This is a genomic window from Stenotrophomonas sp. Steno-C18, from assembly GCF_056393195.1.
The window spans coordinates 225864-283534 of the sequence record NZ_JBWJOX010000005.1 but is presented as its reverse complement, the minus strand read 5'-3'; the positions used below and the strand labels follow the sequence as shown (position 1 = coordinate 283534).

44 protein-coding genes, 2 tRNA genes and 1 pseudogene (2 of these 47 cut by a window edge) are annotated in these 57671 nt (G+C 62.8%); 23 read left to right on the top strand and 24 right to left on the bottom strand.

The annotated features are described in order from the left end of the window. The 5 genes in view from AC06FE_RS12665 to AC06FE_RS12645 are tightly spaced (at most 11 nt apart) and all read left to right on the top strand, a layout consistent with a single transcriptional unit that may run on beyond the window. Positions 1–2974, top strand: partial view of a tape measure protein gene (locus tag AC06FE_RS12665; RefSeq protein WP_478073217.1) — the 3' portion only. 1715 nt of this gene lie to the left of the window's left edge; the window shows 2974 of its 4689 coding nt (coding positions 1716–4689); its start codon lies beyond the left edge, outside the window; its stop codon occupies positions 2972–2974. 3 nt (positions 2975–2977) lie between these two features. Next, positions 2978–4699 carry a fibronectin type III domain-containing protein gene (locus AC06FE_RS12660; RefSeq protein WP_478073216.1) on the top strand — a complete coding sequence of 574 codons (1722 nt, stop codon included), beginning with the start codon at positions 2978–2980 and terminating at the stop codon, positions 4697–4699. Positions 4700–4710: 11 nt separating this feature from the next. Beyond that, positions 4711–5001 (top strand): hypothetical protein, encoded by a 291-nt coding sequence (locus AC06FE_RS12655; RefSeq protein WP_478073215.1) that lies wholly within the window; start codon positions 4711–4713, stop codon positions 4999–5001. Continuing rightward, a complete protein-coding gene (locus AC06FE_RS12650) occupies positions 5001–5570 on the top strand; it encodes a hypothetical protein (protein ID WP_478073214.1) in 570 nt (189 codons plus the stop codon). Before AC06FE_RS12655 ends, AC06FE_RS12650 begins: the two co-directional genes overlap by 1 nt. An 11-nt stretch (positions 5571–5581) precedes the next feature. Continuing rightward, positions 5582–5968, top strand: a complete 387-nt coding sequence (locus tag AC06FE_RS12645; protein ID WP_478073213.1) for a hypothetical protein — start codon at positions 5582–5584, stop codon at positions 5966–5968. Positions 5969–6723: 755 nt separating this feature from the next. On the opposite strand, the gene AC06FE_RS12640 is transcribed toward AC06FE_RS12645, so the two are convergent. The 6 genes from AC06FE_RS12640 to AC06FE_RS12615 form a co-directional block, all read right to left on the bottom strand. Continuing rightward, complete coding sequence (locus AC06FE_RS12640; RefSeq protein ID WP_478073212.1) at positions 6724–6984, bottom strand: hypothetical protein; 261 nt, start codon at positions 6982–6984, stop codon at positions 6724–6726. Between the two features lie 243 nt (positions 6985–7227). Continuing rightward, entirely contained in the window at positions 7228–7443 is a 216-nt protein-coding gene (locus AC06FE_RS12635; RefSeq protein ID WP_446541561.1) for a hypothetical protein, read from the bottom strand. 91 nt (positions 7444–7534) lie between these two features. Next, the gene (locus AC06FE_RS12630) at positions 7535–7789 is read right to left on the bottom strand and encodes a hypothetical protein (RefSeq protein ID WP_446541560.1); all 255 of its coding nucleotides are present in this window, start codon (positions 7787–7789) and stop codon (positions 7535–7537) included. A gap of 68 nt (positions 7790–7857) precedes the next feature. Next, positions 7858–8013, bottom strand: a complete 156-nt coding sequence (locus AC06FE_RS12625) for a hypothetical protein (protein WP_478073211.1) — start codon at positions 8011–8013, stop codon at positions 7858–7860. Between the two features lie 66 nt (positions 8014–8079). Further along, positions 8080–8676 carry a hypothetical protein gene (locus AC06FE_RS12620; protein ID WP_478073210.1) on the bottom strand — a complete coding sequence of 199 codons (597 nt, stop codon included), beginning with the start codon at positions 8674–8676 and terminating at the stop codon, positions 8080–8082. Further along, complete coding sequence (locus tag AC06FE_RS12615; protein WP_478073209.1) at positions 8655–8906, bottom strand: hypothetical protein; 252 nt, start codon at positions 8904–8906, stop codon at positions 8655–8657. Before AC06FE_RS12615 ends, AC06FE_RS12620 begins: the two co-directional genes overlap by 22 nt. A 279-nt stretch (positions 8907–9185) precedes the next feature. Between AC06FE_RS12615 and AC06FE_RS12610 the strand changes: the two genes are divergently transcribed. Continuing rightward, entirely contained in the window at positions 9186–9527 is a 342-nt protein-coding gene (locus tag AC06FE_RS12610; protein WP_478073208.1) for a hypothetical protein, read from the top strand. Positions 9528–9545: 18 nt separating this feature from the next. Here the strand turns inward: AC06FE_RS12610 and AC06FE_RS12605 are convergent, their stop codons facing one another. Beyond that, on the bottom strand, positions 9546–10301 hold the full coding sequence (locus tag AC06FE_RS12605; protein ID WP_446541552.1) for a class I SAM-dependent methyltransferase: 756 nt from the start codon (positions 10299–10301) through the stop codon (positions 9546–9548). Positions 10302–10606: 305 nt separating this feature from the next. Beyond that, positions 10607–10771, bottom strand: coding sequence for a hypothetical protein (locus tag AC06FE_RS12600; protein WP_446541551.1), 165 nt, complete (start codon positions 10769–10771; stop codon positions 10607–10609). Positions 10772–11235: 464 nt separating this feature from the next. Between AC06FE_RS12600 and AC06FE_RS12595 the strand changes: the two genes are divergently transcribed. Next, complete coding sequence (locus AC06FE_RS12595) at positions 11236–11505, top strand: putative hemolysin (protein WP_132862954.1); 270 nt, start codon at positions 11236–11238, stop codon at positions 11503–11505. Between the two features lie 211 nt (positions 11506–11716). Here AC06FE_RS12595 and dxs read toward each other — a convergent pair whose 3' ends face one another. The 4 genes from dxs to AC06FE_RS12575 form a co-directional block, all read right to left on the bottom strand. Continuing rightward, positions 11717–13627 (bottom strand): 1-deoxy-D-xylulose-5-phosphate synthase, encoded by a 1911-nt coding sequence (gene dxs, locus AC06FE_RS12590; protein WP_446541549.1) that lies wholly within the window; start codon positions 13625–13627, stop codon positions 11717–11719. Positions 13628–13780: 153 nt separating this feature from the next. Continuing rightward, positions 13781–14446: an HNH endonuclease gene (locus AC06FE_RS12585; protein ID WP_132862956.1), complete on the bottom strand. Its 666-nt coding sequence runs from the start codon at positions 14444–14446 to the stop codon at positions 13781–13783. Between the two features lie 214 nt (positions 14447–14660). After that, complete coding sequence (locus AC06FE_RS12580; protein WP_313254650.1) at positions 14661–16451, bottom strand: acyl-CoA dehydrogenase C-terminal domain-containing protein; 1791 nt, start codon at positions 16449–16451, stop codon at positions 14661–14663. 37 nt (positions 16452–16488) lie between these two features. Then, entirely contained in the window at positions 16489–16965 is a 477-nt protein-coding gene (locus AC06FE_RS12575; protein WP_478073207.1) for an LEA/WHy family protein, read from the bottom strand. 190 nt (positions 16966–17155) lie between these two features. Here AC06FE_RS12575 and AC06FE_RS12570 point away from each other — a divergent pair, with 190 nt between their 5' ends. The 5 genes from AC06FE_RS12570 (at position 17156) to AC06FE_RS12550 (ending at position 25443) form a co-directional block, all read left to right on the top strand. Further along, entirely contained in the window at positions 17156–20515 is a 3360-nt protein-coding gene (locus AC06FE_RS12570) for a TonB-dependent receptor (RefSeq protein WP_478073206.1), read from the top strand. A 61-nt stretch (positions 20516–20576) separates the two neighbouring features. Beyond that, the gene (locus AC06FE_RS12565; protein ID WP_192286109.1) at positions 20577–21164 is read left to right on the top strand and encodes an RNA polymerase sigma factor; all 588 of its coding nucleotides are present in this window, start codon (positions 20577–20579) and stop codon (positions 21162–21164) included. Further along, positions 21148–22152 carry a FecR family protein gene (locus AC06FE_RS12560; protein WP_478073205.1) on the top strand — a complete coding sequence of 335 codons (1005 nt, stop codon included), beginning with the start codon at positions 21148–21150 and terminating at the stop codon, positions 22150–22152. Before AC06FE_RS12565 ends, AC06FE_RS12560 begins: the two co-directional genes overlap by 17 nt. Positions 22153–22165: 13 nt before the next feature. Continuing rightward, entirely contained in the window at positions 22166–23980 is a 1815-nt protein-coding gene (locus tag AC06FE_RS12555) for an amidohydrolase family protein (RefSeq protein ID WP_478073204.1), read from the top strand. A 17-nt stretch (positions 23981–23997) separates the two neighbouring features. After that, complete coding sequence (locus tag AC06FE_RS12550; protein ID WP_478073203.1) at positions 23998–25443, top strand: amidohydrolase; 1446 nt, start codon at positions 23998–24000, stop codon at positions 25441–25443. A 697-nt stretch (positions 25444–26140) separates the two neighbouring features. On the opposite strand, the gene AC06FE_RS12545 is transcribed toward AC06FE_RS12550, so the two are convergent. From AC06FE_RS12545 to AC06FE_RS12520, 6 genes are all read right to left on the bottom strand, one after another. Next, positions 26141–26371, bottom strand: a complete 231-nt coding sequence (locus AC06FE_RS12545; protein WP_478073202.1) for a hypothetical protein — start codon at positions 26369–26371, stop codon at positions 26141–26143. A gap of 13 nt (positions 26372–26384) precedes the next feature. After that, a complete protein-coding gene (locus AC06FE_RS12540; protein WP_478073201.1) occupies positions 26385–30425 on the bottom strand; it encodes an RHS repeat-associated core domain-containing protein in 4041 nt (1346 codons plus the stop codon). Between the two features lie 509 nt (positions 30426–30934). Further along, the gene (locus AC06FE_RS12535; protein ID WP_478073200.1) at positions 30935–31195 is read right to left on the bottom strand and encodes a hypothetical protein; all 261 of its coding nucleotides are present in this window, start codon (positions 31193–31195) and stop codon (positions 30935–30937) included. A gap of 1821 nt (positions 31196–33016) precedes the next feature. Further along, the gene (locus tag AC06FE_RS12530; protein WP_478073199.1) at positions 33017–33274 is read right to left on the bottom strand and encodes a hypothetical protein; all 258 of its coding nucleotides are present in this window, start codon (positions 33272–33274) and stop codon (positions 33017–33019) included. Between the two features lie 4 nt (positions 33275–33278). Beyond that, positions 33279–36455: an RHS repeat domain-containing protein gene (locus AC06FE_RS12525; RefSeq protein WP_478073198.1), complete on the bottom strand. Its 3177-nt coding sequence runs from the start codon at positions 36453–36455 to the stop codon at positions 33279–33281. A gap of 58 nt (positions 36456–36513) precedes the next feature. Beyond that, positions 36514–38328, bottom strand: a complete 1815-nt coding sequence (locus AC06FE_RS12520) for a hypothetical protein (RefSeq protein ID WP_478073197.1) — start codon at positions 38326–38328, stop codon at positions 36514–36516. A gap of 1477 nt (positions 38329–39805) precedes the next feature. Between AC06FE_RS12520 and AC06FE_RS12515 the strand changes: the two genes are divergently transcribed. Further along, positions 39806–41422, top strand: coding sequence for a TIGR04141 family sporadically distributed protein (locus AC06FE_RS12515; protein ID WP_478073196.1), 1617 nt, complete (start codon positions 39806–39808; stop codon positions 41420–41422). Between the two features lie 1119 nt (positions 41423–42541). Here AC06FE_RS12515 and AC06FE_RS12510 read toward each other — a convergent pair. Together AC06FE_RS12510 and AC06FE_RS12505 are read right to left on the bottom strand one after the other, a co-directional pair. Beyond that, entirely contained in the window at positions 42542–42883 is a 342-nt protein-coding gene (locus AC06FE_RS12510; protein ID WP_478073195.1) for a hypothetical protein, read from the bottom strand. An 84-nt stretch (positions 42884–42967) separates the two neighbouring features. Further along, positions 42968–43402, bottom strand: a complete 435-nt coding sequence (locus tag AC06FE_RS12505) for a hypothetical protein (protein ID WP_478073194.1) — start codon at positions 43400–43402, stop codon at positions 42968–42970. A gap of 258 nt (positions 43403–43660) precedes the next feature. Here AC06FE_RS12505 and AC06FE_RS12500 point away from each other — a divergent pair, with 258 nt between their 5' ends. Next, on the top strand, positions 43661–43906 hold the full coding sequence (locus tag AC06FE_RS12500) for an XRE family transcriptional regulator (protein ID WP_323437934.1): 246 nt from the start codon (positions 43661–43663) through the stop codon (positions 43904–43906). Between the two features lie 16 nt (positions 43907–43922). On the opposite strand, the gene AC06FE_RS12495 is transcribed toward AC06FE_RS12500, so the two are convergent. After that, positions 43923–45140, bottom strand: a complete 1218-nt coding sequence (locus AC06FE_RS12495; protein WP_478073193.1) for a tyrosine-type recombinase/integrase — start codon at positions 45138–45140, stop codon at positions 43923–43925. Positions 45141–45257: 117 nt separating this feature from the next. Between AC06FE_RS12495 and AC06FE_RS12490 the strand changes: the two are divergent. The 3 genes and pseudogenes from AC06FE_RS12490 to AC06FE_RS12480 all read left to right on the top strand — a co-directional run. Further along, a pseudogene (locus AC06FE_RS12490) lies at positions 45258–45407 on the top strand (ribonuclease D); the annotation flags it as partial. 93 nt (positions 45408–45500) lie between these two features. After that, positions 45501–45576, top strand: a tRNA-Ala gene (locus AC06FE_RS12485). Positions 45577–45808: 232 nt separating this feature from the next. Beyond that, positions 45809–45884, top strand: a tRNA-Phe gene (locus AC06FE_RS12480). A gap of 260 nt (positions 45885–46144) precedes the next feature. Here AC06FE_RS12480 and rnd read toward each other — a convergent pair. After that, positions 46145–47227, bottom strand: coding sequence for a ribonuclease D (gene rnd / locus AC06FE_RS12475; RefSeq protein ID WP_478073192.1), 1083 nt, complete (start codon positions 47225–47227; stop codon positions 46145–46147). A gap of 224 nt (positions 47228–47451) precedes the next feature. On the opposite strand from rnd, the gene AC06FE_RS12470 reads away from it, so the two are divergent. From AC06FE_RS12470 to AC06FE_RS12460, 3 genes are all read left to right on the top strand, one after another. Beyond that, the gene (locus AC06FE_RS12470) at positions 47452–49239 is read left to right on the top strand and encodes an SUMF1/EgtB/PvdO family nonheme iron enzyme (RefSeq protein WP_478073259.1); all 1788 of its coding nucleotides are present in this window, start codon (positions 47452–47454) and stop codon (positions 49237–49239) included. A gap of 66 nt (positions 49240–49305) precedes the next feature. Continuing rightward, entirely contained in the window at positions 49306–50214 is a 909-nt protein-coding gene (locus tag AC06FE_RS12465) for a M48 family metallopeptidase (RefSeq protein ID WP_192286098.1), read from the top strand. Positions 50215–50284: 70 nt separating this feature from the next. Continuing rightward, positions 50285–51487, top strand: a complete 1203-nt coding sequence (locus tag AC06FE_RS12460; protein ID WP_478073191.1) for a virulence factor family protein — start codon at positions 50285–50287, stop codon at positions 51485–51487. Between the two features lie 90 nt (positions 51488–51577). On the opposite strand, the gene xseA is transcribed toward AC06FE_RS12460, so the two are convergent. Further along, on the bottom strand, positions 51578–52918 hold the full coding sequence (xseA, locus tag AC06FE_RS12455; RefSeq protein ID WP_478073190.1) for an exodeoxyribonuclease VII large subunit: 1341 nt from the start codon (positions 52916–52918) through the stop codon (positions 51578–51580). Positions 52919–52976: 58 nt separating this feature from the next. Beyond that, positions 52977–54062, bottom strand: coding sequence for a tRNA epoxyqueuosine(34) reductase QueG (queG, locus tag AC06FE_RS12450; protein WP_478073189.1), 1086 nt, complete (start codon positions 54060–54062; stop codon positions 52977–52979). Positions 54063–54085: 23 nt separating this feature from the next. On the opposite strand from queG, the gene AC06FE_RS12445 reads away from it, so the two are divergent. From AC06FE_RS12445 to AC06FE_RS12435, 3 genes are all read left to right on the top strand, one after another. Continuing rightward, positions 54086–55558: an NAD(P)H-hydrate dehydratase gene (locus tag AC06FE_RS12445; RefSeq protein ID WP_478073188.1), complete on the top strand. Its 1473-nt coding sequence runs from the start codon at positions 54086–54088 to the stop codon at positions 55556–55558. An 8-nt stretch (positions 55559–55566) separates the two neighbouring features. Then, on the top strand, positions 55567–56046 hold the full coding sequence (gene tsaE / locus AC06FE_RS12440; RefSeq protein WP_478073187.1) for a tRNA (adenosine(37)-N6)-threonylcarbamoyltransferase complex ATPase subunit type 1 TsaE: 480 nt from the start codon (positions 55567–55569) through the stop codon (positions 56044–56046). A gap of 80 nt (positions 56047–56126) precedes the next feature. Further along, on the top strand, positions 56127–57671 hold the 5' portion of the coding sequence (locus tag AC06FE_RS12435) for an N-acetylmuramoyl-L-alanine amidase (RefSeq protein WP_478073186.1). It continues 18 nt past the right edge of the window; 1545 of the gene's 1563 nt are visible here — the first part of the coding sequence; its start codon is at positions 56127–56129; its stop codon lies off the right edge, out of view.

Sequence of the window (57671 nt, the reverse complement as noted above, 5' to 3'; positions counted from 1 at the left end):
GACTCAGACGGATGCCACAACTGGCGCCATTGTTCGTCAGACCCAGGCATCGGGAGAGGCGGCCAAGGCCATTGACCAGCACTTGAAGTCGCTTCAGGGCTCCATCGATAGCCAGATCGTCAACCTGGTTCGACTGCAGAAGGGCGCTGAGGATGCGTTCCGCGTCGAGATCGGACAGAAGATCAACGCAGCGGGGGGTGTGGACGCGCTCTCTACGGCGCAGCGCGAGGAATACAACCGGCAGTTGGAGGTTGGGTTGGCTCTTATCCGGAAGACTGAGGCAGCGCAGAAGGCCGCATCAAGCGCCAAAGCCGCCGACAAAGCGGCGGTAAAGAGCGGAAAGGACACCGCCGAGGCGATGGCGCGTTACGGCAGGGAGGCTGCCATCGCCGCTGGCACCATGTCCGGGCCGCTGGCCGAGGCGATGGCAAAGCACACCCAGCGCATGACCGAGCTTAACGAGGCCATGGTCAAGGGAAACATCCTGCAGGCCGATGCAGGTGTGCTCATGGCTCAAAGTGCGCAGGAGTACGCCAAGGTTTCTGCCGCAGCGGAACAGGCCCGGCGCGCCCCTGCGGCGCTACTTGCCACCATGGGGCAGGAGATTCAGCTCCTTGGCATTGCTGGCCCTGCGCGCGAGCTGTACCGCCGTCAGCTGATGAACGAGTCCGATATGCGCGAGGAGATCAATCGCGCGATGGAGGCTGGGGCCAAGTTCAGCCAGGACGAGATCACCCAGCTCATGGAGCGTGCGCGTGCCTACGCTGGAGTGTCCATGGCGATGGAAGAGGTTGCTCGTGCCGCCGAGGACTGGCAGCAGGTTGCCGTGGACGCCGCCGGTGGTGTGGCCGACACCTTCGCCGACGTGTTCGCCGGCCAGATCAAGAACGCAAAGGACTTTTTCTCCGAGCTGAAGGACGTGTTCAAGCGCGGGTGGTGGGACGTTGTACGCACGGGGCTGCAGCAGCAGTTCGTGAACCCGATCCAGAAGGCCATCCAAGGCATGTTATCCGGACAGGGCTTCGCGGCTTCCGGCACCAGCTTTGGCGGCCTGGGGACCACCATCGCCGGCGGCATCGTGCAGGGGGCGCAGCGGGCCGGAATTGGAAGCCTGGGTATCGGTACCGCTGCCGGTGTGGCCGCCGGCTCCATCGGTGGCTTCGGGAACAACGTGGCCGGCTTCGGCGGCTTCCAGGGAACCACCTACGGGCTCGGTGGTGCATCCGGGACCATCGGCGGTGGTGGCTCTGGCTTCGGCATGCCGCCTGGCATGGGGCTGTTCGGGAAGTCGCTGTTGACGGGTGAGTTCGCGGGCGGGCTCCCCTATGCGGGTGCCGGCCTGGGCCTGTTGGGTGCCTACTACGGCCTGACCAAGCGCGGTAGCGGCGGTCTGTCCAGTGTGCTGGCCGGCGCATCCTATGGGGCCTTGGGGCTGGGTGTGGGCGGCGCCATCGCGGGTGGGTTGGGGGCCATCGGTACCGGTGTGGGCGTCGGCGGCATCGGCGCTGGCGCAGCAGCAGGAGCAACGGGCGCCATGGGGGCCATTGGGGCGTCGTCCTGGGTTCCGGTTGTGGGCTGGGCACTGGCGGCTGCCGCGGTGGTGGACAAGCTGTCCGGCGGCAAGGTCTTTGGCACCAAGTACCAAACGAACAGCAGCCAGCAGACCATCGGCATCAGTGAGGGCGGCGGGTCGGCAACGGCCGAGGCCTATCAAAGCCGGCAGAAGTCGCTCTTTGGCGGCAAGAAGTGGAGGACGATCCAAGTTGATCCCGGCCAAGAGGCCCGGGATGCTGCCGCGGGCATCCACGAGGTGCTTTCGGCCTACGCCAAGCAGCTGGGCGTGAGCCTGCGGCAGGATGCCGCTGCGCTCGTTGGGGGCTCCTTCTCCCAGTCCTACGACAAGAAGGGCAACGTCACCGGCTCCCGTTCGACGGTGCTGGGGCGGACCTACGACGAGGACGCCGAGACCTTCCAGAAGCGCCTCGCTGCCGAGCAGGCCATCGCTGCTGTCGGGAAGATCGACGGCCAGGCAAGCCGGATCGCGGAGGACTGGCGGAAGTCGGCGGAGCTACTGGAGGACGGTGCCAACTTCTTCGTCACCGCGGCAGTGGATGCCCGGAGCGGCTTGGACCTGTGGACGGGGGTAGGGCTCTCCGCGCTCACGGACTACGTGGAGAAGATGCAGGCGGCAGACGAAAGCCTGACCGCGGCATACACCCGGTTGGCGGGGACGGCGAAGTCCTACGGCACGCTGATGGCCGACATCGCCACGCAGGTGATGACGGCGGACCTGTCGGGCTACCAGCAGCAGGCCCTGACCATTGAGCGCACGTACCGCCAGCAGGTGAAGGCGGCCAACGACTATGCCAAGGCGCTGGGCCTTTCCGGGGCCAGGGCGGAGGATCTGGCAAAGATCGAGGAGTTGCGCGCGCTGCAGATGGGGAAGCTCCAGGCGCAGATCGAGGCTGACAAAAAGGACATCAAGTACGGTCTTTCGATCAGTGACCTGTCACCGCTGACGGACCGGCAAAAGCTCTCCGAGTCGATGCAGGCGCTTGCCGATGCGACGGCGAAGGGAGATAGCCAAGCGGCGCAGCAGGCCGCTCAGGCAGCCCTGGGGTTCGGCCGAAACCTCTTTGCCAGCGGGAAGGACTACAACGACCTCTACGGCCGCGTGATGGCAATGATCGACGGCATGAAGGTCGGCGAGCTGGATCTCGAGGATGGCACCTCGATGGGCCAATTGGCCGACGCCATCGAGGCACTGCCGGAGCACTTCGGGAAAGCGATCTTTGAAGTTGCCGCGGGGGGAAAGGAGGCCCAGAAAGAGACCAACGCCAAGCTCGATGAGCAGAACCAGTTGCTCCGCGAGCAGAACGAGTTGATCCAAAGGCTGTTGAACACGACTCAAGGCGCTGCGGCAACGCAGAAGCGCGAATCCATGAACGCATCGCTCAACGCAAGGGCAAAGTAAGACATGCGATATGTGACCCTCATCGATCTGGGCGCGGGCCAACTACCCGCCCAGACGCCTCCTGCTGCCCGCTTCGCGCGCTGGTTCCCTGAAGTCTACGCACCATCGGCTGTCCCGCCGGTAGGCGGGACTGAGGTGACGCCCGTGGCCGATGGCGTGCTGCTTGAGTGGGATGCGGTCGATTCCGGTGGCTCCATTGTGATCTACATCATCGAGCGCAGTGAGTCACCGGATGGGCCCTGGCAGGAGGTGGTCAGGACCACCGAAACCCGCTACCTGTACAGCGATGGCAGCGGGTTGACCTGGTATTTCCGCATTACCGCGACCGTTCGAGGAGTTGCGGGAGGAAGCGAGGTTGTAGAGGGAACGGCTGAACTTGTTGCGAAGCAGGCAGCCGTGGATGCCGCAATGGAGGAGGCGTTGCGCGCATCTATCAATTCAGGGAAGGCGCTGGCGCTGTTTGGTACCGAGTACAGCCCTGACGATACATACACCGCAGGTTCCGTGATCTACAAGGACGGGCGGATGTACCGGGCAAAGCAAGAAGTGCCTGCTGACACGCCTCCGCCTGATCCGGTGTACTGGGAAGATGTCGGAACCGTCACCCAGGCCCAGGCCGCCAACTCGACCGCCCTGAGCCAACTTCGTGTCGATGTGGATGAGCAGGGCAACGACTTCGCCGCGGCGATCACCCAGGTGAACAGTGGGCTTGCCAACGTCACGACGGCCATCAAGGCGGTCGGCGGCGGCGGAAACCTCCTGCAAGGCGCGGCGCTTGGGACGCTGGACGGATGGTTCATCAGCTACAACTCCACGGGGAGCTGGAGCGGACTGACGTTGAATCTTGCGGGCGACTCGTACCACCCACCCAACATCAACGCCGTCGGCTCTTCCCACGCGGGTGTAACCCCGGCCATTGCTTATCTGCATGTCAGCCCCGTTCGAGCCGTAGCGGTAGAGGCAGGGAAGAAGTACGTCCTATCGGCTTACGGGAATCCGCATCGCTCGGTGCAGGATGTGTTCGTCATCTGGCGAAATGTTGCCGGTGCTGAGATTTCCCGAACCCCGCCGGCCAACACCGTCGGATCTTCGACGTCGAGCAATTTGGGCAACAACCTGGGTGCGTATTGGACACGGGTGTATTCGATTGGCGAGGCCCCGGCGGGTGCGACTTCGGCAACCATCGTGTTGCGAAACACTGCGCCGAGTGGGGTCAACCAGCCCTATGCCTTCTGGTGCCGGCCCATGTTCGAGGAAGTGCCGGCTTCCCAGGAGGTGCCGTCGGCGTGGTCGGCTGGTGGTGAAGAAGCCGCGGCGAGCTATACCGTTACGACCGACGTCAATGGCTACGTCAGCGGTATGCAGTCCATGAACGACGGTAAGCGCTCCAGTTTCTCGTTTCTTGCTGATGTGTTCCGCGTCTTCACGGGCGGGGCGGCAAGCGGTATGGAATGGCAGGCCAACTACATCCGCGTTTACGGCAACGGATATCAGCTCGTCATGGGCACTGGCTTCGGTTCGGCGGCAAACCTGGTGCAGTGGTTTGGCCCGAATGTTGGCGCGGCGAACTGCACCACCGCAAACTGCGTGGAGTGCAAAACCACGTCGGGCCAGACCATCATCCGTGGAACGAGCACGCAAGGGCGAATGGAGATCATGAACACCGCGATCACCATCTATGACGCCAACAACCGACGGCGCTTCGCGGCAGGGCTGGGCATCTAATGGCTACAGGGGTGAAGCTGTGGGATGCCAACGAGAACTTGGTGTTGGATACGACCGATAGGGTTGCCGGCGGCACCGTTCTGTTGAACACCGGCAAGACGAATGGGTCGTACACCGCGACGCCAAAAGCTGGGCAAACGGTTGAGTTTGTCTACAACATGCCGGGCTCCTGGAGCCCGGCGGGAAACGCTAGTCCTTGGCCCACCATCGCCATTTCTGGCAACCGCATAACGTGGTCTTTCAATTCGGCGGTTGTGGAGGTTCGCAGGTTTGCGATTGACATCATGGTTGTGACCTACTGATGGCCGTTGGAATCTACGTAGAGAATGACGATGGTGTGGTTGTCCTGGACGACAGCCGCAACGTCGTCGTCGTGCTGGCGAAAAACAGTTCGCCAGCAGGAACTCTGTTTGTCGCGCAAGGTGACGGGGCAACCTATTCGTTCGGGTTGCCCCAAGGTGAGTCGAACTGGGGCGCCAAGACGTGGTCGGAAACAGGTGAGCTGTTGTTCGATGCGATAGCCTACGGCCGTATGGCTCGACCTGTCGCAGCTATGGTTGGCAACATAACCAACGTGCTTGAAAGCACGGTCACGCAGCAGTTCACTGCTGGTCGCTCGTATGCGGTGTGGATCATCCAGCCGGTATCCGCGATTCTGGTGCGCAATGAGAGCTTCAACGTCGGCGGCTCACTCAATTACGTCTACTACCTGGATGACCAAGAGATTTTTGCCACGGTGGCGGGAAACACGGTGTCAGTTTCCGCCAGGCGTATTCGTTCGACTGTGGCAAGCCCGTCGTCTGCTGTCCCGTATGACACGGCCGGTAAGACGACGTGGCGTGCCCTTGTTCTCGACGTGACCAATTTTTGAGGATCAGAACCATGGAGCCGGAAGTGCGAACTACTGAAACGGGCGACGTCGAGCGCGTTTACGACGCAAGCAACAGGGATGTGTTGGTTTGCCGGCGTGCGGAAATTTTCTTCACGCCGAATGATGACGGGACGCCAAGCACCGCAGGCAAGGTGATCTGGCACACCCAGTGGTGGAGCTACATCGGCGCATTCAAGCGCGGCGAGGCCCTGGGCCCGCAGCTGGAGAACAGCATCGAGGAGGTGCTGGGGAACAGCTACGACGTGGGTCTCCCCGATCCGCTTGCCGCTGCGGTGATCGTTGCCGGGATCAAGGCTGCTTTCGTCCAGCGTGCGGCGCAGCACTTCGGGATCGGTGCGGAGCCGGCCGTAAAGCCCGAGGGGCCGACGTCGCCGTGACGCAGAGCGATGCTTGGTTCGACGGAGGAGACCGCTATCGGCCAGAAACGGCCGTTCAACGCCTGAGTTAAGCCGCGGGCCAACCGCGCAGCGGTTGGAACGTCGGCTTGAACGAATTGTTAGGCAGTGGGCTAAAAGAAGCTCTCTACCACTACAAATACTACGAAAAGAATCTGTGGTACGAAACCGGCAAGGACCGCTAGCCAAGCGGGAACGCGTCGGAACGGCATTACCGAAAATGCAGCGATTGAAGCGGCGATAACACACGTAAGAAGGCTTACCACCCACGCCCCCTCTCTAGTAGGGCGTTGTACACCTGGATCGTCACTCAGCAGCATTGCCCAGTAGAGAATCGGACAGATGAGAAAGCCGGAAATCCAGGCGATGGAGCAATGGATGCGACGCCTTGATGGCTCCAGAAGTTCGGCCTGAAGATCACTACCGGGAGGTTGATAGATATCTGTTTCCACTGCCTAACTACCTAATAGACAGACCCGTGGGTCCGGTTATACGACTTATCCACAAAGCGCCGTATGGTGTGCTTTGCCCTTGATACAGCTCGATCTTAGGGCGGCTGAGTCCGCCCAACAAGCCGGCGTATAACCGGACCCAGCGCTAGGCTCGGCGGCCGCACCAATGGCTGCTTTGGGTCGGAACATCACCGCGTAGCTTGGGCGGAGGCGACACGGCCTCAGGGTTGCGGGTATCAGACCTTGCCGTGAAGCGACGCCTCAGGCTGCACACCCATGCAGAGGCTATCGGCGATAGCTCTCTTTCAGGTGTTCGAGCTGATCGGCAGCACCCATCATGCTGGTGATTCGGTCTAGCACTGCCTCAATCCCGTTCCGGCGCTCCTGCTCGTCTGTGGTTCCTGCGGACTCTTTTAGTGCGCGCCTCGTTAGAATTGCCAAGGCCCTCAACTTATCGAGGCGCTTTGTGTAGTTCCATGAGTGATTGAGCATGGTCATCTCAAGAGCAAGATCATCGAGATCGGCTCTCGCGTCGTCATAGTTCATCAGTCTGGCCTGGAGCGGGGTGGGGCTCGTGGCCCTACCATAGGCGCTTTCGCGAAGATTTGTGTTATTCGCCGATTCGGCGACGTTGTCGGCAGTTGCTCGGCCTTCAGGACGTGAAGCGCATGGTGTGAGTACGAGCTATGCGTGCCTCGTCTCTCTTTTCTTTGTTGGCCGTGATGAGGGCGCTAGTTCGACCAGTTCAATGTGAACGTAAATAGAAGGCCCCGCAGAAGCGGGGCCTCTCTACTTTACGAAATGAGCTGCTCGGGTGGCGCCGAACTGCATCGCCGCTCCTGCCAGTTCGTTGGCGACATGTATCCCTTGCCCAGTTCGCCTTGTGGCCTCATCCATAAGGGCTTGATAGATATCCCAGAAGAATGAATCTGCCTGATGGGAGAGGTAGGCGGTGTGCAAGTTCATCCATTCTTCCTGAGTAAGGTATTGCGCGTCGTAAGCCATATGGCCTCCTGACACTCGAGTCCCATTGTTTATACGATTGCGTCTGCCGGGAGGGCATCTGCGAGCGAGGTGACGGAAGTTCTTCGGTGGCTCAGCTTCGCCGCGCATAGGTGAGGATAAGCGCTTCGTCTTCTGCTGCCGCTTTTGCTGACTTGGACCAGCGAACCACTGCTCCTTTGTTCTTGATCAGAGTCTCAAGCTCTGTACAAAGGCAGTCGGCGCAGGATTGGCCGCCCGGACTGCTTCTGCCGCAGTTCTTGCATGGCGCCATCGTCGTCGTTTCGGGTGGGCGAAGCTGATAGGTAATCTTCGCCATCAGCGCCTTCGCTTTCGTTACGTTACTCACTGCTGTCCATTCCTTTGGAGCAGCTGCGCGTTCAGACGCAGCTCTCCTTCAGTCACCAGCAGGAAGGCTTACTTCTGCTGGGATTTGCCGCCATCCTGGGGCTTACCTTCCTTGGTTTCCGCGTCCTTGCGGTCGTTGTCGTTCTGTTGGGGCGCGCCCGGTGCGCGCTTGGCATCGCGCTCCTGCTGGCCTTGGGTGTTGGTTGTGTCGTTTACGTTGGTCATTTTCTACTCCATCGCGGTGAGGTCACCGCAGATGAAGGTTGCGCCTCGCCGTGTTAGGGGAGGGTGCTATTGAAGCCTTGGGGATGAATGGGGCTCCGCTTGGCTGGATTCGTTCAGCCGACTCCAGCAGAGCCGCGCCACGTGCTTGGTGATTTCCGTGTTCAACCTGGATGTCAATGGTGGAATGCGGTGGTACAGAGCGGCTGCCCATGACGCTTCTGTTCCATGTGGATCTCGCAAGTAGATTTCGCAGGCGAGCTTGATCACCGGGACGCACTTTTTATCGAAGGAGTCGGAGATGAACGAACCGTGGTTGAAGCGCTCCTGCCAGTAAGAGAGCTCGCTCACCACGTCGACGTAATCTTTATCCCTTCTGGCGTTCATTTTCTTGATCCTCATGCAGCCATCTCGCACGGTGGCTATGCTGAAGGTGATCCTTGCGCGAAAGGTGTCATCTGGGATCAGTGAGGATTCGACCGGCCTGAAGGCTTGTTCTAAGTATCCTTCTTGTTGGCATCTTTGCTGACTTACAAGCACCTTAGTCGCTTTTGGGTTGATTGATGTGACGAAGATGGGCAAGGCTAGGTAGGTGGGGCCCTTTAAAGTGAAAGCCCGGCGAGGTGCCGGGCTTATTGCTTCGATCAACCCACCACCAAGTTCCACGGTATTTCCGAGTTCTTGTACTTGAATCGGAATCCATCGAAGTCCACCTGGCTGGCGATTTTCCCATCCGCGTCGATCAGTGTCTTCACTTCAATCTGTGTCGCCAAGGGATGCACGATGCGGATGCCATCGGTGGCGCCAGATCGGAGTCGCACTTGCTCGGTCGACAAAACCTTGACAGGGCGACGTTCTTGTCCAGGTCCTTCCAAAAACATTGCAACAGATCCCATGGTGCTAACTCCACGAAAGTTGAAGTGAGGTCCCCTCCGATTAGATCGGAGATCGGGCGGAATTCTTTGCCGTCGCGAATGAAATCTGCGTCAAGCGAAAGGGCTCTGACGCATTTAGTTGCACAAATGGGACGCCTGAGGTTCGCCCATTCGCTATGTGGCTATCTCATTCGTGGCTTGGACGCACGATTCTCCAGTGCCATCCAGCGCTGAGAGCTGCCTTTGCTGTTGGGGTGCCAGTCCAAGCCCGTGAGACGGCCGTGCCTATCCTCTCCGGCCATGACCGCCTACACCCGACACCCTGACCTTGGCCCCGAGTTCACCTGGGGCCCGCGAACGGCTTTCTGTAAAGGGCCGACGGCCCTGATGCTGCATGGGGAGGTGCTGGTCTCGATGATCGACAAGGTCGATGGCGGCTGGTTCGCGATCCTCCACTGGGCGGACGGCATCGACAAGTCGCTACTCACCAGGCACTGCAGCTCTTTCGAAGCCGGCCGGATGGGGGCGGAGCTATGGGTGCTGCGGCACGAGGAAGCACTCCGTGAGAAGGTCGCCCGGAAGCTGCAGTGGATTCGGGAGCATGTGGTCCGGCATTCAGCTAGCAGGTCCACTGGAGGCTAGGATCACGGCGTTGCGCTTCTAGGGGCGCCGTGCTTCAAAGCTGATAACTTGGTCACCCTTTTGGGGTGCGCGACCGCGTTGGTAATTGCCCGACGCAACAACGTCTCTGAAGCCAGCAGCCTGCAATGCGAGGCCGAATTCCTCGACCCCCCACCAGCGCAGCTTGAATAGATCGAGCTCTGTCTCCACCAAGTTGCCGCCTTTCCAGCGCTCATAGCGAAGATGGGAAAGAGTCGTTTGAGCCACGTAGTCGGTTTCTACTCGATGATCTGTCAGCGTCAACAGTTCACCTTGCTCTGTCGTCCAGCTGCGAATTGCACCAGAAGCGCCCAGAAAGCCGTCGATTGAGTCGAGATCGAGAATTAGCTTGCCGTTCGGCAACAAATGTTCGTAGAACCGCTTCAGAGCGGCCGTTGCCGATGCTGCGTCCGTGATCAGTTGCAGCGATCCCGCCGGAATGATTATTGCAGCGAACTTCTTGTCGTATGAGAAGTCCCCAAAGCTGAATCGCATCAAGGTCCCAAGTACGTTGTGCTCTCGGCAAGCGTCTCGGCAGTAGCCAAGCATTTCCTCGGAGGCATCGAACCCCTCGATGGGAAGCCCTTCTTTGAGCAGTGGCACGAGAACCCGGCCATTGCCAACCGCAGGTTCCAAGATGGGTCCTTCGGACTCGCTCAGAATCTGCTGGTAGTACTCCACATCACCGAATGACCGACCGACTGGCTTGTCCAGGTTGTAGACCCACGACGCGAGCTTTCCGTACCGATTTTCCATTTCACCCCTGTAGAACTGAACTGTCGTTTGATCGCTTTTGGGTGGGCAGCATAGCCGCGACCAAGCGGAATTGCGCAGATATTGGGATGGGCCGTTTCGGTGCGCCCTTTGGCGCGACCGGGCCAGGTTAGAGAGTTGCCGCCCCGGTTGAAGTCCCTTTCACCGGTGGGCGGCGGGCCACGGCCGGATCTTGGGAGCGTCGTGGCGGGCGAAATTCTAGCCGCGGAGTTGGCCAAGGCAAGCCCCCGGCCTGCGGTAAATCTGGCGTCGCGGCCAGCGGGTGGCAGGTGCGGCTTGAGCGCCGCCTAGCCCTTGGGCAATAGGCTGTAGGGGAGTGCCTTCAAGAGCGCCACGAAGGCCAGGCGCGGGGTTCTGGCCAGGAGCATGGTGACGACACATACCCCCAGCCAAGCCCCCGCCGCTGCAAGCGCCCAGTCTCCCAATGTCATCGATGCGATCAGCGAACTCATGATCACCTCCGATCGGTCCAGACCCCCCGTTCGGCCGGATCGTAGCACTGGCCTTTCGGGCAGGACTGGGATTTTTGCCCCCGGGGCGATTTGGTGACTGAAAAGCTACAAGCAGGCCATACGAGTGATGGGTATCAGGGGCAATGGCGGCGCGGACCCGCGGATGAGACGATGAGGGTATGCACCCTATCGACCTGTAACCTATTGATTCGTATAGGTAGGAGATCGGGCTTTCGTGCCCGTGTGCCGAGGGCCAGTTCCTTATATATATGAGTAGTTTAGGCGGATCAGCGCCGATGCCTGGGGGGCAGAGGGTCGTCGGTTCGAATCCGGCCGTCCCGACCAATTACTGCAATCAAGATCAAGGGCTCGCACGTGGTGCGGGCCTTTTTTCGTTGTGCACACCAGCTTTGCTAGCCTGCGCCGAGCGGGCAGTCCGGCCTGCAGCCTTCTGGGGAGTTGACATGAAACGAGGGATCCATTGCATTGCCATCCTGGTCATCGCCGGGGCGCTGTCGGCCTGCGCGGCAGGCGAGGGCACACGCGGTACGGCGGAGGTGCCACGCGTGGGCATGGCCAATCCGGCCTCGGTGCATTGCGTCGACAAGGGGGGCAAGGTCGAGATCAGGAAGAACAGCGAAGGCGGCGAGTACGGGATCTGCCATTTGCCGGACGGCACCCAGGTCGAAGAGTGGGAACTGTTCCGGCGGGACAATCCGGCGGGCAAGGACTGAGCGGGACGGCGGCGCGCCGCGGTGCCGGGTGCTGGGAATTCATCCGGGCCTGCGCGGGGCGGCTGGTTTTTTCTACGGCGCAGCCGGTTCGTCGGCGTGGATGAAATCCCGGTGTGGGAATGCAGGGCGCGGCTGACCTGATTCCGGGTGAAGGGCGTTTGCCCGTGCGCAAGCCGCTCAAAAGAAAAGCCCCGCGATGCGGGGCCTTTTTTCAGCTCGCCGCGCTGAGGGGCGCGGCGGTGTCATTCAGCTTGGGCCAGCGCTTGAGCAGGGCGGTGCGGATGCCGCTGGCATCAATGCCGGCTTCGGCCAGCAGGTCTTCGCGGCTGGCGTGGTGCTGGTAGCCGTCGGGCAGGCCCAGGTGCAGCATCGGCATCGTCACTGCTTCGGCATTGAGCAGCTCGGAGACACCCGAGCCGGCACCGCCGGCGACCACGTTGTCCTCGATGGTGACGAAGCCGTCGTGGGTGCGGGCCAGTTCCAGCAGCATCGCCTTGTCCAGCGGCTTGATGAAGCGCATGTTGACCACGGACAGGCCCAGCTCGCGGCCGACCTGTTCGGCGGCCGGCACGGTGGCGCCGAAGGCGAGCAGGGCGATGCGGCTGCCGGCGTGGCGCAACTGCGCCTTGCCGATCTCCAGCGTCGACAGGTCGTTGCCGATGGCGGCGCCGGGGCCGGTGCCGCGCGGGTAGCGCACCGCGGCCGGCCCCTTGTACTGCAGGCCGGTGCTGAGCATCTGCCGGCATTCAGCTTCGTCGCCCGGGGCCATGATCAGCATGTTCGGCACGCAGCGCATGAAGCTCAGGTCGAGGTTGCCGGCATGCGTGGCACCGTCGGGGCCGACCACGCCGGCGCGGTCAATGGCGAACAGCACGTCCAGGTCCTGGATGGCGACGTCATGGACCAGCTGGTCGTAGGCACGCTGCAGGAAGGTGGAGTAGATGGCAACGACCGGCTTGGCGCCCTGGGTCGCCATGCCAGCGGCCAGCGTGACCGCGTGCTGCTCGGCGATGGCCACGTCGAAGTAGCGCTCCGGGTACTCCTTGCTGAAGCGCACCAGGCCCGAGCCTTCGCGCATCGCCGGGGTGATGCCCATCAACAGCGGTTCGGCGGCGGCGGCATCACACAGCCAGTCGCTGAAGATGTCGGTGTAGGTCGGCTTCTTCGGCGCGCCCTTGGCGGGCAGGCCCTTGCTGGGGTCGAACGGGCCGACGGCGTGGTAGCCGATCTGGTCGTCCTCGGCCGGCTCGTAGCCCTTGCCCTTGGTGGTCATGATGTGCAGCAGCTGCGGCCCCTTGGCGTCCTTCAGGCGGGCCAGGGTGGACAGCAGCAGCGGCAGGTCGTGGCCGTCGATCGGGCCGGTGTAGTGGAAGCCCATCTGCTCGAAGGCGGTGGACGGCACGAACATGCCCTTCCACTGTTCCTCCCAGCGCTTGACGAAACGCGCCGGCGGGCTGTTGCGCTTGTCGCCGAGGATCTTCTTGCCCCCTTCGCGCAGCGCGTTGAGCGTGCGGCTGGCGGTGGCGCGGCCGAGCATCTTGGTCAGCCCACCCACTGCTTCGGAGATGGACATGTTGTTGTCGTTGAGGATGACCAGCACGTTCGGCTCGTCATCCATGCCGCCGGCGTGCGCCAGCGCCTCGAAGGCCATGCCGGCGGTCATCGCGCCGTCGCCGATCACGGCCACGGCCTTGCGGGTGTCGCCCTGGCGCTGGCGCGCGATGGCCATGCCCAGCGCGGCGGAGATGGAGGTGGAGGAGTGGCCGACGCCGAAGGTGTCGTACTCGCTTTCCTCGCGCTTGGGGAACGGCGCCACGCCGTCCTTCTGCTTGACCGTGTGGATGGTGTCGCGGCGGCCGGTGAGGATCTTGTGCGGGTAGGTCTGGTGGCCCACGTCCCACACCAGCTGGTCCACCGGCGTGTTGAACAGGTAATGCAGGGCGACGGTCAGTTCGATCACGCCCAGGCCGGCCGCGAAATGACCCCCGCTCTTGCCTACCGACTCGATCAGGTAGGCACGCAGTTCTTCGGCGACCGCGACCAGTTCGCTTTCGTCGAACCTGCGCAGGTCATCGGGAGTCTGGATGCGCGACAGGCGCGGATAGGAGGCAGAGTCGATCATTTTCGTGGCGTTTCAATCGAAACGGTATTTTCGCCGCCAAAAGGGGGTGGGGCAAGCAAACCGCAACAATTGTGAGCGTGAAATGACGAGGTTTGCCAGCAATCTGAAGTACCTGTTCAGACTGTCGATACCGAATGCGGTGTCCGGGGTGGTTCAGGCGCTGCGCTGCAGGGCCTTCTTGGGCAGTTGCGCCTTCAGGAAGGCCATCTGGTCGGCCAGGATGTTGCGGTTGGACAGGATCAGGTGTTCGATCCAGCTGGGCCGGTAGGGCACGGCCAGCAACGGCATGTTCGCCTGCTGCGGGGTGCGGTTGCTCTTGCGCGAATTGCAGTGGAAGCAGGCGGTGACGACGTTCTCCCAGGTGTCCAGCCCCCCCTTGGAGACCGGCAGCACGTGGTCGCGGGTGAGTTGCGGGCGGCTGAACTGCTGGCCGCAGTACAGGCACAGGTGCGCGTCGCGCGCGAACAGCGCCGGGTTGGTCAGGTTCGGCGTCGGGTCGATGGCGCGCGAGCGGGCATGGCCGCGCGAGGCGATGATCGGGTGCAGGTCCAGGCCGCTGCGCTGGCCACTGTCGCGGTTGGTCGCCCCGTGCACGTGCAGGCAGGGGTCGCCGAGCGTCCAGGCCACCGCGTCGCGGGCGTAGAGGCAGGCGGCGTCCTGCCAGGTGATCCAGTCCAGCACGCGTCCGTGTGCATCGAGCGACAGCAATCGCACGGTACCGAGGCGGTGGAAGGAGGGGGGAAGTGAAAACCCGGCTGTCGGAGCGGAAAGGTCGGCTCCGGTATCGATCAGACTACGCGGTGTAGTGTCTGTCTCCATCGGGAAAACAGCTTATACACGAAGCGTGACAGTTTGTGTAAAGACGGGGCGGTTCCGGGGCGGTGCTTCTTCAATCTGCGATAGAAGCGGCCCTCACCCCAACCCCTCTCCCGCGCACGGGAGAGGGGCTTTGGGCTTGCTGCGATAGAAGTGGCCCTCTCCCCAACCCCTCCCGCTTGCGGGAGAGGGGCTTTGGTTTGTCGGGGCGTTGGGTTTAGTCGCCGAAGCGTGCCGAATCCATCGCCATCAACGGGTCGGCGCCGGCTTCCATGCTGGCGGCATGGGTCAGTGTGCGCGGCAAGACGCGGGTGTAGTAGAAACGCGCGGTTTCCAGCTTGGCCTGCTTGAAGCTGTCGGTGTGGCCCGAAACCTGGGCGGCGGCGACTGCACGGGCCCACCAGTAGGCCAGGGCGACGTAGCCGCTGTAGAACAGGTAGTCCCAGCTGGCCGCGCCCAGTTCTTCCGGGTTGGCGGCGGCGCGCTGCAGCACGCTGACGGTCAGCTTGCCCCATTCCTTGGCCTTGGCACCCAGCACAGGCAGGAACTCGGCCACGGCCGGGTTGTTGGCGTTGTCGGCGATGAACTGCTCGACCTCGGCCAGGAACAGCTTCAGGCCGGCACCCTGCGAAACGGCGGTCTTGCGGCCGATCAGGTCCAGCGCCTGGATGCCGGTGGTGCCTTCATACAGCGTGGTGATGCGGGCGTCGCGGGCGTACTGCTCCATGCCGTGCTCGGCGATGTAGCCGTGGCCGCCGAATACCTGCTGGCCGTTGTAGGTGGCCTCGATGCTCCACTCGGTCAGGCAGGCCTTGACGATCGGGGTGAGGAAGCTGACCAGCGTGTCGGCGTCGGCACGTGCCTTGTCGTCGCTGCCGTTCTGGGCGGCGTCGAGCTGCGTGTAGGCGTGCGCGGCGAGCAGGCGGCCACCTTCGGTCAGTGCCTTGGTGGTGAGCAGCATGCGGCGCACGTCGGGCTGGGCGATGATCGGGTCGGCCGGCTTGTCGGCCAGCAGCGGGCCCTTGGGCGCACGCGACTGCAGGCGCTCACGGGCATAGGCAAGCGCGCCCTGGTAGGCGCGCTCGGACTGCGCCAGGCCCTGCACGCCGACGCCGAGGCGGGCGGAGTTCATCATCACGAACATCGCTTGCAGGCCCTTGTGCGGCTGGCCAACCAGGTAGCCCTGGGCGCCGTCGAAGTTCATCACGCAGGTGGACGAGCCGTGGATGCCCATCTTGTGCTCCAGCGCGCCGCAGCGCAGGGCGTTGCGCTCGCCCTTGTTGCCGTCGCGGTCGACCTTGTACTTGGGGGTGACGAACAGCGAGATACCCTTCGGGCCCGGAGGGGCGTCGGGCAGCTTGGCCAGCACCAGGTGGACGATGTTCTCGCTCAGGTCGTGCTCGCCGGCGGTGATGAAGATCTTGGTGCCGGTGATCGAGTAGCTGCCATCGGCATTGGGCTCGGCGCGGGTCTTGAGCAGGCCCAGGTCGGTGCCGGCGTGCGGTTCGGTCAGGCACATGGTGCCGGTCCAGTGGCCGGCCACCAGCGGCTTGAGGAAGGCTTCCTTCTGCCAGTCCTCGCCGTAATGCTTGAGGGCTTCGACCGCGCCGTGCGACAGCATCGGGAACAGGCTCCACGCCAGGTTGGCCGAGGACACCATTTCGCTCAATGCCATGCCCAGTGTCTCCGGCATGCCCTGGCCGCCGAACTCCGCTGCCGCGGTCAGGCCGGTCCAGCCGCCCTCGACGAACTGTGCGTAGGCCTCCTTGAAGCCGGGGGCGGTGGTGACCTCACCGGTGGCCTTGTCCAGCTTGCAGCCGGTCTGGTCGCCGACCGCGTTGAGCGGGGCCAGCACGCTGGCGCTGAAGCGGCCGGCTTCCTCCAGCACGGCGTCGATGACGTCGGCGCTGGCGTCTTCCAGGCCCATCGCGGCGAACAGGGATTCGGCCTTGAGCACGTCGTGCAGGGCGAAGCGAAGATCGGTAACAGGGGCTTTGTAGTTGCTCATCAGAACGGTCTCGAACGATGCAGGAAGCGGGTGGGGGTCAACGCAGGACGCCGGGCAGACCCGGTGCCTGGTTGAGGCTGTTGCGCGATTTGACGTCGAAGCTGCGCTGTTTCTTTTCTTCCGGGGTGGCGCTGATGGTGCCTTCCAGTTCATAGAACAGGGAGCGGCCGCCGGCCAGCGAATCGGCCACGACGATGCGTGCCGCCGAAGACGGTTGCAGGCGGACCTTGACCACGTCGGCCGACTCCGGGCCGATCGATACGCCAGGTTGCGTGCTGAGCGTGCCGGCGGCTTCATCGCCGACCTTCATCGCCAGCGACACCGCGTCAAAGCGCATCGGCATGGAGCTGTAGTTGCGCAGGCGCAGCTCGACGTCCCAGTTGCCATCGTTGCCGACGGTAAGCTGCTGGATGCTGGCGGCAGGTTCGGAAACGCGCTTGACCGGGCCGCCGCTGCAGGCGGCAAGCGCCAGCACGGCCACGGTGATCAGGGCGTATGTAGGGCGAAAACGCATGCCGCGCGGTCCTCCAGTCCTAAAGATGTCCCGAAGGATACTACGGCGTATGGCAGCGTGCGCAGGGCACGGGGTGGCAAACACGGGCGACAATCGCGGCGGGGGATGGCGGAACCCGGCTCCTGGTGCATCAACACATGCAGGGGCCTGACGGCTGCCGTCTTCCGCGTCACTTTCTGGGGGTTCATTCATGCGTTCATTCAAGTTGTTGCCGCTGGCCAGCGCAATCCGCGGCGGTCTGACTCTGGCGGTGCTGTGTGCCGCTTCCCCGGCGTTCGCCGCGCCACCGCAATTCGATATCGATGCCGGCAACATCGAGGACGTACTACCCGAATTCGCCCGTCAGGCGGGCATCCAGATCATCGCCCCGGCCCATTCAGGCAAGCAGGGGCGAATCGCGGTGGGGGAACTGAAGGGGCAGATGGATACCCGGCAGGCCTTGAACCGCCTGCTCGACGGCACCGGACTGACCGTGGCCTCCGATGATGGCCGCACGATCACCCTGCGCGCGGCCACGCCGATGCTGGCGTCGCTGGGGGGGCTGGGCGCGATGTCGATGGCGCAGTCGAGCCAGGTCGAGCCGGTCGCCGCCGAAGCCGAGCCGGCGCAATCCAATGCGAACGTGAACACGCTGGACCAGATCACCGTGGTCGGCAGCCAGATCAAGGGCAGCAAGTCGGCCGCCATCCTGCCGGTGACCACGCTGCAGACCGAACAGATCGAGGCCACCGGCGCGGTCTCCGGTGACGACCTGTACCGCTCGATCCCGCAGATGGGTGATGTCTCCTTCAGCGGTACCAACGGCGGCAACAGCTCCAACTACGCGCGTGGTGACATCGCCTCGGTCAACCTGCGCGGCTTGGGCGTGGGCAACACGCTGCTGCTGATCAATGGCCGCCGCACCGTGGTGCACCCGATGAGCCAGGCCGACGGCAACCTGGTGCCGGTGCTGACGTACAACGCCAATGCGGTGCCGGTGTCCAACCTGCGCCGGGTGGAAGTGCTGCTGGACGGTGCGGCCGCGATCTATGGCACCGACGCGGTGGCCGGTGTGGTCAACAACGTGCTCCGCGACGATATGGACGGCGGCACCATCAGCGTGCAGAAGGGCTTCGGCGAAGGCACGAACCTGAGTGATGTCGGCGTCAACGGCATGTGGGGCAAGAACTCCGAGGACCTGCGCTCCAACATCACTATCGCCTTCAACTACTACAACACCACCGGCCTGAACTCGCTGGACCAGGGCTGGACCAAGAACGGCAACCGGGCCGATGACTTCGCTGGCACGCCGTTCGAAGGCCTGGCCGGGGTGGACAACCGCAATACCAACAGCCCGTGGGGCAACTTCACCGCCAGCGGCCCGCGCATCTCGCGCAATGGCACCTGGTTGACCACGGCGGCCGGTGCCTTCCACGTGCAGCCGACCGCCAACAGCGGCTGTGCGGCGACCATCGGCGACGGGCTGTGCGTGCAGTCCGGCAGCAAGGCGACCTCCGGCGCCGATGCCAACCTGCGCGACAACCAGCAGTCGCAGTACCCGCTGTCGATCACCCCGGACGTGCGCCGGCTGAATCTGTTCGTCACCGGCAAGCATGATTTCGAGAACGGCATTTCGTTCTTCAGCGAAGCCGGCCTGTACGACTCGCGTGCCTACAGCCTGCAGAGCGGCGTGAACACCATCACCGCCTTGCCGATGACCGTGGCCGCCAGCAACTACTGGAACCCGTTCGGCGCGATGTACCTGCCCGATGGCTCGCTCAACCCGAACCGCCTGCAGGGGTTGAACATCGGCCCGGATGGCGTGCCGGTGACGATCACCAGCTACCGCTTCGAGCGGCCGACCCGCATCGAGGTCAACAACACCCAGGTGCGCGCGCTGGCCGGCCTGCGTGGCTTCCATTACGGCTTCGACTGGGAAAGCGCGGCGCTGTATTCCAAGGCCAAGGTCAAGGACACCCAGGACGCGGTGAGCATGTCGTTGTTCCAGCAGGCGCTGGCCAACCCGACCGCCTCGGCCTACAACCCGTTCTGTGGTGGCTGCAACGACTGGGACAAGCTGGACCAGTTCTTCTACAAGGCCAAGCGGCAGAGCCAGACCGAGCTGTTCCTGTGGGACTTCAAGGTCTCGCGCCCGGACCTGTTCAAGACCTGGGCCGGCGATGTCGGCATGGCTGCCGGTTTCGAGATCCGTCACGAAACCCAGCGCGATGACCGCGACGCGCGCGTCGATGGCTCGGTGACCTTCACCGACATGATCACCGGCGTTGCCTACCCGAGCGACATGTACGGTGTCAGCCCGACCCCGGACACCTACGGCTCGCGTACCGTGGCCGGCCTGTTCGCCGAGCTGTCGGTGCCGCTGGTCTCGCCGGAGATGAACGTGCCGCTGGTGCGTTCGCTGGACCTGCAGGTTGCCGGCCGCGCCGAGCGTTACAACGACTTCGGCAACGTCGCCAAGCCCAAGCTGGCGCTGGGCTGGCAGATGTTCGACGGGCTGACCCTGCGCGGCTCCTGGGCCAAGGGCTTCCGCGCCCCGAACCTGGAGCAGATCAATGCCACGGTGGTGAGCCGTTCGAACAACCGCACCGACTACATCCAGTGCGAGGCCGACGTGCGCACCGGTGCGCAGGCATCGATCAACGGCTGCGGCGGCTACACCTATTCCACCACCGCACGCCGCTCGGGCAACCCGGACCTCAAGCCGGAAACCTCCACCAATACCAGTGCCGGCATCGTGTTCCAGCCGCGCTTCATCCCGGAGGACTACGGCCGCTTCACCTTCGCGGTGGATTACTACAAGTACGAGCAGGAAGGCATCATCGGCCTGTTCGGCGAAGGCAACGCACTGATCCTGGACTACATCCTGCGCCAGCAGGGCGGCAGCAACGCCGCCGTGGTGCGTGCCGACCCGACCGCCGATGACATCGCGCGCTTCGCCGGTACCGGCCTGGCTGCCGCGGGCAAGGTGCTGTACGTCACCGACCAGTACGTCAACCTGGAGCCGCAGACCCTGCGTGGCGTGGACTACAACTTCAGCTGGAACTCACCGGAAACCCGCATCGGTCGTTTCGACCTGTCGGTCACCGGCACCCACCTGATCGAGTTCTACCGCCAGCGTTCGCCGGCGCTGCAGGCGCTGGAAGACGCCAAGGCCACCGGCTTGGTCGACCCGTCGATCCGCATCACCGGCGGTGGCGACCTGATCGGCAACGGCGGCAACCCGGAGTGGAAGTGGGCCGGCACGCTGACCTGGCGTTACCAGCAGCTGTCGGTGGGTGCCACCGCGCGTTACTCCAGTTCCTACGTGGAGAATGGCCTGACCCTGGCCGACGGCACCCCGTGGACGGTGAAGTCGCAGACGTTGGCCAATGCCTTCGTCAAGTACGAGTTCGAGCGCGAAGGCTGGCTCAACGGGTTGGCGGTGAAGGTCGGTGCCAACAACCTGGCCAACAAGCGCCCGCCGGTGTCCGATGACACCTACGGCTATTCCTCGGCGGTGTACCAGGCGTATCCGCGCTACTGGTACGTCAACGTCAGCAAGGCGTTCTGATGAAGGCCATCGTGGCAGGTGCGGGCGTCCGGCAGTGGCCAGGCGTCCCGCTGGAGAAGCAATGAGCGCAGCGCAGGCAAGACAGCGTGCCTTGTGGTTGGCCGAGCACGTGCTGCCGCACGAGCCCGGCCTGCGTGACTGGCTGCAGCGACGATTGTCGGTGCGCCAGGACGTGGACGATGTGATCCAGGAGACCTACGCGATCCTGGCGGCGATGGCCGATGTGACGCACGTGCGCCAGCCGCGCGCGTACGTCTACACGGTGGCGCAATCGGTGGTGCTGCAGCAGCTGCGGCGTGCGCAGGTGGTGTCGATCGAAGCGGTGGCCGAGATCGACCGGGTGGCGGTATTGCCCGAGGAAGCCAGCCCCGAGCGCACCGCCTCCTCGCGGCAGGAGCTGGCGCGGATCGGCGCGTTGATCGACAGCCTACCGGCCAAATGCCGCGAGGCGTTCGTACTGCGCCGGGTGGAAGGCTATTCGCAACGCGAGATCGCGCAGCGGATGCAGATCAGCGAGAACACGGTGGAGAAACACATCTGCAAAGGCATTCGGCTATTGATGGATGCAATGAAGCGCGACGGCGACAGGACGGAGACGGGTACGGACCAGCCCGCCGCAGGAGAAACATGGCATGCGCGCAGACGTTAACGGGATTGATGACATCGCCGCAGCATGGGTGGCGCGGGAAGACCGCGCGCCGCTGACGGCAGAGGAGACGGCCCGCCTTGATGCCTGGCTGGAGGCCGACACGCGCCATTTCGGCGCCTATGCGCGGGCACAGGCGGTGCTGGCGCGCACCGACCGCGCCCGGGCATTGTCGGCCGGTGCGATGGACCGCGCCTTCACCGCGAACGTGCCGGCCAGGCCGGCGCGACGGATGCTGCGCTGGGCGGTGGGGTTGGCCGCGGTGGTCAGCGTGCTGGCCATCGGCGTGCAACGCCAGGACGACGGCGCCGAGTACTACGCCACGCGCAAGGGCGAAATCCTGCGGGTGCCGCTGCAGGACGGCTCGGCGATCACGCTGGATTCGGATTCACAGGTGCGGGTGAGCTACAGCGATACCCGCCGCGACATCCGCCTGCTGCAGGGCGAGGCGTTGTTCGACGTGGCCAAGAACCCCGGGCGTCCGTTCGTGGTGCGTGCCGAGGAGACCGACGTGACCGCGGTGGGGACCAGCTTCGCGGTCAGCCTTACCGAACGCCGCAGCGGCGGGGTGGAGGTGCTGGTGCGCGAAGGCATCGTCGATGTCACCGACGTGCAGGGCGTGGTCGCGCCGACGCGGCTGGTGGCCAACTACCGCGCGCTGGCCAACCGCAGCCATGGCATCCGCATCGAACCGGTGCCCAGTGACGACCTGCAGCAGCAGCTGGCCTGGCGCGAGGGCATGTTGTCGTTCAACGGCGACACGCTGTCGGTGGCGGCGGCGCAGTTCCTGCGCTACAGCGACACCCGCATCGTCATCGACGACCCGCTGGTGGGCAGCCGCCGCATCGTCGGCCTGTACTCGGCCAGTGACCCGCTGGGCTTCGCGCGCAGCGTGGCGCTGAGCCTGGGATTGGTGGTGGAACAACGGGGCAACGAGGTCCGCCTGCGTTCGCCGGACGCCGCGCCGCACATGGCGCGGTCCATGCAATGAAATGGGGTTGAGCATGCATAACGAGAAACGACGCGCCCGCCTGCTGGCGCTGGCGACCGCGTTGCTGCTGGGCAGTGGCCAGGCGACCGTGGTGGCCATGGCCAGTGAGACGCAGGCGTTGCTGATCCGCGACGCGATGGTGTTCGACGGCACCGGCCGGGCCGCGTATCCGGCCAGCGTGCTGGTCGAGGACGGGCGGATTGCCGCCATCGGCGACGCGCTGCAGGCGCCCAAGGGGGCACGCACGGTCAATGCGCGTGGTCAGGCGTTGTTGCCGGGGCTGTTCGACCTGCATACGCACTGGACGCCGAACGTGGTGCCGTCGGAGCTGCCGCAGGTGGCCAATCTGTACATGGCCGCGGGCGTGACCACGGTCAGTGATTTCCACGAACCGCCGGAGGCGTATGCACCGCGCCGGCAGTGGCTGTCCTCGATCGCCGCGCCGGACGTGAAGTTCGCCGCGCGCATGAGCACGCCGCTGGGACACGGTGCCGACTGGGGCGACGAGAACACCACGCGCTGGGTCAATTCACCCGAGTCCGCGCGCGCCGGTGTCCGCGCGGTGGCCGCTTACAAGCCCGATTTCATCAAGGCCTTCACCGATGGCTGGCGCTACTCCAATGCCGCCGACAACAGCAGCATGGACGAGGAAACCCTCGCTGCGCTGGTCGACGAGGCGCACAAGAACGGCCTGAAGGTGTTCACCCATACGGTGATGGTCAAGCGCGGCAAGAGCGCCGCGCGCGCCGGCGTGGACGTGATCGCGCACAGCGTGCAGGACGGCCCGGTCGACCAGGAACTGATCGAACTGATGCGCACGCATGGCACCGCCTATGCGCCGTCGCTGGCGGTGTACCTACCGGAGCGGGTGGATGGCAGCGGCCGTACCGGTGCCAAGCCGGACGTGCTGCGCCAGCGCGAGCAGAACTTCGCCAATGCCCTGCACAACGTCAAGACCTTGCATGACGCGGGCATCCCGGTGGTGGTGGGGACCGATGCCGGCATGACCGGCACGCCGCATGGTGTCTCCACGCTGCGTGAACTGGAGTTGCTGGTGGATGCCGGCCTAGCGCCGGCCGAGGCGCTGCTGGCCGGCACCGCCCGGAGCGCCCGGGCGCTGGGCGTGGCCGATCGCGGCACCATCGAGGTCGGCAAGCGCGCAGACCTGTTGCTGGTCAAGGGCCAGCCGTGGCAACGCATCAGCGACATCCGCAATACCGAGCAGGTCTACGTGGCCGGGCGCCAGGTGCACGGCAAGGGGAGCATTTTGCCGGCTGGCAACCGGGCGTTGGCATTGCCGGCGCAGCCGGTGGCGGCACTGGTCGATGACTTCGAGCGCGCCGACGGCCGTACCGCGCTGGATACCCTGCGCGTGGACGAGGCCGACGGTGGCAACGACCGTACCGTGCAGGTCACCGAAGTGGTGGCGCGCGAGACCGGCGGCAATGCGCTGGCCACGCAGGCCAAGCTGTCCAGCAAGGACACGGCGTTCGCCGCGGTGATCCTGCCGCTGAGTCGCGGCTCGGTGGCGCCGGTGGACGCGCGCGCCTATCACGGCGTGCGCTTCGAGTTGCGCGGCTCGTCACCGGAACTTCGCCTGGAGGTGCGGGCGCTGGGCAACCGCCGCTTCATCGCGCCGTTGCAGGCCCAATCGCAATGGCGCACGGTCGAGGTGCCATTCAGTGCCCTGCAGGGCCAGCCACCATATCGCGCCACTGCACCCATCGCGCAGTGGAAAGGGGACGACCTGCAGCAACTGGTGTTCTCCGCCGGTGGTGCGCCGGGCAGCAAGGTCTGGTTCGAGATCGACAACGTGACTTTCTACTGATGCACCGGTGCCTGCCGATGAAGCGCTCCCTGTTGCGTGTCGCCCTGTTGTGCAGCCTGCTGCCCGCACCTGCGGCGTGGGCGGTTACGCCGGATGTCCTAGCCACGCTCGATGCCTACGCCAAGCGCCAGGCCGACGTGGGGCATGCATTGTGGCAGCAGCCGGAGCTGGGGTATCTGGAGACCGCCTCCTCGGCATTGTTGCAACGGGAGCTGCGCGAGGCTGGTTTCCAGGTCAAGGCAGGTGTCGCCGGCATGCCCACCGCGTTCGTGGCGTCCTACGGCACGCGCGGCAAGGGTCCGGTGATTGCACTGTTGGCTGAAATGGATGCCTTGCCCGGCATGGCCCAGGCCGCCGAGCCGGTGCGCAGCGCCATTGCCGGCCAGGACGCGGGCCAGGCCTGCGGGCACAACCTCTTCGGTGCGGCGTCGGTGGGCGCGGCGCGCGCCATCGCGCAGTGGCTGGAGGTCACCGGGCGCGACGGCGAAGTGCGGCTGTATGGCACGCCGGCGGAGGAGGGCGGGTCGGGCAAGGTCTACATGACCAAGGCCGGCCTGTTTGACGATGTGGATGTGGTGCTGCATTGGCACCCGTCGGCCGACAACTCCGCCGCGCAGGGCACTACCTTGGCCAACATCAGCGGCAAGTTCCGTTTCAGTGGCATTGCCGCGCATGCCGCCATCGCGCCGGAGCGTGGTCGCTCCGCGTTGGATGGCGTGGAAGCGTTCAACTACATGGCCAACCTGATGCGCGAGCACGTGCCGGACCGTACGCGCATCCACTACGTGATCAGCAACGGTGGCGCGGCTCCCAACGTGGTGCCGGACGCGGCCGAAGCCTATTACTACGTGCGCCACACCGATCCGGCGGTGGTGCGCGATGTGATCGCACGCCTGCGCAAGGCCGCCGAGGGCGCGGCGATGGGTACCGGCACCACGGTGAGTTTCGAACAGACCGGCGGCGTGTTCTCGCTGCTGCCCAACGACACGCTGGGGCAGGTGATGCAGGCCGCGCTCCAGCAGGTGGGTGGCGTCCATTACGACGCGGCCGAACAGCGGTTCGCCCAGCAACTGCAGCAGACGCTGGAGAAGAAGCCTTCACTGGAGACCGCGCAGCAGTTGCAGCCCTACCGCGCCGACCTGGCCGGTAGTGCCTCCACCGACGTCGGTGACGTGAGCTGGAATGTTCCCACGGCCGGATTGAGCACCGCGACCTGGGTGCCCGGCACGCCGGCGCATAGCTGGCAGGCAGTGGCCGCGTCGGGCATGTCCATTGGTGACAAGGGCGCGTTGAATGCGGCCAAGGTGATGGCGCTGGCGGCCGTGCAACTGTTGCAGTCGCCGGAGACCGTGCGCAAGGCCCGCGAGGAATTCGATATGCGACGTGGTACCAGGTTCCAGTACCTGCCATTGCTGGAGCGGGACACCCCGCCACTGGACTACCGGCGCGCGACGCGCGACTGACTTGTCGCCGTAAGCTGCCGCCGACATGTGCTTCACTCCCGGGCTGGCAGTCTGCAACCCGGAGTGATGTTGCTGGGTAGCCCGTCACTCCGATGGGCGGCGGCCCGATCCCTCCATCGGGCCGCCGCCCGGACTTTCATCGAACCGCGATGGCTGTGCTTTGGTGGTGTCGCACGTTTGGGGTGTTCATTGAGCGATGGTGCAGGCGACGCCCCGAAGCAGAGACGCGTGCGTCGTCAGGCAAGCGTGGTGGGCTTGGGGCGGATTGGGCGGCGGTGGTCATGGAGGCGCCCCTGGGCGAACGCGCAGGCAGCGCGTAGAACCTAGGGCGCCGCACGGGGTGGTAGCTCGGCTGGGAGAGCGTCGTGTTCGCAAGCTGGCCGGTAAAAACCGGAATCCCATCACCGATCAACGATCAAACAAACGCCCGCTCATCAGCGGGCGTTTTGCGTAAGGCGGTTGGGGAGGGCGAGCGAGTCCCTAACACTAGCTTCGACTTCGATACGGGATCCAATGCGAATGAGGACGAGGACCAGCCTCATTGGCATGGGCTGGCCTCGTTGATCGCTTGAACTTCAGTGCATTCGACATAACGTGCGAGGTTGAGCTTGGGCGTCGGTCTTGTAGAACAACTAGTGGGTGCGTTGCTCGGTAGCGGTAAGTAGCCTGAAAGCCGAAAGCGCAGACTCTCGGTCGTTTACGTCTTGCCACCCAAGAAAACAACCAGGTCAACGCCCAGTTCATTACGCTCTTTCAGATAGTCCTGCAGATGTGCATGTTCCCAACCTGGACTGTGATCGGCCTCATCTGCACACTCCATTAAGAACTGCGCAATCATTCGCATTTCACCGGCGTCAATCATCAGCGTTGCCTCAGTCAAGCGCATCGGAGTCTCAACATCCCGATCCATTTTTCCAAAAATTTTCAAGACGAATTCCTTGTTAGTAAATCACTGGCTCAATTACGCCGCCCATTGAAACAAATATCTGACACATGTAGTCGTCACCCTGCATGCATCTCTCTGATGCGACTCCTTTTGCGACATCCGTAACTAGCGAGGGGCACATCGCTAGATTGAACCCTCTCTTTCTCAAAAAATCTCTGGCGCGATTGGAAAGCTTCTTCGGGTCCGTTCCATGACTTCCCGTGCCATCTTGGTTAACCACGATCTCTCTGCAACCTCGCTCACAAACATGCGCGTGTCTTTGCTGCCCTTCAACATGGGGGGTATCTATTCGTACTGTCGTTCGATTCCCACCCTGCACTCTTTCTGTGCGGCCAGAATGAGCCTGTCCAAGAAAGTCCGTCCGGCCGAAGGGACTCCCGCCCACATACGCATATGTGCTTATCCCGCCACCCAGCCCAATCGGATCGGACTGCACGTAACGCCCTGAACTCGGCTCGTAATCACGGAAGTAATTGTAGTTCAGCCCACTCGCCGCATCGTAGCGTTGACCCGGAAAGCGCATATCGAACAGGAATGCCTGATTATCACCGTCCGGGTCTTGATTCGGCATGCTATCGCCAAATGCTTCGCCCTTGATGTCCCATGTCCATACCGGCACATTGCGCAACGGATTGAACGCCAGTCGCGGCGTGCCCAGGTGATCCGGCTCGATGTAGTGCAATACGCCTCCGGCTAGCAGCCCGACTGGCATGTCGTCCATCCATATCACTTGCTGCGTGGCATTGCCCAGCGAGTCATAGTCGCCCAGCCACCGGCCCACCTCATCATAGGTGGTGTAAACGCTGGTTGCGGCATTCAAGCCCCGCTGTACACGCTCCCCGCGAGCGTTGTAGGCATAGTTCTGGGCCGCAATGCCGGTGAGTTTCACCTGGGACAGACGATTGCCTTGGTTGTAGACAAGCTCTTTCCCGCCACTGGCGGCCGTGACGGTATTGCCAACTGCATCGTAGGTTCGCGCACTGCTGCCCGCGCTGGTCAGTCGATGGTTGGCCGCTTCATAGGTATACGGTGTCGTGACACCTGCATTGCTAAAGCTCAAGCGGTTGCCAGTGGCGTCATAGGTGTATTGCTCGATCGCTACATTGGCTGCACTGTCCCGGAACTCGGCCAGTCGCCCCAGGTTGTCGTAGTTCAAGCTAGTCGCGTAGTTGCCAGACTCCAAGGCGGTGATATTGCTGATCGAGTCATAGCCGAGCCCGATTTTGAGGTCATTATCGCTATCGACCACGGCGGTGGGCCGATAGTCGGTATCGAAGCTGCGCACCAGCGCCCGGCCGTTGCCGTATTGCCAGCCGGTGCTGGGGCCAAATGGAAGATAGCTGGCCCCAGTCAGCAATACTTGGCGCCCGCTGCTGCCATTGGTAACGCCCACTTCGGTGATGCGGCCCTGACCATCACGCACGTAGTCCGCCACCGCACCGTCGGGATAGATCACTGAGGCCAGGTTGCCACCGGTGGTGTACGTGTAACGCACTACGAAGGTCCTGCCGTTGGTTAGCTGTGCCTTGCGGACAACGTCGCCAAAGCGGTTGTAGCAGTAGTCCGTGCGTCCACTGCCATCCTCCATTGAACTGAGTCGTCCAATGGCAAAGCCTTCACCTGCTGCACACGCGGTTGGCACGGCGTCGTAAACATAGAAGACATCCTCGCCCTGGCTGGGATAGCTCTTCGATGTCGCACGATTGAGCGCGTCATAGGTATAGGTCGTGGTGACGCCACGCGCATCGATACTGGTCTTGAGGTTTCCGGCTTCGTCGTACGTGCGCTGCGTGGTACCCGTATCCGGGCTGGTAGTGGTTCGCAGCTGACCCAGGCCGTCGTAGGCATAGGTGGTCTTCAGCCCCTTGGGGTCGGTGACTTCGGTCAGGTTGTCCAGTGCGTCATATTTGAATTGCGTACCGGCAGCTATGCCGCCTACGTCCTGTATTGACTGCGTAAGACGATTCAACACGTCGTACGTATCCGTGGTGATGCTACCCTGCGCATCCGTTGTGCCAGTGACATTGCCAGCAGCGTCATAGGAAAAGTCGGTCGGATTGGCGTTTGAATCAGCCAGCGTCTCAACCTGCCCGAACTGGTCAAATACCCGCTGCAAGGAATGCTTCAATATGCCGGCGGCATCGCGGGTGTCCTCCTGGATCTTCTTGCCAGCACCGTTCAATGAATACTGGATGTAGTTGCCACCGGCATCCTGCACCTTGACCAAACGCTGCGCCAGATCATAACCCAGCGTAATCACCACACCATCCGGACTGGTGACCGTGCTGATCTTGCCGAACGGGGTATAGCTGAACTGATAAGCCCGGTCACCACTGCCAGCAGTGCCTGAAGCACTGGCGCGAGCCGTTCTGGACAGCAACCAACCACGGGCGTGATAAGCGTAATCGGTGATCATTCCACTGGCATCGGAGCGCCGCACGAGCCGCCCGTTGTAGTCGTAAGTGGCATTCGTTACCTGTTGGCCTGCAGGATTGGTGACTTGATACAGATCGCCCACTTTGTGGCAGGGGGCCCCTACAGTGCCGCAGCCAGACTCATCCGTGGTCATGTAGTACGCATACTGGGTTGCGTCGGACACATCCGTGCGCGGCCCGTCCTCGCTCAGTAGCAGGCCGGGTAGCGGGCACTGCGTGGCGTCTACCGCGTCACAGTAGGTGTAGGTCCAGCGTCGAACCCCTGTCGGGACCGATCCGCTGGCAGCGCAGGTGTAGCCAGCACCGATTGCCGGATCAATCTCACAGCGCGCCGTAACCTGCCCCCGGCTGTTGTAGGCCCATGCTTCCGAGCGCTTGATGGCATTACCCGCATCGGCGACGGTCCGGGTCAGTGGCAGCTGAGTATCACCCGACCATGTGGTGGTCGTAGTGCGCTGGGAGGCTTGCCCGGATGCATCAACCTGCGAGCCAAGCCTTCCCTTGGCGTCGTAGCTGAATTGAGTGATCGCACCCTTGAAGTCGGTGGCAGTTGCCGGGAAGCCATTGGCATCAAACGTCAGCGCGGCAAACCTGTTGTCGCAGTCCGGACCGCAGGGGCCACTTGCGGAATTAGCCCGCATCAAGCCGTTGGGTACCGCAAAACCGTAAGTCACCTGTGCGCCACTGGGATAAGTGACGGTATTGGTGCCATTGCTTCCATAGCTGACGTTCACCACATCGACATTGCCTGCCATGCGCGACATGACCGCACGGCCCTGCGCGTCGTAGCCAATATCAACCAGCCGGGTGCCGGCCTCATCGATCTCACCTGTCAGGGCATTCGGGAGATTGGTGTTCGTCGTAAGGGCTTGTTCGTTGTAGGTGTATTGCCGGAAGGTCGAGTCCGGATACGTCACCTTGATCAGGTTGCCCGTTGGGTTATACGTGTATTGAGTGATGCCACCATCTGGTGTTGCCACCACCGCGATGCGGCCTTGTGCGTTATAGGTGAAATTCAGCTCACGACCGTTTGGGTCGATCACCGTCAGCAATAGGCCCGCTGACGGGGCCACCGATGCAGGCGTGCTGGTCGTGCTGTACTCGAAGGTCAGCCGTTGACCATTGCTGTAGGTCAGCGTCCGCAGAAGGCCTTGCGCATCGTAATGTTCGACGTCGCGAGAGCCCGCTATGGTGAAGTCCCAGCCCAGCAGTGCATTGGACGCACCATAGGTCGGCACTAATGTGTCTTGAATATCGCCGTCAGGAACCCATAGCCCTGACAGGAGGGTGAATAGCACCGAACGCCCATCGGCGCGATAGACAGTTGCCACGCTTGGTTCTGTACTACTTAGGTAATAGCCAACCCGTCGATCATACGTATGCCGCCACTGTGAACCGATTCGCGTGGAACTTGTTGATTTATGGCTATTGTAAAAACGCTCAAATCGGAGCAGGCCAAGATCAATGTCCAGATCATTTCGGTATTCGTTACCTGTGGCGAAGTTGATTGGATCGCCGACGCAGTTGCATGGCTTTCCTGCGTTTTTTTCCGGTTTGTATGGTGGAGGGGTTGCACTAGGGTTCTTGAAATAGTAATCCAATTGGGGGGTGCACCCTGCTTCGCTCCCGGGTGTCGCCTTTTTAATGATGCATCTATAGTAGGATCTGCCAGTCTGGGGGGCTGCGCCCTGGAAATGATTGCCCGGGCGTGCGGAATTAAATTCCTGAGCGTATGCAATGGACCTCGATGCAGCAAGCGCATATGCAACTCCTCGATCACAAGGCTCCGTCCGCGTACACGACTCCGCGCGGGCACTCCCGATGCCCATCCATATCAATGCAAATCCCGCGAAAATGCGCGTTAGCCACTTCGAATAGGTGATCCCAAGCCTGGCATGGTTGTGCTGAGATTCGCTCAAATTCTCTGAACGACAGGGAGGTGCCAGATGTAATGTCGGGAAAGAACAAGTCGTGGAATCAGTTTGCATATCCATATCCCCTAAAGCTGGAAGGTTCGTCCATTTTGTCCGTGGGCATGTTTAGTGTTACTCCACTGCGGTCCGCTGCGTGTGATGCACTCTCGGTGCGCGCTATGTCGATCCTTGCGCTCTCAGCGCAGCAGTTCGTTGCATTCGCAAGTGTCGGTGCTTTTGCCTCGATATTGGCGCCACAACCGGTAGCGGGTGATCAGCGCCCAAAGCACTCCAACTCCAAAACCAAGCAGTGGCAACCATTGAGTCGTTTGATGTGCGCCTACGGGCAATGCTGACTGTCGCATGTCTTCAATGGCGAAAGCGGTCAGTGTTGATGCGGTGAGCAGTCCAAACGCCGGTGCATGCATCCATATTGCCATCCAAGTCCATCGATCCATTGACTTGCTCCTTTGGCTGATGCTGTGATCGTCCGTGATAGTTGCCGAGCTGGATGAGAACAAATGGCTGCATGGCAAACATTCGGCATAGGTACATAGTCAAATCCATGCCAACACTTCATGTATGGCCTGAAGTCCGCACCATAACAGGCATTGGCCAAGCGGCCGCTCCCCGCTTGTCGCATTTTTCGAATCTAACACACGATTGGACTGGGCTTTTGTTGGAGAAGTATGGGGGCTCAGTCACCTGCTGGGATTGACTTCAGAGGCGGTAATGTCGTGGATTGACCCCGTATCGGGATTTGTATGTGTCGAATGGCGCATCCAGGTGTTACCCAGCAGTTCATGCATGAGCCCTTTGCAATGTAAGCCCGCGGGGTTGCCTGATACCGGGCAGCAATCATGTGACGATCCTGGGCAGCCATCATGGCCCGCATGCGGGCTTCTTCGTCCAGCGACAGGTATCCAACAACCATCTTTCGGACTGCCCGCCCTGGATACGCATGCCCAGCAGTGAATTGGTGGGGGTCAGCCCCCAGCTGATGGCTTTGGACGATGCCGCCCGTAAACACGTTAGATTATGTGCAGCAGTTGAGCGACCGTGCAGGAACGGTGGGCGTGGAGAGTCTTTGCTGTAGCCACTGGTCGGCCCAAGCCGTGTCGAAGCCGGTCAGCGGGTCGTCCAGATGTTCAGCGAAGACCTGCTCCAGCCGGTAGGCGTACATGTGGCCACGCTTGAGCTCCAATGCCGCCCAAGCCCAAGCCCAAGCCCGATACCGCTAATCGATGAAGTCTTGCAGGGTAGGGGCGCGGGATTTGCTTTGTCCGATTCGTGGCAGACCCGATTGCAGGTACTCAGCGATGGCGTGGGTAGCTTGGGCGCGGGCCAGATCAAGCGGGATCGCAGTTGTCGGCCCGATGGTGCGCCTCTTCCGTGCGCCCACGAGACGATCCACGCTTTGTGGCCTGATGGCTGCATGCGCAAGGTCAGTCCCCGCACCTGGGCGTCCCGGATCTCATAGGGGCGCTCCCGGGGCTGATAGATCTCGATCGGTAGCTTGGTCAGCTGGAGACCCATTTGAACCGGCTTCCATAAGTTGGCTTACCGCCAAGATAGGGCGCCGGTGCGGGTGGCGATTGGATGCGGATCGTTCGTGTCGGGATCAGGGAGGGCCGAGTGCCGTGCCTGCCAGACCGGGTTGTGTGGACGGGAGGTCTTGACGGGGTGGCTGGGAGCTCGGAGTGATGTGGCCCCCGCAGGGCGACAGGCGTACCGGCGAAGCTTTGCTGCTGTGCTGACGGCCCCTTGGCGAACGCGCAGGCAGCGCGTAGAATCCGGAGCACCGCGTGGGGCGGTAGCTCAGCTGGGAGAGCGTCGCGTTCGCAAGCTGGCCGGTAAAAGCCGGAATCGCCTCACCGATCAAGGATTAAACAAACGCCCGCTCATTAGCGGGCGTTTTGCGTAAGGCGGTCGGGGAGGGCGAGCGAGTGCCGACACTTACGATTGTTTTTACGACGAAGCGTCAACACGGATGAGGACGAGGACCAGCCGCATTGGGATGGGCTGGTCTCGTTGATCGCTTGAGCCTGCAAGCGTCGCATGAACGATGCGTCTTGCGAGTGAGAGGATATCCTTGCGGATCAGCAGGTTAGTCGATGGGTAAGAAAAGGAAGCCGGTGGTAAGCCGGCTTCCTCTTTCGTCACTTCCCTGGGCAACTTAATCCGAAGGCAGGCCCTGAACCGATTTGCGACCCAGTTTGAGGAGCGACTCCCTAACCCAAATCTCGTTTACACAAAACCCGCAAATTTTCCATCTAGGTTTAAGGCTCTTGATCATGACCAGAACAATCTGGCGATCCTTCCCATGGGCCATCAATAATTTTTCCGCGCCACACGCCTTCACTTCCCGGACTCATTACAACAATCATCGCGAAAAGGTCTCCATCGCTCACGAGAAGCGATAGCCCTTCCACTAGAGCAAGTCCTGCCTCAGCCAGATCCTGAATCGTTCCTGTTAAATTAAGTCTTAGGTGACCGTCAGGGTCCATGTTATTGAAATCAGCGAATATCTGATCCATATCGTTATGGCCTTTTTATTCTTTCAGTTTTCGGAACAGGGTTCCGCTGCGTAGGTGTAAATAGCCGATTGGCGGCTTCTGGCTTAAGCCCTGTTACCGTCGCGTGCGTTGGCGATACGCCCGACGTCGAAACAACATCACCACCCGCTGCTCGGACCTGACCGACAGTTGTCACCCCAACTTGATTGTGATTGACGTTGGCGCATAGCTGACATAGCGAAGCTCCATTCGCACTTTCTGCAGAGAATCCGATCACTCCTGCAGGGTGGCGGCCAGTACCCCCGGTAAGTCCAGCGACTGAATTGGCTCCTTCGGCTGAGCCTCCGCGCACCACTAGTGCACCATTTGACAAGCGAGCCCTTGTCGAAGCTAGGCTCCCCGCTCCTCTTCCGGCCCCTCCTGCCGCGCCGGTTCCAGCCGACATCGCAATTGCGACATACAACACAATATCTTTGGCGCTATGCGGTTGACTGAGTTCAGCTGTGAGCTGCTCCTTCACCATCTGACTGTGACTGCTCCGCGCATCTGATGGACTCAAAATCCAGTCAAATAAAGGCGATCCAGTGGATGCTACCTGCGCGTTTTCGCGAGACTGTCGTCCATCAGGATCGGTGAACTTATACGGATTGTTGTTAGCGTACCAATACCGATTGAACGCCCCCACCGGGTTGCTGTACGCCGTCACCGGATCCACCGACAGGAACCTTCCTATCTGCGGATCGTAGTAGCGCTGCTGCATGTAGTTCATGCCGGTCGCTGCATCCAGTACGTGACCCGTGAAGCCAGGCCCATCCTTCGCCGTTGCGTTTACCACCTGCCCATAGGGCTCGTACTCGTTTCGCTCCAGCACCGCCTTGTCTGCGCCGGTCACCGTGATCGGGCTGCCCAGCGCATCGGTATGCTGGTACTTCGGTGTGATGACCGTACCTACCGCCTCACGGAATGCGACCAGACTGCCACCCAGATAGACATACTGGGTGCTGACACCCAGCCGGCCGTCGGTGCTGTACATCAATCGCCCGTCTTGAGCATAAAGACTGTACTTGCTAGCCGTGGTGTAGTCTCGAACCCGACGCCCCGCTGCATCGTAGACATAGCTGGCAATGCCATTGACGCCGCGCAGGCGGTTGCCGAAGTCGAAGTCAAAGACCTTGCCGTTCTTGTTGTTGAGATTGCCCTGTACGTCATAGCCCAGGCCAATCACGCTGGCGCCGCTACAACCGCCGGTCTTGACGTTGGTCAGCTGCCACTTGGTGTCGTAGCAGTAAAAGTGATTGCGGGCTGCACTACCTCCAGCAACGTTGACCCGTATCAGGTTGTCCAGAACATCATAGGCATAGGTGGCTGTGCCGAACATCGCCGAGGTCGTCGACGTCACTCGGTCCAGCCCGTCGTACACCATGCTGCGATTCTGACGACCGGCGATGTTGTCGGTGATCTGGCTGACATTGGCGTTCTTGTCAAACCCGTAGGTCAGATCCAGCCGTTTGTCGGCGGCCGCCGTGCAGCCGACCACTACACAGTCCATGCTGCGAATCGGTAGTTGCCGGGCGTTCTGCGTCATCGTGTGGACGATGCCATTGCCATAGGTGAACTGTTTGATGGCCCCATTGGGGTGGTAGCTCACCCCAGTGGCAAACGTGCCCGCCTGGGTGGGCTGTCCGAGTGCATTGGGTGCAAACGCGACACTCTGCCCATTGGGATACTTCTCGACACTCAGATGGCCATTGCTGTTATAGGTGTAGTTAATGGGCCAACTGATCTGGTTCCACTGCATCCGCTCCTCCGTCAGCATCCGCCGACGGTTGTAGGTGTACTGTGTGGTAACTAGGTTGGCACCATCATTGTCGGCAGACACCGTGTTGGGCAGACCATCGGCGGTGTAGGTCCAGGTTTGGTTTCCCCGACCATCCGGAAACGTTAGCGTCTTGAGTCGGTTGCGCACGTCATAAGTGCGAGCTGCGGTTCGCGCCAGAATGGCCGCAGTCTGGCCGGTGGCGTGGCAGGCGGACGTAGCGCCGAATCCGCTACCTGACCATGTGAGATTGCCTCCGGCGTCATAGCCCATCAAGGTGGCGCCGGTTTCCGGCTCAACCACCCGACACAATTCTTGATTGGCGTTGTATGTATAGGTGCGCGTGGCCTGCACCGTACCGCCACTATTGCCGCGCACGATGCTCGTGGGCTTGCCAAATACATCCCGGACAATCGTAGTAACTGCCCCCTCGGGATGCGTGATCTTCACCGGCGCATCGTAGCTGGGCTGATCAAACATCTGGTACCAGGTCCGCGTCTGCTGCCCGCCCGGTTGCGTGACCAAAGTGTAAGGACCCGTCGCGTTGCTCAGGTAAGCCGTCGTTGTCGCCAGCAACCCCAACTCTGAATCCTGCGACACCGACTTCGTGCGCCCCAAGGCATCGTAGGTTGTCCAGATTCCCTTATCCGGGTTGCTCGCTGCCGAAGGATACGAGGTAAACACCACCCGTCCCTCATGATCGTACTCGTAGCCCGTAAAGCGCTGTGTGGCAGTTACGTTGCCCGAGTCATACTCGCGCACTAGCAACGGCCGCCACAGGGCATCGAAATAGCTGATCTTGACACCATTGCCGGTTGTTACCGTCTGACGCCAGTGTCCTGCCGGAATCCCGTACTCGGCCGTGTTTACCTGGACGAAAGCCTGCGTGGTGGAGTTCCACGCAACCGTGTCTCCAGTGGGATAGGTGATGCTCGCCATGCGCCCCATGGCGTCATACGTGTAGTTGGTGGCGTAGCCGTTCTCGTCGGTGACCCGGGTGATCCAGCCGTTGTCATTGACGACGGCAGACTGCGTGGTGCCATCGGCGTACGTGATTGATTGTGGAATGCCACGCTTCCAACTGGCCAGCGTGGTGATGTTGTTGTTGCCGTCCTTCACCGTGGCCACTGTGCCGTCAGCATTGTAGGTCAGGGTCTGCTTGAGTTTGCCGAATGACCAAGACTGCAGGGGTGCGGCTGTGTTGGTGTCGAAGGTCGTCTGCTCAGCAACTACTCCGTTGACCGTGCGGCTGGCCACCTGTCCCAGCACCCACTTGGCGGCGTTGTCGTGGTAGGTGATCGTTTCAGTTTTTGTTTCAGCGAGGCTTGGCAGGGAGATGACGGATAATAAAATCGCCAATGGGATGCTTGGTGGCGTGCAGCGCATGCATGGCTTCCTTTCGGTCGTGCAGCGAGATTCGGCAAGAAGTGGTTGTGTAGGTGGACTAGGGGGTGCTGCTTGTTGTGCTCGCCGGCCTTCCATAGTTATCGAAGGAGTTCACCATCCAAGTGTGTGTAACGCCATCCTGGGTAACCGACTTCTCACGCATAGGCCGTAGGAAAGACTGCATTACGTCATCACCTTGATACTGCAAGGTGTAGCCGATCGGCGAGGGATAGGGGGTTCCTGTCGTTCGCAGGTCGTACTTGTAGTCTTCTATCCGTGCAATGGAGTTGGGGGCTTTCCCAATCTCGAGACGAAGAAGCTTGTTTTCATCGTATCGATAACTGTTGCCGAATGTGTACCTGGTCCATGATTCATTCGGTCCACTCACTTCTGTAACAACCCTTCCTGCACAGGAGTCGCTCACGCATGACGGGTCTGGGTTATTGTATGTGCCGCCCTGCGCCCACGAACCAACCGGTATGGGGCTCGGTGCAATTCTTGAGAATAGGAGGGTGTCCGAATTCGCGAACGAATTACGATAATTATATTGCCAAGTCATTGGCGATAATCCAGGTCCTGTGATTGCCTTCTTTGTAACGCTCAGCGTCCAGTACATCCTGACATAGTCGGAATGGTATCCTGCCTCCATGTCGCCCATTAGAATTTCAGTGGATGGAAGGCAATTTTTTGGGACATTGGATCGTCCATGTAGTCGCCGTTCAATCTGGAATTCCCCCGAAACTCCAGAGGGAGCCGTTAGTCGGGCGGTAAAGATAGTGCCGTACGCTGGATCAATAACATTGCCATCGTATGGAAAGCTGCATGTTGCCGCCAGATTTTCTGTCGTTGCTAAGGGAGATAATAGTTGGGAAAAATCGATAGCCCAGCGGGATGTGTCGGGCTGAACCACAGTTGAAAGAGATCTGCCGGTATATGAATACGTCCAGGTTCTTCCATTGGCTGTAGCCGAACTTATTCGGCCGCCGACATCATAGGATATGTCGATTCTTCGACCATCGCTGCTCTCAATGGAATTCAGCCTCCCAGCTGAATTTTCGTTGTTCGAGTAACTGTAGTTAACCCAGTTCCCGTGCCGGTCCTCGACGCGAGTTGCATACAGAACGTGCCGCCTGCGTGTCAGGGAATTCGCGTACTCTATCAAGTCGCCGCCCACGTCATAGCCGTACGTCGTTTTGTCGAGTTGCCATACAGGATAGACGGCCATCCAGTTGAACCAGTATTTTGTGCCGTCGGGAGAAATTGCCAGGAATCCTTCACCGGCCGAGTTGCCTACCGTCGGTAGGCACGACAGCCACGTGAACTGAGGCGTTACCCAAGGGAAGCTTCCACCTGCGGTCGGTTTCGGCGTGGTCGGCGCAGGCTCAAGTAAAGGGCCACCGTTCGGGATGTTGGTCGATAATCCGTTCCAGTACTCTAATGGCGGGAAGAGTAGTGCAATATAGGGAGGAGATCGGCTGCCGGAACAGCGGGCTCCGGTCCAGGTGTGGAGGGAGTATCCGGCATCACCTTGATATTCTCTGGCAAAAATTCCAGACACATAGGGGACGTCCAGCTCCCAGTCGGAAAATAAATCGTATCCTTGATTCCGGAAGTCTTTGATCTGATACGTTCGCGCCAACCGAACGGGTAGTTTGTTGCTGCCAGGGAGGTCTATATCAACAGCTGAAAATGAGATTTGTCCATTGTAGAAGTCGATCTTGTCGCCAAGGGCATCATCGACAGAAAGCGGACTCTCACCCTCCGACCTTTTTATATGGACGCTATAATCATCCCATGGGGCTTGCTGTGCATTGGCGGCGGTGACGAGGACGGCGCTCAGCAATACGGCAAATAAGGCTGGTCTAGCTCGCATCGTGGAAGTTACTCCCAGGTGTACGTGTACTGTTTTTTGATCTGTCAGAAGTTTAGGTTGGTGGTTTCCCTGAATATCTGCTCGTACCTGCATATGGCAGTGTTTGTGCCATCAACACTGCGGCTTCGAGTGCTCGACGGTCCGACGGTGCCAATACACATTCTCCTGTGATGGCGCTTTTCACCATTCCCCCAGCGGATTGCTTGATGGTCAAGGTACATTGCTGCGGGGACCCCTGATAATTCCAGTGCTGACGAACCGCTGCACGTAAAGCAGCCAGATATGCGGCACGTAGGCCATCGTCGTTGCTGCCGTCAGCACTATCTCCCCCTTGAGTCAGACCTGCTTCCGTGGATTCAGTCGGAGCTGCTTCGTTTACTTCGGCTGTTGTGACATCTGAGGCCGGATAAATGGAGGACCCACCGGATTCGTGTTCTCGGGTAAATCAACAGCCGCCTCGGCAGGTGTACTGAGCACGCCTGCCTACGGTCCTTCGGATGCTGTGGCTACTTCAGGACTTGCAAGAGTCGGTTTGGTTTCGATGCGCTGACGAAACTCATTCGCCGCAATGAAGCCCGCCGACATCCCGTCGCCTCCTGACTGACCATGCGTCTCTGATTTCGGCCAAACTTCGATCACGGAGGTCCCCACCACCATTTGACGCCGCATCCTTGGGCATGAATGGAGTGTAACCATAATTTTCGTGGGGTGCATGGTGCGATGCGGCACGCTGGTGACGACATTTGCGGTGCGGGTTGCTTGATACGGAAGCGCCGTGTTGTCTGGACTTCAGGTTGAGGAGCTCTGGGCTTGTGCCGGTGGATTGTGGGAGCGGGAAATTTCGCCGTAGGTACAAAGCCAAACCCATGCCAGCACTTCATACATGGCGACAGATCCGCACCGTTGCAGGAATCTACCAAGCCACCGCCGCCTGCATGCCGCACATTACGCCGTTCGCGCATGCGTTTGACTTGCGTTTTGCATGAGTAGTTGGCGCTGCGCGAGCGGGCTCATGTTTGGATCCGATGCGGGTTGTGTCATCGATTTCGTATTCGCAGTGCTTTCCATGTGATATCTGAAGTAAAGCGCTGTGCTCGCGAGCAAAGCTGCATGCAGCATGCAACGACGGATCGAGTCGATTGCACTGGTCGCGCATGGTGTTGGGCTCGACTTCATTACGGGTACGTTGGTTTAGATCCAGAGTGTCATCGACGCATGCAGTGGCGACGTATGTGTAACGCATCATGACGAAATCACTTCATGGTTAGACTGTAAAAAGCGGAGATGCCAAGAGCTTTGCTGTGGCTGGTGATTGCGTGGCGATCGTAAGAGTCATTGCTGTTGGTGTGCTAGTTTCCTTCGAAGATAAACTGCGCTTCTGTCGGGGTGCCGGTGCGTTCCTTGTTTGATATGCTCCGCCCGTGTGGCAGCCTGCATCACTGGGCTGTCGATAGGGTCTGGAACAGGGGAATGTAGAATGGCGAAGGGATACCGCCGGCTGAACGTTTTTATGGCTAAGCCGTTGATCGATGGACAGACATTTGCGAACTTACTCGCTAACGTCCCAGTGGACATGTATCCAACAGCACCCGTTGTAGGTATCGATGGCGCGCTGTACGTGAAGCGAAGTACGGAGAAGAGGCCAACTTGGGGCAGAGTTCTCGATGAGGCGGCGGGACTCGATGTGCCTGGCTTGGCGAACCGTTCTAGTTCGGCGGTGCTCTTGGTTCGAGTTGATGGTGATGTCTTCGCTTTCACCTTTGGATACGGCCGGTACCTGCTGGAGCAATCGCTATTCGTGCAGGACTTTGGGCTGCGCACTGCACTGAATACGCTCGACGAAAAGTCGCTGCGTAGCGTCGACTTGCATACCCTCGAGGATCAGCCGGTCCAGAAGAAGTCGCAGGCCGCTCGTGACTCGGAGGTGAGCGTTTTTGGCATTGACATCCTGCGTGACGTGCTCCGTGCTGTGACGGGCGTCCCCAAGCAGGGTATTGACCTCGAACATATATCTGGAGGTGACGCCGCGTTCTCGTTCGGTATCGAAATGGAGGTTGCAGATCTTCCTGGACTGGCGCGCCGAATCAAAGGCTACTATGCCAATGAAGATTACAAAAAATCATTTTCATGGGTAGACAATGTTCGCAAGATCAAGGACGAAGCATTGATTGATCAGCTGAACTTGGAGTTGGTCGAAGCTGTCACCAGGCATGATCCTGACCTTATGATCACACTGCCGGAGATTGGTGCGTGGGACGAGATCTTGGGATTTAGCTTTACGCGTGGCAAGGGTAGTGTACGTCCCGTCATCGATGCCGCAGACTACATCGACAACATCCATGATCTCGGCGCTCTAACTGTCGATGGACTCAAGCGGGACAAGCTGTTTGTTCATGACGTTGATGGCGAGATCACCGAGCACTCGGTGTATCGTTGCATCTACTTCGAGATCATCGATGGCGATAAAACAAAAATCGTCTTTGATGGGAAATGGTACGAGGTCGACGGTTCATTTATCGGGCGAATCACCGAGACTTTGAAGTCGATTCCGGTGTCGGCTCTTCCATTTCCAGCAGTGGAGGTTTGGGAAGAGGGTGGGAAGGAAAAAATTGAGTCGGAGGGTGACTACAACAGTCGTGCAGCCGAAGCGCATGGCTATTTCCTGATGGACAAACAGTTGGTTAAGACCAATCGCACCACTTCAGCTATTGAGCTTTGCGATCTTCTGACGCCAGCCAAACAGCTGGTCCATGTGAAGCATCGCAAGGGCGGCTCAGCCGGACTTAGCCACCTCTTTGCTCAGGGAGGCGTCGCTGCCGAGATCATGCTTGGCGACAAGGAGTTTCGGAAGAAGGCGCGGACCGTGTTGCGTAGAGTAGATGCTGCTGCTGGTGACCTTGTACCCTTGGGTAACATCAAGAGCGCGGACTATGAAATTGTGTTTTTGATTCTCGGCGAAGACAGTGCAACGCTGAAGCAGAACCTGCCATTCTTCAGCAAGGTGAACTTGTCGAAGACGTTTGAGAACCTCAGTCAACGTGGGTTCCGGATTTCGGTAGCTGGTGTCGCTACTACGCCGCGTCTGATTGTTTGACCAGGAGCATCCCTTCATCCGATTGCTCGGCGCTGGGAAGCAAAAAGCCCAAGGCGGTGACCTCGGGCTCTAGGGCTGACGTATCGATGTATACCGTTACCGCCTTAGCTCTTGCTTCTAAGCTGTTGCTCTGTCCTTGAAACTTCTCTTCCAGGAGGTAAACCACCCCCATCCCCGCATAGAGCAGGGTTGGGGCAGCCTACTGGAAGGGAAGCAACTTCTCTTTCAGATACTCGACCGTTGCGACACTAATCTGTAGCCATGTTCCGTCTGATCGTCAGGCAACGGTACTGGCATCACCGACACGGCTGTCGCGACCCCATGACAGGGAACCGCACCGTTCACTCCTAGGTCGGAAATCTTCTGGAGCATGCTGATCTGATCAGCTGAAACGCCATCCCGAACGTAGGTGTCCCGGTAAAGATGGCGAGTGGAGGCGCAGTTGCGCTTCGTATTTGCGATTATCAGCTATTGTTGCGAATATGTCAATAATGGATTCGTTTTGGCTCGGTTGTTCTGATGTTGAGGATTTCGGGGGCTGGGGCCATTCAAAGCTCTGGACTTTGCTTGTATGGAGTTGCCCATCCCGGCACTCCACTTCGCCTGCAACGGATAGCGATTCCGGCGTCCCATCTAGGACTTCGATCTTGGATGCGGATCGTCCGCGTTCACGCGCTGCGGGAACGCATCGCACCAAAGCTCGCTAGTGCGCATGTGGGGCGCCCCGTGTCGCATCGCTAGTGTGAGCAGTGAAGCTGCAGGCGAAGCGCCACGAGCTGTACAGCCAGTCTGGCGCGCGTTGAAAAGCGACGGCGTGCGCGATTGCAATCAGCGCCGTCAGCACATGCATGCAATGCCGAATCAGCTGTGTTTGAGCGCGGGAAAACGCACATCGTACTGCAACGCGCCAGCGCGCCTGTGGGGCGCGATTCGATGCGAGGTTGTGCGATTGCGTGTAACGATGGACGAAGCATCATGAGCGTTACAGGCGCTCTGGCGTGCATCCAGATCCGAAGATATGAATTGTGCGAATCAATCCATCAGAACCAGCTCACCCAGCAACGCGAAAGGCGCGCTGACATCGCTGCCAACGCGCCCTTTGTTGTCACGGTTTGACGATCAGCGCGGACGAATACCAAAGCCCAGCATCACCGCACCGGCGACGGTGAACTTCTGTCCCAACGCAAGGGCATGGGCGTTCGCGACGCTGCTGTAGCCATTGGCACTTGGGTTGATCAGAAAGTACAACCCCACGCATAGCGCGATCACGCCCAACCCGATGCATGCTTCGGCTGAGCCCCTGCTCGGATTCGAGGTTGCTTCACCTTGCAGCTTGGCAACTACTTCCTTTGGCAGCTTGGCGTAGCACTTCGGGCAATTCGGCATCGCCCGATTGGAAGGAATCGCGGTTCCACATGCGCTGCACTGATACGGATTGCCGCCGCTGGTGATATCGGTCATTGATATTCCCCCTTGTTATGTGGTGTTTGGTTTTGGCGATGCCGCCGGCCCAGTCTGAGCGGCGGTGCGAAGGGGTAGCGCAGATCAGAAGGCCGTCGGCGTGATCTGAATGATTCCGTCGTTGGTTACACCTACGCGAACCTTGGTTTGAACGCCAGTTTCGATCGTTACCGACGTTTCCCGGCGCTGCTTGTCCTCATTCCCCCACGAGCACACGCCCTTGCCGGTTGGTTCTGCGCTGATGATTCGGTTGCCGGCTGGGATCGCTAATGTGGCGTTTTCGCCTCTGTGTATATGAGCAGTGACTTTCCCATCGACCGAGAAAGCGAACGGACACGCGCCCATCATCGCCCCTGCATCCCGGGCGACTATTAGTGTGCCGGTCATCGGGTCGTTGCCGGCTGGTTGGTAGGCAAAGATCCGATCTGCGGGTACCGGTTGTGACGCGACAGAGGCGACCGGCTTTGTGGAACACCCCGAAAGCGTTGCGATGGCAAAAAACAACATCAAGCGTTTCATACGTCCCCCTATGGATTGGTGTGGAGCGGTTGAGGTCAGTTGCACGGCCGGCCCTTGCGGGCTGCTATTTACCGTGCAAGGCTATATACCGTCACAGTAATGTATTCTACTGCTGAGGTATATGGGTCATGCTCTTTGAGGTTCAGTCACCGTTGCCTGCTTGTGTCCTTGCCCGAAGCAATCCCTGCCATCTTTGCCAAGCGTCTGAGAGAAGCTCGCGATCTACGAGGGCTGTCTCAGCGCGCGCTGGGAGGTATCGTGGATAAGGACAGCGACAAGAATCGTGGGGCGGTGCGCATCAACCGGTACGAGCGCGGCGTCAACCAAGCGGACATGACCAAAGCGGCAGAGCTGGCCCAAGCGCTCGATGTCCCGTTGGCATTCTTGTTCGCGGAGGACGACGACCTGGCTGCTGCGATTCTTGCGTTTGCCAAGCTGCCTGCGGAGCAACGTGCTCGTATGCGAGCGGAGTTGGAGCGTTTGGCGGGCCAGCAGGGTTCGTAATCACTGCGGACAAGCATCACGCAGCCAACTTCGTAACGGCTGCTGCCAGCGTGTCGGGTGCCAGATGGGCGTACCGCAGCGTCATCGTGATGTCAGCATGGCCCAGCAGTTCCCGCACAGTGTTCAGGTCCACACCCGCCCGAATCAGTCGCGACGCAAAGTGATGGCGCAGGTCGTGGAACCGGAATTGCTCGATGCGGGCATCAGCCAACAGCTTCGTCCAGCCGGTTTTTACGTCGTTGACGTTGAACACCCGTCCGATGCGTTCACCGCCAGTCCGGATCGACCAGCGTTGCAGCACGTCCAGCGCTTCGACGTTTAGCGGGATATGGCGCTGACGCCCTGATTTGGCGTTCTCGGCCCGGATCGTGAGCATCTTGGCTTCCAGATCGACATCACCCCATGTCATCGAAAGTAGTTCGCCCCGTCGCATGCCGGTGTTCATCGCCAGCAGAACGACTGGCGTCAGGTGATCGCCATAGGTATCGGCTGGGATATCGGGGTACAAGGCTTCCTGCCGTAGCGCGCGCCAAAGGTTGCCTGAAACCCGGGCCGCAATCATGTGGCGATCTCGAGCAGCCATCACGGTGCGCAGGCGGGATTCTTCGTCCGCTGACAGGTATCGAACGACCTTGCGGGACTGCCCACCTTTGATGCGCATCCCCAGTAGCGGGTTGCGAGGGATCAGCCCCCAGCTGACCGCTTTGGACAGCGCAGCCCGCAGACACGCTAGATCGCGTGCCGCAGTCGAACGAGTGGGCGGAGACCGGGTCTTGCCGGTGGGGGTCGTCAAGCGCTGTTGCAGCCACTGGTCGGCCCAGGCCGCGTCGAAGCCGGTCAGCGGGTCGTCCAGATGTTCAGCGAAGACCTGCTCCAGCCGGTCGGCGTACATGTGGCCACGCTTGAGTTCCAGCGTCGCCCAAGCCCGATACCGCTGATCGATGAAGTCTCGCAGCGCAGGGGCGTGGGACTTGCCCTGCCCGATCCGGGGCAAGCCTGATTGCAGGTACTCGGCGATGGCGTGGGTAGCTTGGGCGCGGGCCAGATCAAGCGGGATCGCAGTCGTCGGCCCGATGGTGCGCCGCTTCCCATGCGCCCACGAGACGATCCACGCTTTGTGGCCTGATGGCTGCACGCGCAAGATCAGTCCCCGCACCTGGGCGTCCCGGATCTCATAGGGACGCTCCCGGGGCTGATAGGTCTCGACCTGGCGCTTGGTCAGCTGGACACGCATTGAACCGGCTTCCGTAAGTTGGCTTACCGGCAAGGTAGGACACGGCCAGGATCGGAGGCTGGATGCGGATCGTCCGTATTGCGGCCGAAGGGGCGGCAAGCGCCGCCTGAGCAGCTCACCGCGGAGCTGGGCCTGCCCGACGGCCTGCTTGCCTCGCGCAAGCATCTGGAATCGCTGCTGGAAAGCGGCACCTGGCCGAGCGCACTGGCCGGCTGGCGCCAGCAGCAGCTCGAACCGCTGCTGCGCCCATTGCTGCCGACCCACTGACCGCCAGCACGGCGGAGCTGCCCGTCCACTTGACATCCCATGCCGTGCTATTGGCGAATCCGCTTTCAGCGCGCTAGAATCGGTGCACCGCGTGGGGCGGTAGCTCAGCTGGGAGAGCGTCGCGTTCGCAATGCGAAGGTCGGGAGTTCGATCCTCCTCCGCTCCACCAATGATTCGACGAAGGGCCGCATCGGAAGATGCGGCTCTTTTCGTTTGGGCCATGCATGGAGGCGACGCGGGTGTCTTGGGACGGCTGCAGGAAGCGTGCGGACCTTGCCGGATCGGTCATTTCGCGGCGATTTCAGCGGATGTGAAAATTTTTGTGAAAAGCGCTTGCCGAATCCGAAACACATGCGTAATATTCGCGTCCTCGCCGGCGGCAACGCCAACGAGAACAAAGTGGCCGAGTAGCTCAGTTGGTAGAGCAGGGGATTGAAAATCCCCGTGTCGGCGGTTCGATTCCGTCCTCGGCCACCAAGAATTTCAAGGGCTCGCAGCAATGCGAGCTCTTTTTTTGTTCCTGGAATCTGCACCGTTTCTGCACCACGTTCCAACGTGAGCGAGCGCTGGCGTTGCCAGCATGCGTTGTGCGCCCACGGGGCGCCCGCAAGCGTCGTGCCTGGAGCGTCTGGCGCCCATGTTCTTCGATCACTTCCTGCGCATCGCGCGGCGTGCACGCAGCACGCAAGAAAAAGCCCGCCTTGCGGCGGGCGTGTCGCAGGTGGCGTGCGGCGCGCTTAGTTGCCGGGCAACAGGGCGCGCAGCGGGGCTTCCAGTTCCTGCTGTCGCCAGCCGGCCAATGCGCTGGGCCAGTGGCCGCTCTCCAGCAGGGCTTCCAGATGCTTGCGCGAGGCGAGGAAGCCTTCGGGCAGCTCCAGCTCGGTGGTGCGCTTGCTCACTGCATCCTGCAGCTTCTTCAGCGCGGACTTGTTGCCGTCGGTGGCGGGCAGGGCGAGCGGTGCCTCGGCCTCGTCGGCCAGCGGGGTGCTCAGTGCCTGCCACAGCGGCTGCGCGAGCTTGCGCGGTGCCTTGGGAAAGCGGCCGAACAGCTTGAGCATGGCGTCGTAGTCGGCCGGCGGCGTGCGCGCGAGCAGGTTAGCCAGCTCGTTGTCCAGGATCCAGCTGCGCGGCTTGTCGCTGTGGCGTGCCTGCTGGTCGCGCCAGCGCAGCAGGCGCAGCAGGCGCCGTTGCGCATCGGCCTCGAGGAACTGCGAGGAGCGCATCGACAGGTGCGGCCAGTGCTCGCCTTCGTCGCGCTCGACGCTGGCCAGCAGGCGTTCGCCATCATCCAGCAGCCACTGCATGCGGCCCTTGGCCTGCAGGCGCTCGCTGATGGCGTCGTGCAGGGCGAACAGGTATTCCACGTCGTCGGCGGCGTACTCCAGCTGGGCGTCGCTGAGAGGGCGCTTGAGCCAGTCCGAACGCGTCTCGCCCTTGGGCAGGGTGGTACCGGTGATCTCGGCCACCAGCTTCTGATAGCCCATGCCGCCACCAATGCCCGCCAGCGCGGCACCGATCTGGGTGTCGAACAACGGGCGCGGCAGGGCGTCGCAGGCACACTTGAAGGCCACCAGGTCTTCGCTGGCGCTGTGCATGATCTTGGTGATCGAGGTATCGGTCAGCCACGGTTTGAGTGCTTCGCACATGCCGGGGACCAGCGGGTCGATCAGCAGTACTTCGTCACCGACCGCCATCTGTACCAGGGCCAGTTGCGGCCAATAGGTGCGCTCGCGGATGAACTCGGTGTCCAGTCCAATCCGGGTCGGGCGGCGCTGGTAGCGCTCGTCCAGTTCCGATGGGTGTTTGATCCAATAAGCCACGTGGGTTCCGTCTAACTGCAGGGTTTGCTCAGGGAGGCGAGAATAGCCTAACGTCGGGCCGGCCCCGACGGGGCAGGCAGGCTATTGGAGGCGCTTTGCGTAGTTTTGGCCACATCTGGACCCTGGTGTTGCTGCTGCCGCTGGCAGTGAGCGGCTGTGGCGATCCGCCCCCGGCTGCACCGGCGACGCCCGCCGACGGGCAGGGCAAGTCGCTGGCCGGGCGCGTGGTCGAGCGCCTGGAGGCCCGCGCGGCGGCCCGCCAGCGGGATGCCGAGGCCGCCACGCCGGACCCGGTACCGCAGGTGGAGGACACCGCGTTGCCGCGCTGGCAGGCGCCCGATGTCGTGCTGGCACCGGAACAATTGGCCCAGGCCCGCAAGGACGCCGACAAGGCCCTGGCGGAGGACCGGCTGTTCCGTGAGGCCGGCGATGCGATTCCCCTGTACCTGGCCATCCTGGCCCAGAAGCCGGGTGACCGTGCCGCGCAGCGTGGGCTGGACAAGGCCCGGCAGCGCCTGCGGGCACTGGCCAACGCGCGCATGGCGCAGACCGAGGGACAGCGCCTGGCCCTGGCCGAGGCGGCGATGCTGGTCAGCGTGGCGGTGGCCCTGGCACCGGAAGGCAAGGCCGAGCAGGCCTTGCAGGAACGCATCGCCACCGCCCGGCGCCTGCTGGCGTTGAACCGGGCCGGGGAACAGGCGCTGCGCCAGGGGCAGTTCGGTGAGGACGGAGGGGGCGCGCAGGCGGCGTTCCGTGAAGTGCTGGCCGCCGATCCGGACAACAGCCGCGCCCGGCAGGGACTGGCGGCCGTGGAGAGCGGGCTGATCCGCCGTGCCGAGCGGGCCGCGGCGCTGGATTCGGATTTCGCCGCCGCCCAGCGCTGGTTGGGCAAGGCTGGCACCGTGCGCGGGGAGGGCCCGACCCTGATCGACGCGCGGGCCCGCATCGAAGCCATCCGCACCGCCCAGCTGGATGCCCTGCGCAATGCCGGCTTGCGTGACCTCACCTCCTCCAAAGGCCTGAAGGACGCCCGCAACAAGCTGGCCCAGGCCGAACGCATCGCCTTGCCCGGCGATGCCACCGTGGAACTGCTGCGCGCGCGCATCGAGCTGGTCACCCACTACGGCAGCTTCCGCCCGCGGCAGGTGTTCAGTGATGCCTTGCAGGATGGCGGGCGCGGGCCGCAGATGGTGGTGGTCCCGCATGGCACCTTCCTGATGGGCGCGACCCAGGAGGAGATCGGTGGCCGTGATGCCGAGCGGCCGCAGCATGAGGTGCGCTTCGAGCGGGGCTTCGCCATGTCGATCACCGAAGTGACCGTGGCCGACTTCCGTCGCTTCGTCGAGGCCACCCATGCGCGCCCGCGTGCGACCCGGCGTGGCCATTCGGTGGTCTACGACGAGCGCAGCGGCAACTTCATCCGCCGCAGTGGCGTGGATTGGCAATCGGATTACAATGGCGTCAGGGCCGCGCCGAACAGCCCGGTCATGCATGTCAGCGTGCGCGATGCCGAGGCCTACGCGGCATGGCTGAGCGAGCAGACCGGCCGCTACTACCGCCTGCCCAGTGAGTCGGAATTCGAGTACGCCCTGCGTGCCGGCAACCAGGGGCGCTACCCGTGGGGGAAGGCGGCAATCCCGCCGCCGAACACCGGCAACTTCACCGGCAGCCTGGACGTCTCGCCCAGTGGGCGGCACTGGAACAATGCCTTCATCGGGTATGGCGATGGTTTCTGGGGCACGGCGCCGGTTGGCATGTACAACGCCAACGCCTGGGGGCTGCACGACATGGCCGGCAACCTCAGCGAATGGGTGGCCGACTGCTGGCATGCCAGCTATCGGCGCGCCCCGGCCGACGGCGCGGCCTGGTACAACCCCGGCTGCCGGCAGCGGGTGATCCGCGGTGGCAACTGGGCCAACGCACCGGAGCAGACCCGGGCGGCGTGGCGGCAGTCGCAGGACTCCGACGTGACCTCGGCGCGGATCGGCTTCCGCCTGGTGCGCGGGATTTGACCTTGCCCATGCACGCCGGCGCGCTAACATCGGCTCCGGCCACCCCGGACCAGACGGAACCCCACCATGCGACAAGATCCCTTCGGCAATCAGAGCGCGGGCGGCCAGGGCCGTCGTGGCGGTGGGCTGTTCGGCAACCTGCGCTGGGTGATCCTGCTGGGTTTCGCCATCTATGGCGGCTGTTATTACTTCGGCAACCGTTCGGTTGATCCCTACACCGGCGAGAAGGTGCTGATCGACAGCTCGCTCAACGCCGAGGAAGAGAAGGCGATGGGCCTGCAGGCCTACCAGGAGATCCTGTCCCAGGAGCGGCCGGTGGCCCCCGATTCGCAGATCTCCCAGCAGGTGCGGGAAATCGCGCGCCGCCTGATCGCCAAGGTGGACGTGGTCGAGACCGCGCTGGCCCGCGAGCATGGCCTGGAGCCGCAGCATTTCGCCCGTGATTTCGACTGGGAGGTCAACGTCATCCAGTCCGACGAGGCCAATGCGTTCTGCCTGCCCGGCGGCAAGATGGCGGTGTACACCGGGCTGATCCCGGTGGCGCAGAATGCCGACGCGGTGGCGGTCGTGATGGGTCACGAAATCGCCCATGCGCTGCTGCGCCATGGTGCGCAGCGCATGGCCCAGCAGAAGCTGACCCAGATCGGGCAGATGGCCGGCGCGGCGGGCGGCCTGGACGCGCAGCAACAGCAGATGATGATGTCGGCCATGGGCTACGGTTATCTGCTGCCGTATGCGCGCTCGCATGAAACCCAGGCCGACGAAGTGGGCCTGATGCTGGCCGCCGCGGCTTGCTTCAATCCCGAGGAAGCGGTGCCGCTGTGGGAGCGCATGAGCGCCAACAGCGGTGGCCAGTCGCCGCCGGAGTTCTCGTCGACGCATCCCAACCCCGGCACCCGCATCCAGAACCTGCAGGCGCTGATGCCCAAGGCAATGCAGTACCGGCAGCAGTTCTGCACCGAAGCGGCAAGGTAGGCGGTCCACCCCGCGACCGGGCCACCGGCACATGCGGGGTGTTTTTCCCTTTGGTTGATGGCGGTGGCCGATGCAGGGCCTTGTCGTACGCGTCGTGACGGCGCTGCTGTGCGTGGTGATGGCCAGTGCATGCAGCCGGAGCAACCACCGTGCATCGGTCAACGCCGGTCGGTACGGTGACGTGCAAGTGGTGGCGCCGCAGGGCGAGCCACGCGGTGTGGTGATCTATTTCGCCGAGGGCGCGCAATCGTCCGCCCGGGAACGGCCATTGCTCACCTCGCTGGCGCAGGGTGGTGCATGGGTGGCGGTGGTGGATTCGACGGCGTACCGGCAGCGTCTGGGTGGCGCGCCATCGACCTGCAGGAACATGGCCGACGATGCGGCGTTGTTGATCCAGAAGCTGCTCAAGCAGGCACGGGCGCAGCAGTTCTTCCTGCCGTTGTTGGTCGCGCAGGGCAGGGAGGCCGCGTTGGCCCGCGCAACCGCCGCCGGTGCCGCGGCGGGCGAGTTCGCCGGGGTGCTGGTGACACCGGGCGCTCCGGAACCCCGGCCCTGCACCGGCGGTGGGGATGCCGTCGCGGTCGAGCCGGTGCCGGCCGAGGCGTTGGTTTCCCGCGCACTGGAGACGATGGCGCGCCCGGACGGCACGCAGCGGCTTCCCCTGATCGAGATGCCGGTCGCCGGCAGCCGTCGCCTGGCAGTGGTGCTCTCCGGCGATGGGGGCTGGCGTGACCTGGACAAGGGCATTGCCCGCGAGCTCAACCAGCAAGGCATTTCCGTGCTGGGTTGGAACAGCCTGAAGTACTTCTGGGCCGAGCGCAGCCAGCAGCAACTGGGTGCCGATCTGGGCCAGGCCCTGCAGACCTACCGGCAGCGTTGGGGGGCAGACGACGTCGCGTTGATCGGTTACTCGTTCGGTGCCGATGTATTGCCGTTCGCTTACCCGCAGCTACCGGCCGATCAGCAGCAGTCGGTGCGTTTCATGTCGTTGCTGGGCCTGTCCCATGGGGCCGCGTTCGAGGTCCGGGTAGGTGGCTGGCTGGGGTGGGGGCGTTCGCGCGAGACGCCCGTGTTGCCCGCACTGGAGCAACTGCACGCGATGCCGCTGCAGTGCATCTACGGCACCGATGAGAAGGACAGCCTGTGCCGCGACCTGCGCGGCAAGCCTTTCATCCAGACGGTGGAGCGGCCGGGTGGGCACCATTTCGACCGTGACCCGGTGGCGTTGACCAATATCGTGCTGCAGGCCTGGGACGCAGCCCCGCAGCGATAGGAGCGGCCTTGGCCGCGAAGCCGATGGCCTCCGGGATTGCAGTAGCCGGCGTTGGCGGAAGGATTCCCGGCTTCGCGCCTGAAGGCGCTCCTACGGCTCGGAGGTTTCCACGCGGACCTGCAGGGTGCCTTCGGCCAGGCGGGCCTGCAGGCGATCACCGGGTTGTGCCTGCGCGCTGGAACGCACCAGGGCGCCGTCGTCGGCGCGGGTCAGGATCGAGTAACCACGGGCGACGGTCGCCAATGGGCTCACCGCCTCCAGTGAACGGGCGATGCCACGCAGGCGCAATGCATCGGCTTGCAACTGGCGGTTGATGGCGGTCTGTGCGCGTGGCGCCAGGGCTGCCAGCCGTTCCTTCAATGCCGCCAGCCGACGCTGCGGCTGGGCGCCGCGCAGCACGGCGGCCGCATGCGCCAACTGTGCCCGGCGACGCTCCTGCTTCTGTCGCCAATGCGCCTGCAGCCGCGCAAAGGCAGCCTCCTGCCGATGCCGCAGCAACGCCAGCCGTGCCTGCGGGCCCTGGGCCTGCAGGCGCAACGCGGCGCGATCGGCGCGCTGCATGGCCTGGCTCAGGGTGTGCACCTGCAACTGGCTCAGCCGCTGCGCGAGCCGGCGCAGGCGCAATGCCAGGTCGCGCTGGTCGGGTACCAGCAGCTCGGCGGCGACCGACGGCGTGGGCGCGCGCAGGTCGGCGGCGAAATCGGACAGGCTGAAGTCGGTCTCGTGGCCCACCGCAGAGACCACCGGGGTGGTGCTGGCGGCGATGGCGCGGGCCAACCGTTCGTCGTTGAAGGCCCACAGGTCTTCCAGTGAACCGCCGCCGCGGGTCAGCAGGATCACGTCGTAGCGGCCGCTGGCATCGGCCTGGCGCAACAGCGAGGTGATCTGCGCGGCGGCAGTTTCGCCTTGCACCAGCGAGGGCAGCAGGTCCACTTCCAGCAGCGGGAAACGCCGGCCAAGCACGCTCAGTACGTCGCGCACGGCGGCACCGGAAGGCGAGGTGATCACCGCCAGGCGGCGCACGTGCGCCGGCAGCGGGCGCTTGCGCCCGGCATCGAACAGGCCCTCGGCTTCCAGGCGTGCCTTCAGCTCCTCGTAGGCACGGCGCAGCGCGCCTTCGCCGGCTTCCTCCATGTGGTCGAGGATCAACTGGTAGTCGCCGCGTGCCTCGTACAGGGTGAGCCGGCCGCGCACCAGCACGCGCATGCCTTCGCGTGGCACGAACTTGAGCCACTGGCTCTTGGGCTTGAACATCGCCGCGCGGACCTGCGCGCGGGCGTCCTTCAGGGTGAAGTACAGGTGCCCGGAGGACGGGCGGCTGACATTGCCCAGTTCGCCTTCCACCCAGACCATCGGGAAGCTGCTCTCCAGCAGGTCACGCGCCAGCGTGTTGAGCTGGGCGGGGGTCAGGACGTCGGCACTGCGGTTCATGGTTCAGCGGTTGCGGCGGTGGAGCGGGCGGCCATGGTCGCATGGAATGCCGGCGGGCTCACGCCGCCGGTGGGTCGGCGTCATGGTGGCGCTGCAGCGCCCACTGCACGTGCTCGCGGACCAGTTCGGAGGCATGGTTGCTGCGCGTTTCCAATGCCTGACGCGCACTGGGCGAGGGCGCGGCATTGCCCAATGCCACGGCGATGTTGCGCAGCCAGCGCTCGTGGCCGCTGCGGCGGATCGGGCTGCCCTCGGTGCGACGCAGGAATTCATCCTCTTCCCAGGCGAACAGTTCCGGCAGCGTGGCTGTGTCGAGGTTGTTGCGCGCGCGGAAGTCCGGCTCGTCGGTGCGCCGGGCGAACTTGTTCCAGGGGCAGACCAGTTGGCAGTCATCGCAGCCGTAGATGCGGTTGCCCATCAACGGGCGCATTTCCAGTGGAATGGCGCCGTCGTGCTCGATGGTCAGGTAGGAAATGCAGCGCCGCGCATCCAGGCGGTGCGGGGCGATGATCGCCGCGGTCGGGCAGACGTCGATGCAGCGCGTGCAGGTGCCGCAGTGCGCGGTGGCCGGCACATCCACCGGCAATGGCAGGTCGACGTAGATCTCGCCGATGAAGAACCACGAGCCGCCGTGGCGGTCGATCAGGCAGGTGTGCTTGCCGATCCAGCCCAGCCCGGCGTTGCGTGCCAGGGCGCGTTCCAGCACCGGCGCGGAGTCGACGAACACGCGGTAACCGAAGGGGCCGATCTCGGCGGCGACCCGCTCGGCAAGCTTCTGCAGGCGGTTGCGCATCAGCTTGTGGTAATCGCGGCCCAGGGCGTAGCGCGCCACGTAGGCGCGGTCGGCGTCATCAAGGGTGGCCCAGGCCTGCGCATCGTCCTTGTGGCCGTAGTCCAGCCCGACCGAGATCACCCGCACCGTGCCGGGCAGCAGTTCCTGTGGGCGCGCACGCAGGGTGCCGTGGCGGGCCATCCAGTCCATCGTCCCGTACAGGCCCTTGCCCAGCCAGTCGGCCAGGTGCGCCTCATCGTCACGCAGCTCCACGCCACTGACGCCGCAGCGCTGGAAGCCTGCTTCTCGTGCCAGTTGGCGGATGCGCAGCGACAGCTGCGCCGGGGTAGCGGCGGAAACGGCTTCGGACATGGCGCAAGTATAGAATCGGTGGCATGTCAGAGCCCGTGCAGATGTTCGATACCGCCGCCGCCCGTCGCATCGACGCGCAGGCGACCGCCGCCCTGGGCGGCGATGGCTACGTGCTGATGCAGCGCGCCGGGCAGGCCGGCTGGCACTGCGTGCTGCAGCATTGGCCACAGGCGCGGCGCATCGTGGTGGTGTGCGGGCCGGGCAACAACGGCGGCGACGGCTACGTGTTGGCGCGCTTCGCCCGCCAGTCGGGGCGCGATGTCCGCGTGCTGCACCTGGAGGACGCCGCGCCGCGTACGGCCCTGGCGCAGCGGGCCTGCACCGATTACCTGGCCGTGGGCGGGCAGGTGGAGCTGTCGATCGATTGCCTGCAGCAGGCGGATCTGGTCGTCGACGCATTGTTCGGCATCGGCCTGTCGCGCGCGCCGCAGGCCGCGGACGCGGCCTTGATCCAGGCCATCAACGAAGTGCCCGTGCCGGTGTTCGCACTGGATGTCCCCAGTGGCGTGGACGCCGTGTCCGGCGAAGTGCCGGGCGCGGCGGTGCGCGCGGCGCGCGTGCTCCAGTTCATCGTGCCGCACCGTGGCCTGCATACCGGCGCGGCGCTGGAATGCGCCGGGCAGCGGCTGCTGGCCGATCTGGACGTGCCGGCGGCGGCATTCGAAGGCGTGCCGCCTGCTGCCCTGCGGTGGGCGCGTGGCGTGCTGGCTTCGCAGTTGCCGCGTCGGCGCATCAATACCCACAAGGGCGAGTCCGGGCACGTGCTGTGCGTGGGCGGCAACCTTGGCAGCGGGGGCGCGCTGATGCTCAGTGCCGAGGCTGCACTGCGCAGTGGCGCAGGGCTGGTCAGCGTGGCTACGCAGGCAGCGCACGTGGGGCCGTTGCTGGCGCGCTGCCCCGAGGCGATGGTCCATGCCGTGACGTCGGCACCGGCGCTTGCGCCGCTGCTGGCGCGCGCCAGCGTGGTCGCCCTGGGGCCGGGGCTGGGCCAGGATGATTGGGCACAGGCGTTGTGGTCGGTCGCAGTGGATGCAGGCAAGCCGCTGGTGATCGATGCCGACGCGCTCAACCTGCTGGCGGCCGCGCCGCGCGTCGTGCCGCACGCCATCCTCACCCCGCACCCCGGCGAGGCCGCGCGCCTACTGGGCTGCGACACGGCCGGTATCCAACGGGACCGGTTTGCCGCCGCACAGGCCTTGGTCGAACGCTACGGCGCGGTGGTCGTACTGAAAGGCGCGGGCACCGTGGTGGCGGCACCCGGGCAGGTGCCGCGGGTGATTGCCGCCGGCAACCCCGGCATGGCCGTCGGCGGCATGGGCGACCTGCTGACCGGTGCGATCGCCGCATTGTGCGCGCAGGGCCTGGCGCTGTTCGATGCCGCCAGCAGCGGTGCACTGCTGCATGGGCTGGCCGGCGATGCGGCGGCGGCCGAGGGTGAGCGGGGGCTGTTGCCACGCGACCTGCTGCCGCATCTTCGGACGTTGGCCAATCCATAATGGCGGGCATGAACGAACTGTTTCTTCCCGAAGCCGACAGCACCGACCTGCTCGGCCGTGAGCTGGCCCGCACCCGTCCGTCACAGGCCGTGGTCCATCTGCAGGGTGACCTGGGCGCGGGCAAGTCCACGCTGGCGCGGGCCCTGCTGCGCGCGCTGGGCGTGCAGGGCGCGATCCGCAGCCCCACCTACACGCTGATCGAACGCTACCCGCTGGCCAACGGCGAAGCCTGGCACCTGGACCTGTACCGGATCGGCAGTGCCGGCGAACTCGATTTCCTCGGCCTGGACGAAGGGGCGGCCGATCTGTGGTTGGTCGAGTGGCCCGAACGGGGCGCCGGCGGGTTGCCACCGGTGGACCTGGTGATCGGGCTGGCCATCGACGGTAACGGCCGCCAGGCAGTGCTCCAGGCCCGCAGTAATGTCGGGTCTGACTGGCTTCTGCAACTGCGTGAAAGCCCCGACTTGCAGCCCCTTTTTACCCCCTGACCATAGGAAAGTCGGGCAGGTTGCGGATTATTAAGGGAAAACATGTTGCAATTGGGGAATTCCGGTGATTGAATCCGCCCATGACTACGGGAAACCGCCTGTTCACATCGTCTGTCGTCGCCGCTGGACTGTGTCTGGCCGCGAGCTTCTCCGCGTGGGCGGGTGAAATCCGCGGGGTCAGCCTGCACACCGGTGCCACCGGCACTCGCGCCGAGATCCAGTTGGCTGGCGGTGGCAGCTACAAGACCCTGAGCCTGGCTGGCCCGAACCGGCTGGTCATTGATTTCCCTGATTCCTCCGCGGTGCGCGGGCTGCGGCTGCCGGCCGCTGCCGGCGTGGTGACCGCCGTACGCACGGGCAGCCCGACCCCGGGCACGTTCCGCGTGGTGTTCGACCTGGCCGAATCGGTGGCAGCGTTCAAGCCGCTGATGCAGGGGCAGGGCGCCGAATCGAAGTTGTCGATCGAGTGGCCGGGTGAGGCATCGGTGACGGCGGCGGCGAGCGCACCGGCAACCGCGGCACCGACGCCGACGACTCCGCCTTCGCCCACCGCAGCCGCGCCTTCCAGTGCCGAAGCGCGTGCCGAGGCGGCCCGTGCCACCGCCGCGTTGACCGCAGCGGTCAGCCGCCAGGCCGCGACGCCACCGCCGGCACCTGCACCGGTCGCCAGCGCCCCGACCCCGGTGACCACGGCGACGGCCTCACCGGCAGCCATCCTCAATGCCCAGGCACCAGTGACGCGTGCACCGCAGGCGACGGGCCCGAACGTGGCCCAGGCGACGACGCCGGTCACGCCGGCACCGACGCCTGCCGTCGTCCCCGAAGCGCCGCGCCCGACCATGCCCAGCGATGCCGCGCGCATCCGCATGCAGCCGGGGATGCGCAATCTGGTGGTGGCCATCGATCCGGGCCACGGCGGCCAGGACCCGGGCGCGATCGGCCCGACCGGCAAGCGGGAGAAGGACGTGACGCTGGCCGTGGCGCGTGAGCTGGCCCGCCAGGTCAACAACACCCCGGGCCTGCGCGCGTTCCTGACCCGCGACACCGACGTGTTCATCCCGCTGCCGATGCGTGCCCAGCGCGCGCGCGCGGCCAAGGCCGACATCTTCATCTCGATCCACGCCGATGCCGCCGAGAACCGTTCGGCGACCGGCTCGTCGGTGTACGTGCTCTCGACCAAGGGCGCGTCCTCGCAGCGTGCCCGCTGGCTGGCGGACAAGGAAAACGCGGCCGACCTGATCGGCGGCGTCAGCCTGAGCCGCACCGAAGGGACCCTGGCCAACGTCCTGCTGGACCTGGCCCAGAGCGGCAACATGAAGGCCTCCGAGGATGCCGCCGGCCACGTGCTCGGTGGCCTCAAGCGCATCGGCAACAACCACAAGCCGAACCTGGAACGGGCCAACTTCGCGGTGCTGCGCACCTCGGACATGCCGGCCATGCTGGTGGAGACGGCGTTCATCTCCAACCCGGACGAAGAGCGCCGGCTGGTCGACCCGGCCTACCAGCGCCGCATCGCCGGCGCTGTGCTCGACGGCGTGCACACCTACTTCAGCCGGCAGCCGCCGCCGGGTACGCTGTTCGCGGCCCGTGCCCAGGCCGAGATGGAAGCCGCTGCCGGTACCGTG

Excerpts from the sequence above, each read along its gene's own strand:
- AC06FE_RS12560 (WP_478073205.1), top strand. The coding sequence starts at position 21,148 with ATGCGCGCAGACGTTAACGGGATTGATGACATCGCCGCAGCATGGGTG.
- AC06FE_RS12515 (WP_478073196.1), top strand. The coding sequence starts at position 39,806 with ATGGCGAAGGGATACCGCCGGCTGAACGTTTTTATGGCTAAGCCGTTG.
- AC06FE_RS12465 (WP_192286098.1), top strand. The coding sequence starts at position 49,306 with ATGCGACAAGATCCCTTCGGCAATCAGAGCGCGGGCGGCCAGGGCCGT.
- AC06FE_RS12525 (WP_478073198.1), bottom strand. The coding sequence starts at position 36,455 with ATGCGCTGCACGCCACCAAGCATCCCATTGGCGATTTTATTATCCGTC.
- AC06FE_RS12535 (WP_478073200.1), bottom strand. The coding sequence starts at position 31,195 with ATGGATCGATGGACTTGGATGGCAATATGGATGCATGCACCGGCGTTT.
- AC06FE_RS12650 (WP_478073214.1), top strand. The coding sequence starts at position 5,001 with ATGGCCGTTGGAATCTACGTAGAGAATGACGATGGTGTGGTTGTCCTG.
- AC06FE_RS12505 (WP_478073194.1), bottom strand. The coding sequence starts at position 43,402 with ATGAAACGCTTGATGTTGTTTTTTGCCATCGCAACGCTTTCGGGGTGT.
- AC06FE_RS12550 (WP_478073203.1), top strand. The coding sequence starts at position 23,998 with ATGAAGCGCTCCCTGTTGCGTGTCGCCCTGTTGTGCAGCCTGCTGCCC.
- AC06FE_RS12530 (WP_478073199.1), bottom strand. The coding sequence starts at position 33,274 with ATGGATCAGATATTCGCTGATTTCAATAACATGGACCCTGACGGTCAC.
- tsaE (WP_478073187.1), top strand. The coding sequence starts at position 55,567 with ATGAACGAACTGTTTCTTCCCGAAGCCGACAGCACCGACCTGCTCGGC.
- dxs (WP_446541549.1), bottom strand. The coding sequence starts at position 13,627 with ATGATCGACTCTGCCTCCTATCCGCGCCTGTCGCGCATCCAGACTCCC.
- AC06FE_RS12610 (WP_478073208.1), top strand. The coding sequence starts at position 9,186 with ATGACCGCCTACACCCGACACCCTGACCTTGGCCCCGAGTTCACCTGG.
- AC06FE_RS12495 (WP_478073193.1), bottom strand. The coding sequence starts at position 45,140 with ATGCGTGTCCAGCTGACCAAGCGCCAGGTCGAGACCTATCAGCCCCGG.
- AC06FE_RS12640 (WP_478073212.1), bottom strand. The coding sequence starts at position 6,984 with ATGAACTATGACGACGCGAGAGCCGATCTCGATGATCTTGCTCTTGAG.
- AC06FE_RS12595 (WP_132862954.1), top strand. The coding sequence starts at position 11,236 with ATGAAACGAGGGATCCATTGCATTGCCATCCTGGTCATCGCCGGGGCG.
- AC06FE_RS12520 (WP_478073197.1), bottom strand. The coding sequence starts at position 38,328 with ATGCGAGCTAGACCAGCCTTATTTGCCGTATTGCTGAGCGCCGTCCTC.
- AC06FE_RS12605 (WP_446541552.1), bottom strand. The coding sequence starts at position 10,301 with ATGGAAAATCGGTACGGAAAGCTCGCGTCGTGGGTCTACAACCTGGAC.
- AC06FE_RS12575 (WP_478073207.1), bottom strand. The coding sequence starts at position 16,965 with ATGCGTTTTCGCCCTACATACGCCCTGATCACCGTGGCCGTGCTGGCG.
- AC06FE_RS12645 (WP_478073213.1), top strand. The coding sequence starts at position 5,582 with ATGGAGCCGGAAGTGCGAACTACTGAAACGGGCGACGTCGAGCGCGTT.
- AC06FE_RS12565 (WP_192286109.1), top strand. The coding sequence starts at position 20,577 with ATGAGCGCAGCGCAGGCAAGACAGCGTGCCTTGTGGTTGGCCGAGCAC.
- AC06FE_RS12585 (WP_132862956.1), bottom strand. The coding sequence starts at position 14,446 with ATGGAGACAGACACTACACCGCGTAGTCTGATCGATACCGGAGCCGAC.
- AC06FE_RS12570 (WP_478073206.1), top strand. The coding sequence starts at position 17,156 with ATGCGTTCATTCAAGTTGTTGCCGCTGGCCAGCGCAATCCGCGGCGGT.
- AC06FE_RS12615 (WP_478073209.1), bottom strand. The coding sequence starts at position 8,906 with ATGGGATCTGTTGCAATGTTTTTGGAAGGACCTGGACAAGAACGTCGC.
- AC06FE_RS12555 (WP_478073204.1), top strand. The coding sequence starts at position 22,166 with ATGCATAACGAGAAACGACGCGCCCGCCTGCTGGCGCTGGCGACCGCG.
- AC06FE_RS12510 (WP_478073195.1), bottom strand. The coding sequence starts at position 42,883 with ATGACCGATATCACCAGCGGCGGCAATCCGTATCAGTGCAGCGCATGT.
- AC06FE_RS12625 (WP_478073211.1), bottom strand. The coding sequence starts at position 8,013 with ATGACCAACGTAAACGACACAACCAACACCCAAGGCCAGCAGGAGCGC.
- AC06FE_RS12600 (WP_446541551.1), bottom strand. The coding sequence starts at position 10,771 with ATGAGTTCGCTGATCGCATCGATGACATTGGGAGACTGGGCGCTTGCA.
- AC06FE_RS12445 (WP_478073188.1), top strand. The coding sequence starts at position 54,086 with ATGTCAGAGCCCGTGCAGATGTTCGATACCGCCGCCGCCCGTCGCATC.
- xseA (WP_478073190.1), bottom strand. The coding sequence starts at position 52,918 with ATGAACCGCAGTGCCGACGTCCTGACCCCCGCCCAGCTCAACACGCTG.
- queG (WP_478073189.1), bottom strand. The coding sequence starts at position 54,062 with ATGTCCGAAGCCGTTTCCGCCGCTACCCCGGCGCAGCTGTCGCTGCGC.
- AC06FE_RS12580 (WP_313254650.1), bottom strand. The coding sequence starts at position 16,451 with ATGAGCAACTACAAAGCCCCTGTTACCGATCTTCGCTTCGCCCTGCAC.
- AC06FE_RS12660 (WP_478073216.1), top strand. The coding sequence starts at position 2,978 with ATGCGATATGTGACCCTCATCGATCTGGGCGCGGGCCAACTACCCGCC.
- AC06FE_RS12635 (WP_446541561.1), bottom strand. The coding sequence starts at position 7,443 with ATGGCTTACGACGCGCAATACCTTACTCAGGAAGAATGGATGAACTTG.
- AC06FE_RS12460 (WP_478073191.1), top strand. The coding sequence starts at position 50,285 with ATGCAGGGCCTTGTCGTACGCGTCGTGACGGCGCTGCTGTGCGTGGTG.